A 57,671-nucleotide genomic window follows, 5' to 3' on the forward strand; every position below is an offset into this window, starting at 1 on the left:
CGACGTCAGCACAGGCGGCACGGGTGACACTGTCCATGCCTCGGTGAGCTACGCCCTGGGGGCTTCGGCCTATATCGAAATCTTCAACCTGACCGGCGCCGCCAATATCAATGCGACCGGTAACAATATTGCCAACTCAATTGCTGGCAACAGCGGTAATAACCGACTGGATGGCGGCAACGGCGCGGATATACTGACCGGTGGCGCGGGCAAGGATACACTGATCGGCGGTTCCGGCGCCGACACGTTCTTTTTCGGCTTAGGCAGCGCGCAAGACGTTATCAACGACTTCAAATCCAGCCAGAACGACCTCGTCAACATCCACGCCTATAGCAACGGCGTGGTCAATGGCGGCGGCGTCACATTGACGGCTCAGGGCAGCAATACACTGATCAATCTCGGCGGCGGCAATACCATATTGGTGCTCAATATCATCCCCACCGACAACAACTTTCTCAGCCATATCCTCTGGTAGACGCACTAGCGCCGGATTGGTCTTGAATCGTGCCCACATCACAATTCCGCCAGACGCAGGCCTGAGGGTTGAAAATACCGTCAGCTATGCCAGACTGACGGACGGGGCATGTCATCATGAATATCGATCGACCGCCGGTCGGCGATGAAAACCGGGGGAAACCTATGCTGAAATCTGCACTTCGTGACACGCCGCATGCGCCCGATATATTGGCAGCGACCGGTCCGGGGACTGCAAATGTCAACGGCACCTCGGGCAATGACAGCCTGACCGGTACCGGCAGCAATGATGTGCTCAATGGCCTCGCCGGGGACGACACCATGGCGGCCGGCCTTGGCGGCGACCAGTATTTTGTCGACAGTTCCGGTGATGTGGTAATCGAGAACGCCGCGGAAGGCTATGATACGGTCACCACGACGATCAGTTACGTTCTGGGCGCCAATCTCGAATATCTCGATCTCATTGGCTCGTCGAATCTCAATGGCACGGGCAATGCCGCCAACAACGTCGTCGACGGTAATAATGGCAACAATGTTCTCGACGGTGCTGCAGGCGCCGACGGTATGTACGGCCAGTACGGCGACGACACCTTTATGGTCGATAATGTCCAGGACCAAACGCAGGAAGGTGAAGGCCAGGGCAATGACACGGTGATCGCGTCGGTCAGTTACACACTTTTCGTCGGTTCCTTCGTAGAAAATCTTATCTTGTCGGGTAGCGCCAACCTGAACGGCACCGGCAATACGCTGGACAATGTCATCACCGGCAATGACGGTGACAACAAGCTTAACGGCCTGGACGGCAACGACAACATGGATGGCGGGTTGGGCAAGGATACCCTGGCCGGCGGGGTCGGCAACGATACCTATGTCACCGATAATGCCAGCGACGTTGTAACCGAAAGCGCGGATTCGGGCATTGACACAGTATCGGCCTCAGTCAGCTATAGCCTGGCGCAAAATGTGGAAAATTTAACCCTGACCGGCGGCGCAAACATCAACGGTACCGGTAACACGCTGAGCAATCTAATCGCCGGCAACAGTGGTAACAACGCGCTAAATGGCGGTGATGGCAACGACACTCTGGATGGAGGGCCGGGTGGTGACACCCTGGATGGTGGCCTGGGTGATGACAGTCTCTTCGGAGGGGCGGGCGACGACAGCCTAGCCGGTGGTGTCGGCAATGATGTCCTTTCGGGCGGTGACGGCGACGACACTCTCGACATAGGGCCTGACGTCGACACGATCGATGGCGGTGACGGGACGGACCGGCTGATGGCCGATTTGAGCGCGCTTGCAACCGGTCTGACCGCCACGCTCGATGAATTCGGGCAATATGTCCTGACGGCCTCCGGACAGCTGACGCGCCTGGCGACCAGCATCGAGGCCGTGACCCTGACCGGCGGCAATGGCAATGATGTGCTCAACGGGTTGATCGGAGACGACCTCATTCGTGGCGGCAATGGTTTCGATACCGTTTATGGCGGTCTCGGCGCCGACCGTCTGGAAGCCGGCGGCGGCGGGGGCAGTCTGTGGAATGGCGCCAACCAGTTGGTGGGACTGGCGGCGGAGGACTTCGCCGTCGACACCTTGATCGGGGGCACAGGCGGTGACGTTCTCTATGTCGGCCTGGGCGACATCGCCGATGGCGGTAGCCAGCCGAATGGTCAGGTCGATCGCGTGTTCATGTCCTTCTTCGGCCTGGGCTCGGCGCTTAATCTCGACCTGTCGACCGGTGATGCTTACGCGACACTGGCCGCTGCTTCGGGTGGAACCTATTCCAATTTCGAGGAAATCGGCATCTTCGGTACAGTCTTTTCCGATCAGATTTCGGGAACCCAAGGCAATGATCGGCTGTTCGACCTGGCACCGGCTGACGGCGTCGGTGGCGACGACACCTATTACGGCCTGGGCGGTGATGACCGCATTTCGGGCGGCAGCGGCGCCAACTATATCGATGGCGGAGACGGCAACGACATTCTCTATAATACGAGCTTCGAAGCAGAGACCTTTGTCGGCGGGACGGGCGACGACATGTTGGTTTATGGTTCGACGGCGCCGGTGGACATCATCGGCGACGGGGACGATGTGTTTGATGGCGGCAGCGGCTCGGACTGGCTGCTCTATACCAAGCTAAGCGTCAATCTGACGGTCGACCTGAGGCTGATGGAACAGCAAGAGACCGGCTTCAACCTGCTGACCATATCCGGCGTGGAAAATATTCACGGCGGCACAGGCAATGACAGTTTCGCAGGCGATGGTGCGTCGAACAGGCTGGAAGGTGACAGCGGCAATGACGCGCTTGATGGTGGCGTTGGCAACGATACCCTGACCGGTGGCGATGGCGATGACAGCTACTATGTCGATTCCACCGGCGATGTGGTGGTCGAGTCCGTCGGCGCGGGCACCGACACGGTCTACGCGTCGGTAAACTATACGCTGGGCGCGAATGTCGAAAACCTGGTGCTGACCGGCAGCGACACCGTGACGGGTTCGGGTAACGACCTGAACAACGCGATCACCGGTAACGATGGTCCCAATTCCCTCTATGGGTCCAACAGCCTGTACGGCTTTGGCGGAGACGATCGGCTGGATGGCGGGGGGAGCGACGATACCCTGTATGGCGGCTTGGGCAACGATACCTTTGTTGTCGACAGCGTTAGTGACCAGGCAATCGAAGCCGCCAATGAAGGCGTCGACACGGTCCTGAGCAGCGCCAACTGGACCTTGGGGGGCAATCTCGAAAACCTGACCCTGACCGGTACGGCGACCAACGGATACGGCAACGAACTTGCCAATGTGATCGCCGGCAATGGCGCCGCCAATATCCTGAATGGCTGGGGTGGCAACGACTATATTGATGGTGGAACGGGCGCCGACACCATGGCCGGCGACATCGGCGACGACACCTTCGTGGTCGACAATGCCGCGGACGTGGTCAATGAATCGAACGGCCGGGGCTATGATACCATCCTGTCGAGTGTGACCTATGCTTTGGGCGGGACCTATATCGAGGTGCTGACCCTGACGGGTTCGGCCAATATCGACGCCAAGGGCAATACGGTCAACAATGCGCTGAACGGCAATACCGGCAACAACCGGCTGGATGGCGGCGTCGGCGCGGACACCCTGACGGGCGGGCTGGGCGACGATAGCTACGTCATTGACAATGCCAGTGACTTGATCGTGGAAACTGCCGCACAGGGGATCGACACGGTCCAGGCCGTAATTACCACCACCTTGACGGCCGAGTTGGAAAATCTGATCCTGACGGGAACGGCGGCTTTGAACGGCACCGGCAATGCGTCCGACAACAGCCTGACCGGCAATTTCGGCAATAACAGCCTGACCGGACTGGGCGGCAATGACCGGCTCGACGGCGGCGGCGGCGCGGACACGCTGATCGGGGGTATGGGTAACGACACCTATGTCATCGACAATGCCGGCGATATCTTCACCGAACTGAACAATCAGGGCGCGGATAGCCTGCTGTCGTCGGTGACGATTGCCCTGACCAACGCCCAGTCGATCGAGACCCTGACACTGACTGGAGCGCAGCATATCAATGCGGCGGGTAATGCCTCGGCCAATGTGCTCAACGGCAATAGCGGCAACAACACGCTAAACGGCGGATCGGGCGCCGACTCCCTGGCAGGTGGCGCTGGCCACGACATTTATGTCGTGGACAATCTCGGCGATATCGTCGTCGAAGGCCTCAATGCCGGCACCGACACGGTCCAGTCGGCGGTGTCGTTCGTTTTGGGCGACAATGTCGAAAACCTGACCCTGGCCGGCTCGGGCGCCATCAACGGCACCGGCAACGCCCTGGCCAACACCATCTACGGCAATGCAGGGGCCAATGTGCTCGACGGCATTGGCGGCATCGACAAACTATATGGCCGTGGTGGTGACGATACCTATGTTATCGACACCGCCGGGACAGGCGCCTCCGAAGTGCTGGGTGGCACCGACGCCGGCGGCAACGACCTTGTACAGGCTTCGATCAGCTTTAACCTCGGCTTCTATATCGAAAGCCTGATCCTGACGGGGACAGCCAATCTCGTCGGTGGCGGCAACGACCTGGCCAACACAATTGTCGGTAATGACGGCGCCAATATCCTGAAAGGCCGGCTGGGTAATGACAGCCTGACCGGTGGGCTGGGCGCGGATCAGTTTGTCTTCGAAGCCGATGCCGGCCAGGATTCGGTGACCGATTTCTCAGCCGCGCAGAACGACAAGATCAATGTCCACGCCCTGGCCCACGGCGTCGTCAATGGCGCCGGTATTACCGTCAGTCAGGTCGGCGGCGATACGGTTGTCGACCTGGGTGGGGGGAACATGGTGACGATCATGGGCGCATTGCTGGCCGATGTGCAAAGCCACATGGTCTGGTAGCTGGCGAAAGTGCCGTCCTTCGCCTTGACTCCACCACGTGGGATACGGTTGACTGGCCTCTGTGGGGGAATAAGGTGCCGGACAACAAAGCCTCAGCTGTAATCGCGCGCATCGGTGATGCCGGCTTCGACGACGAAGCCCTGGGCAGCCTGCCCGACATACTGTCCGGATTGATCGACAGCCGGTCGTGCACCATCCAATTCATGTCGCGTGATTGGATGCATTTCGATTTCGTGTGGAACCATTTCACCGCCGACATGCATGTCGATTATGTGCGCGAATTCATGGCCGACGACCTGTGGCTGCGAGCCGGCCAAACCCTGAGCCTGAACCGCGTGCAGAATATGGACGCCTTCGTGCCTTACGAGCAGCACGCCCGTTCGCGCATCTATAACGAATTTTATCGCGCGCACGGCGACGATACCGCCCACTGCCTGGGCACGGTCATATCGACGCCCGAAGGCTATGTCACCTTTGGAATCCACCGGGCACACAGTCAGGGTGTGTTCGGTGATCCCGAAACCGAACTGATTCAGAGCCTGCTTCCGGACATCGCTCGATTGCACAGGCTGCGGGCACGGCTGCGCTCGGCTGAAATGCGCGCCGACATGGCCAAGGGCGCGCTGGACCGGTTCGACTTCGCTGCTGTGATCGTCCGTGCCGATCGCCGTATCACCCTGAGCAATATCGCCGCCGAGGTGCTGTTTCGTGCCCGTGACGGGTTATGTGCCCCGTTTGGTCGGTTGAGCGCTGTCCTGCCCGGCGACGACAAGAACCTGGCCCAGTTGATCTGCCAGGCGACGGTCGATAGACCGGCGCGGGCGGGCGGCATGCGGGTTGAGCGCGCGCCGGGCATGGCTGCGTTACGCATCGTGGTGACGCCCATGCCGCAGCCCGGTCTGGCCCTGGTGATCATCGAAACTTCGGACCGGCGGGCATCCCTCGGTGAACTCGCCGCCCGGATCTACGGTCTGTCCGGCGCTGAAACGGCGCTGGCCGAAGCCATGGCACGCGGCGATCGACCCGAAGATTTTGCGGCCAATCGCGGCGTGCGGATGAGCACGGTACGCAGCCAGCTGTCGTCGCTGCTGCACAAGACCGGTACGGCGCGGCAGTCGCAACTGGCGGCTTTGCTGGCTAGTCTGCCCAGACTCCTGTAAAGGTTTGGGCGCAGCAAAGTTTCGGTCATCCTTCAAATGACGGATGCGCTCCGGACGGGGGCTGCGTACGCCTGCATACGACAGATTTCGCAGGATGACGATCGATGCCCCATGACCGTATTTTCGATCCGCTTCACAAGAGCAATGCGCATTTCGCGGTGCCCAAGGGACCATCCCTGACTGAACGGCTGGCGCCTTATGCCGACTGGATTACGGCGCGTATCGATCAGGGCTACTGGCCCTACGCGCGAACCTTGCAAACCGGCGCTGACCCGGTGGCCGGTATCGCCTATACGGGAATGGCGGCGGTCAACGGCATCAATCTGGCGGTGCAGGACTATTTGGCGTTGTCGACCCATCCCCATATCAAGGAAGCGGCGCGGGCGGCCGTCTTCGAATTCGGCGTCCATAGTGCCGGGTCAGCCATGCTGCTGGGCAACAATCCGCTCTCGTTACGACTGGAGGCTGCCGTGGGCCGGCTGACCGACATGCGGCATGTACTGTTGTTTCCCACGGGCTGGGGCGCGGGTTATGGCGTTGTACGTGGTCTGGTGCGCGAGGACGACCATATCGTCATGGATCAATTGTCGCACGCCTGCCTGCAGGAGGGGGCTGCGGCCGCGACGCGCAAGATCCATCGCTTCCGCCATCTCGATGGGGAACATGCACGCCAGATTCTGGCTGAAATTCGGATGCATGACCGCGACAACGCCATACTGGTGGTGACGGAGGGCCTGTTTTCGATGGATTCGGATTCGCCGGATCTGGTGGAATTGCAGGCGGCCTGTCGTGACCATGGCGCGACCTTGCTGGTCGACGTAGCGCACGATCTCGGCTGCATAGGCCCCGGCGGCACGGGGCAGATTGGTATACAGGGGTTGCAGGGCAAGGTCGATATTGTCATCGGCGCGTTTTCGAAGACATTTGCTTCAAACGGTGGCTTCATTGCCACCAATGACCGGCGTGTGAAGCAATATCTGCAGTGGTTCGCCGGTCCGCACACATTCTCCAATGCCTTGTCACCCATCCAGTGCGCGGTGGTGGCAAAAGCGATTGAGATCGTGGCTTCACCGGCCGGAGAGACGCGCCGTCAGACGCTGATGAACCGCTCGGTCTATTTCCGCGAGCGCCTGACGGAGCACGGTTTGACCGTGCTGGGTGGACCGTCAGCCATCGTGCCGGTCATGCTGGGACGTGAATCTCTGGCGCGGCGGGCCAGCAAGGCACTGGCCGAAAGTGGAACCTTCGCCAATCTGGTGGAGTTTCCGGCGGTCGGGCTCGGTGCTGCACGGTTCCGCTGCCAACTGATGTCACGGCATACGGAGGCGCATCTCGACCGGGCGGCAGCAGATATCTCCGCCGCGATCTCTCAGGCCGGTCAGCCGGCGACGGAGTTGCAAGACGCGTCGCAGTGAAAGCGGCCCCGCGGGTACTATCACAGCTTCACTGGGAGATTTAATCCGCCAGGGATTTGGCCATTTCGGATGAGGCGGCCCAGCCGCTGGCTTCGTAAACCGGGCGGCCGGCATCGGTGGCGTGCAGGACGACATAGGCGATACCACGACGGGCGAATTCGGCATCAGCCTCCGCCATGAGACGGCGGGCGACGCCGCGGCCACGGTGGCCCGGTTCGACATAGACGTTCAGGACGTAACCACGCCGGTCGTCCAGCGGATGCGAAGGATGTGGTGGCCAGTCGATCTCCATCAGGCCGATTCCGCCAATGGCCGCGCCGTCCCGTTCGGCGATAAAGCCGAAATAACGGCCATCGTGCAGGCGCGGTTCGAGCCAGGCGCGGAAAGGCTCAGCCATGGCTGTCAAGGCTGTGTCCGAACGTCCCGCTTCGCGGAACATCTCGTGGCGGTGGCGGCAGATCAGGTCGAGGTCGGAAGACTGTAACGGGCGGATTGACATATTACTGCGTGACCAGGGAGAAGGGGGCCCAGATGGCCGGGTTGGAGGCGCCCGGGACGTGCGGGTCGTAGAGCAATTTGAGCGTCGCCTTTTGCAGCGCCACGGCTTCGGACTGACCATGGGCATAGCCGCGCACCGTCGCTACGCCGAGCAGGGCCGCCACGTCGTCGCGGACCGGCCACAACGAGACCAGCACATTACGTGCGCCCGCCTGCAGGAAGGCGCGCGCCAGGCCGGAATAGCCGGCGCCGCCGATCTCGCGACCCGAGCCCGTATTGCAGGCCGACAGTATGACCCAGTCGGCGTCGAGATGAAGACCGGCAATCTCGCTGGCGGTCAGAAGCCCATCGTCCTCGCCCATGATCTTTGCCGGTGCGGTCATGACCAGGGCCGGTTCGCGCAGGGCCTGGAGGTCGCCGCTGACAAGGCCATGGGTGGCAAAGGCAATCACCGAATACGGTTCCAGGGACGCCGCCTTGACCTGAGCTTCGGTCGCCATTGAGCCGGTCATTAGCAGGCTTTTGGGCAGGCTCAACGCCTTGTCCATCGCCTTCAGCTCAGTCTCGGCCTGGGGCAGGGCGGGCAGGGGCATGACCGCACCGCGTGTCATGTCGCCTGCAGCCAAATCTCCGGAAGAGGCCGCCCCGACGGTCTGGGCGTCAAGAAGCGGGGCGCCTATGCCGGCAAAGCCACCAGCGTTGTGCCGCGGTGAACGGGCGGCGGCGGGGACGAGGCCGGGCCTGACCGATACGGCGTAGGATTTGATCAGCCAGGCCGTGTCACGCTGTACCTTTGGATCTTTGTCGGCGCCCTGCGGCGGGGCCAGGATCAGAAGACCAAACGGCAAGGTCATGATTGGCCCGGCGCCCAAGACCTGGAGATCTTTGCGTCCTTTCAGCGCCGCCTGGATGGCCGGCGAAAAGAAGGCATGGCCCAGTTCCCACGCTGGGGCGCGGTCGAAGGCGGGTGTCGCGCCAGGGTTGGCGGTGTCGATGCCGGCGCGTATCCGCCGAACGTCGTGGCTGACGGCGACGCGGATCAGCGGGCTGCGGTCCGTCGTCAGGCCGTCGCGCGTCACAACCATGGTGAGGGTGCCGTCGTCGCCGGCCAGCGGAATGACCAGCGCCTGATCGGGCCTCAGGCTGCCTTGTACGGCTGCCAGGGTCTGGGTGCGCGGCGCGCGCAGGTCACCGTATCTTGGAAAGACGGTGGCCAGGTCCGCGGCGACCTTGTCGAGTGTGATGTCGGCCGTGGCGATTTCGGCGTCGAGGCGCTTGACCTCATCGGCCGATTTGCCGAGCGCAAACGATCGCGCGCGGTCGAGGGTCTCGCGCTTTTCGCGCAGGAGATCGAGTTGCTGGAGCAGGCCGGCGGCCTCGGGGTCGGCGATGGCAGCGCGTCCGGCCAGGGCCTGGGAGGTGGCGGCGACCTCCGTAAAGGCCGCCAGCTGGGCGGCTTCGAAGGCGGCTTCCGGCTGGTTGGCGGCCAGGGCGATATCGGCAAGGCGGGTGAAGCTAAGGTCGTAATTGAGCGCGATATCGGCCTGTTCGGCGCGCGTCACCGCCGGGCTGAGGAAGTGGGCGTGCATGGCGTCGCGCGTACGCGTGGCCTCAAGGAAGGCCTGGGCGGTCTGGCCCTGGCGCGCCAGGATCAGGGCGCGCAGCATCTCGGCGCTGACCCGGCTTTTTTCGTAAGGCGGCTTTTCACGCTGGTAGAAGACCAGGGCGGCATCGACATGGATGAGGGCCTCGGCCAAGGCCCCGCGAGCCAGCAAGGCGGTGGCGAGGTCGGTCTCGGCATTGGCCTTCTGTCCTTCGGCGCGCGTACCCAACTTGCCAAGGATCGCCAGGCTCTGGGTCTCGCGGCTTTCGGCCAGCGCGATGTCGCCCTGTTCGTAGGCGACCTGGCCCAGCACGTTCCACACCACACCCAGCAGGTAGGGGCTGGACTTGGTCTGGACCTGGTTGAGGATATCGACGGCGTTGAGCAGCAGGGCCTCGCCTTCTTCGTACTTGCCCTGGCGGATCAGGGCGCGGGCCAGGTTGTAGCTGTAGCTGCCGGTCTCATAGGTCACCTTGCCGCCGTATCTGACGGTGTAGTCGAGCGCCTGGCGGTACAGGGCTTCGGCCTCGGCATTACGGCCCATGTCGAGCAGGCTGGATGCGATATTGAACATGCCCCAACTGACGGCGCGGTCGCCTTCCGGCATCTGGTAGGCGACTTCCAGGGCCTGGCGGCTGTAGACCAGGGATTTTTGCGGATCGCCCGCCAGGCGCAGCTGGCCGGCATAGTTGCCGAGATAGGCCGAATAGCCGCCCGGATCGGCGTATTTGCCGCCGGCGTCGTGGTCGGCGCTCATCAGGGCAAGGCCGGCCTCGTAGGCGGTCAAGGCGTCGCCGAGACGGCCGAGCAGGCCGTAGGCATGGGCCATCGAACAGAGGATGGTGCCGGCTTCCGGGCTGTTGTCGCCCTTGTATTTCTTGACCAGGGCCAGGGCGCGCTGCTTGACGACCAGGGCAGCCTCGATATCGCCTTCGGCCACCATATAGATGCTCTGGTCGCGCAGCATTTCGCCCATGCGCGCACTGTCGTCGCCCTGGACGGCGGTGAGTTGATCGATGGCCGCCGTGACGACGGCGAGCGCGGTCTTGGAGTCGTTCTTCTCATACAAGGCCTGGGCGTAGAGCAGGGCGGCCGTGGCGCGATCGTCGGGCGTGGCGTCCTTGGCGGCCTTGACCTCATCATTGAGCTGTTTCAAGCGGTCGAGGCCATCGGGCAGATAGATGATCGAGGGATCGGCATTATAGGCGGCGGTGACGCGGTCGTGCGTGGTGGTTTGCGCCAGCACCGGAGAGGTGAGGGCCAAACAGGCTGCCAGAACCAGCCACGAACATTTTTCGCTGAAGCGCATGCAATGCTTCCCTGAACCATCCCCAATGCCGCCCCGAATACTTCGTAACCCTTCAACGGGTGCAAGGGAAGAGGCGGATTGAAGCCGTGCGCAGCGTCGTATAGGTTCGGCACATGACTCCCTTATCCCATACGATCCTGAGACCTTCCGGGTCCGCCATTCCGCCCGTAGCGATTGCCGACTTACGGGCCCTGCTGGGCGAGCGGTTGTCGGTCGCCGAGGCGGTGCGGGCGCAATATGCCTCGGGCGAGGCCTTTCCGGAGGCCTATCCGCCCGATGCCGTCGCCTTTCCACTGACCACGGAGGAGGTGGCGGCCGTGGTGGCGATCTGTGCGCGCCACAATGTACCGATGATCACCAGCGGAGCTGGGACATCGTTGGAAGGCCATATCACGGCGCCGTCGGGCGGACTGGCGATCAATCTGGCGCGGATGGACCGGATTGTCGATGTCAGCGCTGAAAACATGGACTGCCTGGTCGAAGCCGGCGTGACGCGTGAGGCGCTCAATCACGACCTGCGCCACCAAGGCCTGTTCTTCCCGATCGATCCGGGCGCCAATGCCAGCCTGGGCGGGATGGCGGCGACGCGGGCTTCCGGCACCAACGCCGTGCGTTACGGCACCATGGCGCACAATGTCCTGGGCCTGACCGTGGTGCGGCCCGACGGTGTCGTCATCCGCACGGGAGGCCGCGCCCGCAAGTCGTCGGCGGGCTACGACCTGACGCATCTCTATGTTGGCTCGGAGGGCACGCTGGGCATCATCACCGAGGTACGCCTGAAACTGTATGGCCTGCCCGAAGCTGTGGGGGCTGCAACCTGCGCCGTCGAGTCGGTCGGCGGAGCGATTGAGACCGTTCAGGACATCATGTTGTGTGGCATACCGGTGGCGCGGATGGAGTTTCTCGACGCCATGCAGGTCAGGGCGTGCAATGCTTTTTCGCAGTTGGGCCTGCCCGAGATGCCGCACCTGTTTCTCGAGTTCCACGGTTCGGACGCCGGTGTCGCCGAGCAGGCAGCGCGGGCGGCGGAGATCGCTGCGGAGCATGGCGGCCGGGGCTTTGCCTGGGCGTCGGCCCCGGAGGATCGCAGCCGGTTGTGGAAGGCGCGCCATCAGGCCTATTTCGCGTCGAAAGCCTTGAAACCGGGCGCCGTGGTGTGGTCGTCCGACGTCTGCGTGCCCTTGTCGGAACTGCATGAAGCCGTGCTGGCGGTCCATGCCGATATCGCCGAGGCAGGTTTGCTGGCGCCGATCGTCGGCCATGTCGGCGACGGCAATTTCCACGTCCTGTTCTGCCTCGATCCGGACGACGCCGGCGAACGCGAACGCGCCGAAGCCGTTTACCAGCGGATGATCGACCGTGCCCTGGCCTGCGGTGGCACCTGTACTGGAGAGCATGGAATCGGGCTCAACAAGCGCGACTATCTCGTCCAGGAACACGGCGCCGACGCCGTGGCGTCCATGCGCGCCCTGAAACAGGCGCTGGATCCGCAGGGGCTGATGAACCCGCAGAAGATATTTCTGCCGTAAGGAGTAGACGTAAACGTCTTGCCAGCCTTGGCGCGAAGCAATAGGCTTTTCAGGCAAGTTTACGTCCTGAGGGGGCTATGGAATTTACGGTGGTGAACGTTTTCCGCCGCTGCCTGTCGGACATGCGGAAGGGCTTTATACCGCTTTTGGCCGTAACGGTTCTGAGTCAGGGCGGCAAAGAGCTTGTGTCTTTCGGCCTGTCCCGGATACCATCGCCTGTCTTGGGGAGTAATATTGGCCTGTTCGACGTGGTGGCGTTTCTGATCGCGTGCGGATGCATGTCGCTGCATTGGTGTGCGGTTACGCAGATCGTGCTGTTGACTGCGGCCGACGAGCCGGTTCGTATCGACATTGTCCTGCGCCACAGCGCGCGCCTGGCGGTACCCGTGCTGATCCTGGGAATTCTGGTCCAGCTTGCGACGATGGCCGGTATAGCGGTGATGATTGTCCCAGGATTTGTGTTCATGGCGATGTCCGCAGTCGCCGTGCCGGCGTTTATCAACGACGCGCCTGGGATGATCGGCGCGTTTGTACGTTCGCAGGCTTTGACGAAGGGCAACCGCTGGCGCGTTTTTTGGGTGTGCTTGCTTGTCGACGCGGCGGTATATGGAGCCTTCTTCCAGGGGGGAGCCGTGCTGGAATATACCAGTTTCCAACTCGCCGGGGCCTGGGCCGTCCCCGTGTCGATGGCGATAGACGCTATGACTGCCCCATATGTCCTTTGCATGTGGGCGGTGATGGCCGTTCTGCCGGCGCTTAACACGTCCATCTATGTGATGTTACGGCTCGATAAGGGCGAGATGATCGATGGCGCGGTCGAAAAGGTCTTCGAATAGGCGCGCGGGGCATCGCCTATATAGGCAATTGATACAGTGCCGCCTTACCTCATATGTTCCGGCCCAAACCGCGAATGAGCGCGGGTGGAGGTCGCCATGAATCGTATCCGTTCCGCTATCAGTCTTGCCGTTTCCGTTCTCGCCCTGGCCGCTTGCTCGAAAGCGCCACCGGCCGCCCAGGACAACGCCTCGGCTGGTGTTGCCCCGGCCGCGGCACCCGCTGCCGATGTGACGGCAGCTCTGGATAACGGCCCGGGATTGAAGGCCGGACTGTGGCAGACGACTGTCACGGTCAAGGGCATGACATCGGGCATGGTCACTAAGATGTGCCTGGACGAAGGTCTGTCGAAGAAATTCGGCGAGATGGGAACCAGCAATCCGGGCAAGATGGACTGCGCACCGGTCAGTGCGTCGCGCAATGGCGGCGTGATCGATGTCACGACCAGGTGCACGTCCGAAGGCCTGACCGTTAACAACCAGATGCATATGGAAATGACCGGTGACGATAGCTATCATCAGACCGTCACCCAGACCTACGAACCGGCCATGGCCGAGCCGACCGTTTCGACAATGGATGGCAAGTATCTCGGCGCCTGCACCGCCGACATGAAGCCCGGCGACCTGATCATGGGCAGCGGCGTCAAGATCAACATGTACGACCACAAAGCCAAATCCTGACCTAAGCTAAACAGCCCTAGGCGGAACCAAAAAAGAGGGCTGCCCTTGCGAAGAGGCAGCCCCCAGGGGAGGTTCGAACGTCAGAGGGGTACAGTCGGGCGAGAAACCTTCTGCACCCGTGACGCATCAATGAGAAGCACAGCGCGTAACAAGGAACGCGGGAGTGCCATGACGCTGAAACTAGGTCATGGCTTGGGGTGCAGATTGTAAATATTTAACCTTTTCAGCAATTTTCGCGACGTCACATTTTAAATACTGACTTTCGCAATCGATTAACATGTGCTCTTCTCTGGTGGTAGCGCGCGCAGTATGGCATAATAGGGGCCTGGGCGGCCCCCGGAGGTGTCATGACGTTCGAAGTCCATAAACCGAGTTTTCCACTTAATAGATTTGTCAAATATTTCTATTGTCCGCGTGGCCCGCGGCCCTATCCGGACGAAAAGGTTTTGCCGGGGCCGGTGGCCGATCTGAAAATCAATTTCGGCGGCGCGGTACGCGCGATGCGGGGCGTGGACGCACGGCCGGTGGAGAACTATGCCGAAGGCTGGTGCATGGGACTGTGGGACGAATACCATACCGTCACCTGGCCCGATCATACCGATTTTATCGGCGTCAGTTTCTTGCCCGGCGGTGCCTATGCGGTGCTGGGCGTCGATCTCGGTGAACTGACGAACCAGTTGGTGCCGCTTGACGCCATCTGGGGCAGCTTTGCTGCCGAACTGCGCGACCGGCTCTACGACGCTGGCGGAACGGTTGAGCGCTTTGCCCTGTTGGAGCGCGTATTGACCGCCCGTATCAGTCGTGTTGCGGAGATAGATCGCATACGGCCGGCCTTGAATGCCCTGAGCACAAGCCGGGGCCTGATCCCGGTCGGCAAGTTGAGTGAAGCGACCGATGTCAGCCAGAAGCATCTGATTACCCTGTTCAACCGTGTCGTCGGAACAACGCCCAAGAAGCTGGCGCGACTGTACCGGCTGCAGTCCCTGCTGGAGACGATCGACCTGACGCGGCATTTGTCATGGACCTCCGTGGCCCAGGATTTCCTGTATTTCGACCAGGCACATTTCAACAAAGAATTCAAACAGCTGACGGGTCTAACGCCCACGGACTACGTGACACGGCGCAAACGCCTGGCTGCCACCTCGCCACAGCACGCGGTTTATTCGCGCCTGCTGCCCGCGGGTTAAATTATTACAAGTCTCATTTTTTGATCTGCACTAGGTCTTGAACGTCGCGTGCCCGCCGTCACAGGGGGTTGCGATGTCCGGCAAGGCATAGTTGCGCCCTGCGGGAGGAGATAACCACCATAAAAACACGTTGGGAAAACAAAGATGAAACGCACAACTACACGTAAAACCGGGAGTCCTCTGCGCTCAGCGATTCTGTCCGGCGCCTCCACGCTGGCGCTGAGTGCCCTGGCCGGTTTGGCCCTGAATCTTACAATGAGTCAGTCGGCCCTGGCGCAAGACGCCGCTCCAGCCGCCGCCACGGGCGATGAAACCGTTGTCGTCGTCACCGGCATCCGCGGTTCGCTGCAGCGTTCAATGAATATCAAAAGAAACGCGACCGGTGTCGTCGACGCCATCACGGCTGAGGACATCGGCAAGTATCCGGACACCAACCTGGCCGAATCCGTCCAACGCATTCCTGGCGTCTCGATCGATCGCGTCAACGGTGCAGGCTCCAAGGTCACGGTCCGCGGTTTTGGCCCGGGCTTCAACCTGGTAACCCTGAATGGCCGCGTGATGCCGACAGCCAGCATTGACCTGATTGGGGGCGGCAACACCTTCGCCATGGGCGGTTCGCGTAGCTTCGACTTCTCGAATATCGCGTCGGACAGCATCAGCGGATTCGAAGTCTACAAGACCGGCAAGGCCAATGTCGCCTCCGGCGGCATCGGTGCGACGCTGAATATCAAGACCCTGCGCCCGATCAACAAGGCCGGTTCGACTGGCTCCGTTAGTATCAAGGGCCTGCACGGCGACAATATGGTCGACGGCAAGGACTGGACTCCGGAAGTCACCGGCGCCTACAGCTGGACCAACGATTCGAAGACCTTCGGCGTTGCCGTGTTCGGCCAGTATTCCGAAAGGGACGTGGCGACCCGCCAGGCGACCCAGAACAACTGGAACCTGGACACGCGCGCGCAATTCTATGACCCGAACAGCGGCCGTCTGCGCTATGCAGCCGATAAGACGACCCTGCTGACCCAGATCACCAATGCACCGCCGGCCGGGTCGCTTGTCGCCTATCCGAACGACAGCCGCTATGCCCTGTCACAGACCCACAACCAGCGCACCAATATCGGCGGAACCGTTCAGTTCCGTCCTACGGAAAACCTGCTGTTGACGCTGGACGCCGTGTATGTCGAGAACAAGGGCTCGGAACAACGCGCGGAACAAACCAACTGGTTCAACCGTCCGTTCGACAAGATCACGTTCGTCAAAGGCGAGTCCGGGATCTATAACGCCCTTTATCTCCAGGAAAACGAAAACGGCGTGAAGGACATCGGCTTCGAGCAGCAGCTCCTCGGCCAGAAAAACACGCTGAAGTCGGTCGGCTTCAACGCGAAGTACGATCTGAACGAACGTGCAAGCCTGACCTTCGACGTCCACAGCTCGGAAGGCAAGGCCACGCCGGACAACCCGAATGGCACCAGTTCGGTGATGATGTCGATCGGCGCCCCGGTCGTTTCCGCGCACTCCGTCGACTTTACCGGCGATATCCCCGTGCAGGCCTATACCGTCAACGACGCGCTGCGCGGCAATAACAACGGCAAGCTGGACGCTGGCGACCTCGGTTCGCAGGTGGCGCGCATGGCGACCAACAGCCAGACGCACAAGGTCGACGAAGCCAAGATCGATTTCAGCTACGACTTCGACGGCGAGAGCCGCTTCGACGCCGGCATCGACCTGATCAAGTCGCGTATGGAAACCACCACGGGCCAAACCTATCAGGCGCTGGGCGACTGGGGTATCGGCAATCCGGGCGATGTCGCGCAGTATGCACCGGGCCTGATCACCACCTTCGACCTGGGCAGCCTGTTCGAGGACTTCGAGCCGGGCCAGTCGAACATCGCCTTCCGCGGCAACGCGCTGGACATCTACCAGGCCCTGGCCAAGTCGACGCTGTACCACACCACCCTGCCGACCGCGGCGATGACGTCCAACGCCGTCGAAGAGCAAATCGCGGCGGCGTACGGCCAACTCACCATGAAGGGCGATTTCCTCGGCCGCCCGGCAACCGTCGTCGCCGGTTTGCGATACGAGAAGACCGATGTCACGGCTTCGGCCAAGCAAAGTACGCCTGTGGCCATTCGCTGGACCGCTGACAACGACTTCACGGTCGACAGCAGTTCGACCCTGGCCATCCAGGAATACCAGGCGGACTACGATCACTGGCTACCGAACCTGGATGTCTCGTGGAGCGCCACGGACGACGTGATCGTCCGGGCTTCGTTCTCGAAGACCATAGCACGCGCCGCCTACAGCAACCTGTTTGCGACGACGGCGCCGGGCACGCCGCCGCGTCCGACCGCCAACGGCACCAATCCGACGGCGACCAGTGGCAACCCTGGCCTGCTGCCGCTGGAATCAAGCAATGTCGACCTCTCGGTCGAATGGTACTACGGCAAGGACAGCTATATGTCCCTGGGCTTCTATAACAAGGACGTCGCAAACTTCGTCGGTACCGGCCGCATCCAGGCCAACCCGTTCGGCCTGCGTGACCCGTCGTCGGGCGCCGCCGGTTCTCGTTCGGGTATCGCCAAGGACCTGCTGGGCTCGATCAGCCAGTCGACGACCGACGTCAATCTGTTCACCATGACGGCGCTGTACGACCACTACCTGAAGACCGGCAGCACGCCGGCCACCGCCCAGAACCAGGCCAAGTCGGACTATCAGGCTCACCTGGACGGCAGCGGCAATCTGAGCCAGACCTATGTCGACCAGGTGCTGCAGGCCTATGACCTGGTGGCTGACGCCAACGACCCGCTGTTCGCGTTCGAGACCAACATCCCGGTCAACAACAAGACGGCAAACCTGCACGGCTTCGAATTCGCCTTCCAGCACTTCTTTGCCGATACAGGCTTCGGCGTGTCGGGCAGCCTGACGACGGTCAATGGCGATATCGCCTTCGACAACTCGGCGCCTCCGGGCACCCAGCAGTTCCCGCTGCTCGGTCTGTCGAACACCTATAACCTGACGGCCATTTACGATAAGGGTGCCTGGTCCGGCCGTGTTTCGTACAACTGGCGTGACGAATTCATCAACGCCACCAACATCGGTGCCCAGACCGATCCGGGTTACACCGAAGCGTTCGGTACGATTGATGCCTCGATCAACTATCAGATCTCCGCCAACCTCCAGGCAACCTTCGAAGGCCTGAACCTCAACAAAGCACACCTTCGTCAGCATGGTCGTGACACGACGAACCTGTATTTTGCCCAGGAACTTGACTCGCGCTACCAGCTTGGCCTGCGCTACAAGTTCTAATTAGAGTTGAATGTGAGTAACGGGAAAGGCTGCGGTTCGCCGCGGCCTTTTCTGTTTTGGCATTGCACCTTCCTGCACCGCAGGCCCTGTTCCTGCTGGCTAAAAACTGTGATCACATTCGTGTCGCCGGCTTTTCAAGTCGGGCAAGCGTGGATAGGGTGCGGCCAACCATAAAAACAGGGGAGCGGCCACCTCCATGCGAGATCCCAGATACGATATTTTGTTCGAGCCGGTGAAGATCGGCCCCGTCACCGCGCCCAACCGGTTCTACCAGGTGCCGCATTGCAACGGCATGGGCTACCGCCATCCGCTGGCCCTGGCGAAGATGCGCGAAACCAAGGCCGAGGGCGGCTGGGGCGTGGTGTGCACCGAAGAGGTCGAGATCCATCCGACTTCGGAATTCGCCCCTTATATCGAAGGCCGGCTATGGGACGACAGCGATATTCCGGCCATGGCCCTGATGGTCGAGGGTGTGCATCGCCATGGTGCCCTGGCCGGAATCGAACTGGCCTATAACGGTTTCGCCAATCCAAATCTCTACAGTCGCGAACCGCCGTTTTCGCCGAGCGGCGGGCCCGTCAAGTGCCAGAGCCCGATCCATACCCGCGCCATGGACCTTGGCGATATCCGCAATCTGCGCCACTGGCACAAGGCAGCGGTGCGGCGCGCCAAGGCGGCCGGCTTCGACATCATCTACTGTTATGCCGGGCACAATCTGTCGATCGCCATGCATTTCCTGTCGCGCGAGATGAACACGCGCAGCGATGAGTATGGCGGCAGTCTCGAAAACCGCGCGCGGCTGCTGCGCGAACTGATCGAGGACGCCAAGGACGCGGCGGGGGATACCTGCGCCATCGCCGTACGGCTGGCCGTAGACCAACTGCTGGGCGCGCGCGGCCTGACCTCAACCGGCGAGGGGCGCGAGGTGGTCGAGCTCTTGGCCGAACTGCCCGACCTGTGGGACGTCAACCTGGCCGACTGGTCCAATGACAGCGTGACGGCGCGCTTTTCCGAAGAGGGCGCGCAGGAGGCCTATACGGCATTCGTCAAGACGGTGACGACCAAGCCGGTGGTGGGTGTCGGCCGCTTTACCTCGCCTGATGCCATGGTCAGCCAGATCCGCCGTGGCGTGCTGGACCTGATCGGTGCGGCGCGCCCGTCGATCGCCGATCCGTTTTTGCCGGCCAAGGTGCGCGACGGTCAGGTCGACGATATCCGCGAATGTATCGGCTGCAATATCTGCGTCAGCGGCGATATGACCATCACACCCATCCGCTGCACCCAGAACCCAACCATGGGGGAGGAATGGCGGCGCGGCTGGCATCCCGAGCGGATTGCGCCGGCCGAGACGCCGGACCGCGTGCTGGTCGTGGGATCGGGACCGGCTGGACTGGAAGCCGCGCGGGCCCTGGCCAAACGCGGCATGACGGTCGTAATCGCCGAATCCGAGCGCGAACCGGGTGGACGGGTCCGGCTGGAGTCGCGGTTGCCGGGGTTGGCGACCTATAAACGCGTGGCCGATTACCGCCTGCAGCAACTACGCCAGATGCCGAATGTCGACTTCTATTTCGACAGCGCCATGACGGCGGACACGGTGCGGGAGTTGGGGATACCCAATGTCGTGCTGGCCACCGGATCGCGATGGCGGACCGACGGCATGGGGCGCAAGTCGCGTGTGCCGGTGCCGGGTGTGGCGGATAGTCGGGTATTGTCGCCGGACGCCGTCCTGCGTGGTGAAAGGCCAGACGGGCCCGTCCTGATCTATGACGACGACCACTACTATATGGCGGGCGTATTGGCCGAGCTTCTGGTGCGCGAAGGGTTCGATGTCGTATTGGCGACGCCGGCCCCTGTGGTGTCGCAATGGACGGAAAATACGCTCGAGCAGGGACGGATTCAGTCGCGTCTGGTTGAACTGGGCGTCGGGCTGATGTGCAATATGGCTTTGGTAAAAGGCGAGGGGGATCGGTTCGATCTGAAACCGATCTATGGCGGGCCGATCGTCGGCATTGAGGGGCGAACCCTGGTGCCGGTGACGTCGCGCGTGCCGGACGACGCCCTGTATCATGACCTGATGGCGGATCCGGAGGCCCTGGCGGCAGCCGGGATTGTCTCGACGTTGCGGATCGGCGATTGTCTGGCGCCTGGGACAGTGGCGGCCGCCGTGTATAGCGGGCATAAATGCGCGCAGACCTGGGGCCAACCGGTAGAAGCGGGATATGACTTCAAGCGGGAATTGGTCAGATTAGATTGAGAGGGCGGACGTCAATGCGACGGGTTATTGCGGCGGGGGTGATTGTGACCGCTATTGCCGGGTTCACCGCCTTGGGTGTGTGGCAGGTGCAGCGGCTGGTGTGGAAAAACGACCTGATCACCCGGGTCAATGCTCGGGTACATGCTCCTGCCGGGGAAGCGCCTGGGCGGACGTCGTGGGCCGGTATCACCGCGAAGAACGACGAATACCGCCATGTGACGGTGCACGGGCGGTTTTTGAATGACCGGGAGTCGCAAGTCTATACCCTGACCGATTACGGAGCCGGCTATTGGGTGATGACCCCGCTCGCTGTCGAAGACGGCACCATCGTCTACATCAATCGCGGCTATGTGCCGATGGAACAGCGCGATCCGGCGGTGCGGGCGGCGGGACAGGCGGCGGGGGAGGTGACGGTAACCGGGTTGCTGCGCATGCCGGAGGTCAAGGGTTGGCTGTTTTCCCAGGCCAACGATCCGACGCACGACGCCTGGTATCGACGGGACTTCGGCGCCATGGCGGCAAAGCATGGTTTAACAGACGTCGCACCCTATTTTATCGATGCCGATGCGACGGAAAACCCCGGCGGCTGGCCGAAGGGCGGGCTGACCAAGGTCGCCTTCCCGAACTCGCACCTGATGTATGCGCTGACCTGGTTTGCGCTGGCGGGGATGCTGGCCGGGGTGTCGGTGTGGCTGACGTGGTTTCGCAAGGAAGTGGAGGTTGCCCCCTCCGGCGAGACAAGCTCGCCACCTCCCCCGTGACGCCCTCCGGGCTACGGTGGAGGACTGACGAAAAAAGAAAATCACTGCTAGCTGCGTATCCGATTTCAACGGTACATGCCGATTTTTTACAGATCTCTTTTCTACACTGGGGGAAACGCTAATCAACCAGTCCTCCACCGTAGCGAAGTGTAACGAAACGTACGGGGGAGCGGGACGCCCCGTGGCGTGGCGAGCTTGTCGAGCCGGCCCGCGACCCGAAGCATTAGCGAAGGGTTGAGGGGGCATTTCTCAACACCAAAGCCGCCGGGACACCGGCGGCTTTGCCAAAAGACAATGAGGTAGCCCGATCAGACCTTTGAGGGTTCCGCGTGAGGCAGAGTGTTGACCCAGCTGCGCAGGGCGTCGTCCATATGACCCAGGACTGCGATGTGCAGGCGCTTGAACGGTTGGCCGGCCAGGGTCAGGAAGATCGAGAACATGCCGTATTGCGGCGCCGGCGAAAGGGCGGCGATCACGTCGGCCTTGCGAATGGTCGCGTCCAGCATCAGGCCGTTATATTCCAGGCGGTCTTCAAACAGGGTCAGCTTGCAGCGCCAGACCATAGGCGCGCCAAACAGGGCCGCCGCGATTGGAATCAGGCTGAGCAGGACGCCGCCGAATTGCGCCAGGACACCGTGGCCATGCGTATAGGATTGCATGACGCCCCAGACACCCATTGCGACCAGCGCCAAAGCGCCCACGATCAGGAGGGTTTTGAAGATCGGTCCGAACTGATAAACGCGTGGCGACATGGGTGGCTTCCTCGAACTTTCTTACAGCAGGTCAATTTATTTTAGCGCCTGCGTCAATTTGGCCCATGCTATCGGCAAATTCAGATTTTACAACGGTTTCTTTTGCAAATTCTGCTGTCGTTGGCGTCAAAAAACACCGGTATCTGCGGGTGACAGGACACCTTTCACGGCCGCGGACGGACGATTTGCCGGAATTTTTTACGCAGTTGCGAAAAAATTATTTGCCGCACTGCGACAAACTGCCTCTTGCGAGGGCGCAAAAAATGCTGTTTACGGCATTTCATAGCCCATAAAAAAAGTGCCGCCTGCGTCTCAACTCGTTTGTGTGATATAGGTTTTTTGTTGTGAAGCCACTGGAACGTCATCCGGCGCATCTGCGCCAGGCCGCGCCCGCAATACGCGTCTCAAGTTTTTCATTTATGTTGCGATGCAACATAAATCGCGCTCTGACATCGGCCAGCCTGGTTTTGGGCGCCGTGGTGCTAAGCGGTTGTCAAATGGCTGTGATGGACCCCAAGGGGCCCGTCGGCATGCAGGAAAAAGACCTGATCATCCTGGCCATGCTGCTGATGCTGATCCCGGTGGTGCCGGTGATCTTCATGACCCTGTGGTTCGCCTGGCGGTACCGGGCGTCGAACACCAAGGCCACCTATGCGCCGGATTTCGAACATTCCAACCGCATCGAGGCCGTGGTCTGGGCCATTCCGACCCTGATCATTCTGGCCCTGGGCGCCGTGACCTGGGTGTCGACCCACGCCCTCGACCCACACAAACCGGTCGCGCCCCACGCCAGCAAGCCCGATGCCCGGCCGATCGAGGTCGAGGTGGTGTCGCTGGACTGGAAATGGCTGTTCATCTACCCGCAGTACAATATCGCCTCGGTCAACGAACTGGCCTTGCCGGTCGGCACGCCGGTTCATTTCAAGCTGACCTCGGCCACCGTGATGAATTCGTTCTTCATCCCGCAACTGGGGTCGCAGATCTACACCATGACCGGCATGCAGACCCAGTTGTCGCTGCGCGCCGATGAAGTCGGGACCTATGACGGCATTTCGGCCAATTACAGCGGCGAGGGCTTTGCCGGAATGAAGTTCCAGGCGAGGGCGATGAGCGACGCCGATTTTGCTGCCTGGGTCGCCACGGCCAGGTCGGCGCCGGCAACGCTGGACGGTGCGGCCTATGCCAGCCTGGCCCAGCCCGGCCTGAGCGGCAAGCCGGTCTTCTACACCGCGCCCGATCCCACGCTGTTCCACAATATTCTCAACAACTGCACCGATGGCAAGCTGTGTACGGACCAGTCCGTCAACATGGCCGCGATGAAGGACATCGCGCCCGGCACCAGGATGTGCAAGAAGCCCGACGAGGCGAAAAGCTGATGCTCGTTCCGCACGCTGCCATTCACGACAGTCTTATCTTCGGGCGCCTGACCCTCGACTCCGTGCCGTGGCACGAACCGATCATCATGGTCGCCGGGGCCGGTATGGTCGGCGGCGCCATCCTGGTGCTGGGCCTGATCACCTACTTCAAGAAATGGACCTATCTGTGGGCCGAGTGGCTGACCTCGGTCGACCACAAGAAGATCGGCGCCATGTATATCATCCTGGCCCTGATCATGCTGTTGCGCGGTTTTGCCGACGCTCTGATGATGCGCACCCAGCAGGCCCTTGCGTCGAACGGTGGCCACGGCTATCTGCCGCCCGATCACTTCGACCAGATATTCACGGCGCACGGCGTCATCATGATCTTCTTCATGGCCATGCCCTTCGTTATCGGCCTGATGAACGTTGTCATGCCGTTGCAGATCGGGGCGCGCGACGTTGCCTTCCCCTATTTGAACAGCATGAGTTTCTGGCTGACGGCTGCCGGCGCCATCCTGGTCAATATATCGCTGGTCGTCGGTGAATTCGCCCATACCGGCTGGCTGGCCTATCCGCCGCTGTCGGAGGTGGCCTTCTCACCCGGCGTGGGGGTCGACTACTATATCTGGGCCCTGCAGATATCGGGGCTTGGGACCCTGCTGTCCGGCGTCAACCTGATCACCACCATTTTCAAGATGCGGGCGCCGGGCATGACCCTGATGCGCATGCCGGTTTTCACCTGGACGACCCTGTGCGCCAACATGCTTATCGTCGCCGCCTTTCCGATCCTGACCGTAACTCTCGCCATGCTGGGCCTGGATCGTTATCTGGGCATGCACTTCTTTACCAATGACGCGGGCGGCAACCCGATGATGTATGTCAACCTGATTTGGGCCTGGGGACACCCCGAGGTCTATATCCTGGTCCTGCCAGTTTTCGGCATCTTTTCCGAGGTCGTCGCCACCTTCTCGCGCAAGCGCCTGTTCGGTTATGACGCCATGGTCTACGCTACCATGGCCATCGGCGTGCTGTCGTTTATCGTCTGGCTGCACCACTTCTTCACCATGGGGGCAGGGGCCAATGTCAATGCCTTCTTCGGCATTACGACCATGATCATCTCGATCCCGACGGGGGTGAAGATCTTCAACTGGCTCTTCACCATGTACCGCGGGCGGGTGCGCCTGCAGGTCGCCATGCTGTGGACCCTGGGCTTTATCATCACCTTTGTCATCGGCGGGATGACCGGCGTGCTGATGGCCGTGCCGGGCGCCGATTACGTCCTGCACAACTCGGTCTTCCTGATCGCGCACTTCCACAATGTCATAATCGGCGGCGTTGTGTTCGGCTGTATCGCCGGGCTGAACTACTGGTTCCCCAAGGCCTTCGGCTTCCGCCTTCACGAAGGCCTGGGCAAGGTGTCGTTCTGGTTCTGGCTGGTCGGTTTCTATATCGCCTTTATGCCGCTGTACGCCCTGGGCCTGATGGGCATGACGCGGCGTCTCGACTATATGAACAATCCAGTGTGGCACGTCTATCTGATCGTCGCCGCCTGCGGGGCCCTGCTGATCTTCTTCGGCATCCTGGCCCAGATTGCCCAGATCATCTACAGCATCTGGAAGCGCGACGACCTGCGCGACCTGACCGGCGACCCGTGGGATGCCCGCACGCTGGAATGGGCGACCTCGTCGCCGCCGCCCTTCTATAACTTCGCCGTCGTGCCGAAGATCGGCAATCACGACGCCTTCTGGGACGCCAAGCAGACGGGCACGGCCTATGTCCAGCCTGCCAGCTATGCGCCGATCCATATGCCACACAACACCTATACCGGCTTCCTGATCGGCATCGTCAGTGTCGGCCTGGGCTTCGGGCTGGTGTGGCACATCTGGTGGATGGCGGCGGGTGCGCTGCTGGTCATGATCGGGCTGGGCATTGCCCATACCTTCAATGCGAACCGCGACTATTACGTCCCGGCGGAAGAGGTCGCAGCGATCGAAGCCGCCCGGTTTGCCGATCTGGCGCGTGCGGAGGTGAAGGCATGAGCAATCCCGTCAAAGCCGTGAAGGCCGAACTCGACTCTGCCTACGATCATAATCCGAACGATACACACCACGCCGATCATCACGATGAGGCTCCCAAGGTGACGCTGGGCTTCTGGATCTACCTGATGAGCGACTGCATCCTGTTCGCCTCGGTGTTTGCCGGCTACGCCGTGCTGAAAGACAATATCGCTGACGGTCCCAACGGCCGCGACCTGTTTGACCTGCCCTATGTAGCGATAGAAACGGCGCTTTTGCTGATCTCGTCCCTGACCTATGGCCTGGCCATGATCAGCATGGAGGCAAAGAAGCTGAAGGGCGTGATCACCTGGCTGGGCCTGACCGCCCTGTGCGGGCTGGGTTTCATGGCCATGGAAATCCACGAATTCGCTAAGCTGATCGGCGAGGGCAACGGCCCCGATCGTTCGGCCTTCCTGTCGGCCTTTTTCACCTTGGTCGGAACACACGGCCTGCACGTCACCTCGGGCCTGATCTGGATGGGCGCCATGTTCGTCCACCTGTTTCGCCGCGGCCTGACACCGGCCAACCGTATCCGCCTGATGACGCTGAGCCTGTTTTGGCATTTTCTCGACATTATCTGGATCGGCGTCTTCACGATCGTCTATCTGATGGGAGCCGCGTGATGAGCACACCCAATACGGCCAAGCCCAAAAAGGCGAAGACGGCGCATGTCCAGCCGGTCGATGTCGACCAGACAAAGACCGAGGCCCATCATCACGAAGATCATGGCCATGGCGGGGCCGGCCACGGGACGGTCAAATCCTATCTGATCGGTTTTGTGCTGTCGGTTGTGCTTACCGCCCTTCCGTTCGGCCTGACCATGGCGCATGTGCTACCGGTCTCGAGCCTGGTGCCGGTGCTGATTCTGGCCGCCGTGGTGCAGATTGTGGTGCATCTCTATTTTTTCCTGCACATGAACACGTCGTCCGGTCAGGTATGGAACAACGCCGCCTTCGTCTTTACCGTACTCATCGTCGGCATACTGATCGTCGGCTCGCTGTGGGTAATGTACCACCTGAATGCCAATATGATGCCCGGGATGATGCCAGAAAACGGATAAGTCGACTGATCATATGATGATCCGTGCCCGGCGACTGCGTCAAAAATCTCTCGCCAGGTCAACATAGCCGCACAGCGGCAAGTTGGATAATGACAATCTTAAGGCTAAAGGTTAGTCTGAACGTTCATCAGACGGCGGATGGTGAACAGTCAGAAACTCTGGGGCAGGTAGGGTAGTGTTAGACGACGGACTGGACGTTTGCGAACAACTGACGGAGCGGCAAAAGCAGGTTCTGCGCCTGGTCGCGCAGCACTGGCAGGAAAAGGAAATCGCGCGCGCCCTGGCTATTAGTGTGGCGACGGTCAAGGATCATGCCGGCATGGCGCGCCGGCGGCTGCGGGTCGACACGACGAAGAAGGCAGCGATGATGCTGCTGAGGTATGAGGCCCAAAAGCCGACTATACCCGCCGTAGGGTATACGCCGGACATAGTCGCCAAACCGCAGGAAGGCGTGTCAGGGTCAGGGCATGAACAAGCCCCTGAACCCGAACGACTACTATTTCCAACTGAGCTGGAACGACCTGGAGAACGCCTGGAGGATGCTGGCGTCTCCGGAGAAATTCATGGAAATAGATCCACTCATCCAGTCTCTGAAGACGCTGAACCGCGAGTGCGGCCCCGAGAAGGCAGCCTTTCACATGGTAGCGGCGACGGCCTGGCTGACGGACGACGGGGCTGGTTCGCAGGACGGCTGAAGAAACTGTCGGCTCTGGAATGCACCGGACTTTTTGTGCTGATTGCGATCGCCATGGCGCTCGGTTTCGCGGCACTCCTGTCCTCTACGGCCGGAGCCATACAGCTGATTCAAACCCTGTTAGGCTAATTCCGGTCACCGTCCCCGGATTGGCGCGTAAGCGGGCCCGTGGGGGCCAGGATAGGATTGAAACATGCAAAGATCTGAGATGGTGCGCCAAGGCGCACAGCAACTGTTTGCGACCGAAAGAGCCTTTGACACCGCGCTTATCGAACTGGCCACCCTGTCGAGCAGCCTGGTGCGCATGCGTATGGACGGAAACCTGTCGGCGGTCGTCGGGCAGAATGTGATTGACGGCATCGCTAAATCGTATGCTTCTCTGTCGGAGGCGAGGAGCGCGATTGTGACGGTTCACAAGGACCTGGACGCGGTGAAAACCCAAATGGGCTGCCGGACGGTGGCTTTTGGCACCGAAGACGACAAGCTGGTAACACCGCCATCGGGTCGTCATGTTCATGTTGTCGTGGCCTCGGAGAATGCGGCATAGGCATTTATGGATAAAGAACTGATAGCGTTAGTGTGGGCGAAGGGCGGAGACATTGCCGCCGTCATTGTTTGCATGTGGGCTTTTCTGCGTGGCGGTCCCGTCGAGAGATACGGGGCCGCCATTATTTCTGTTGCCTGGACACTGAGCTTTTTTCTGACTTCACACGCCGGCAATGGGCCCGGAGTCGCCGTTATCACGATCGACATCGTGGCGCTGTTTCTGTTTGCCGTTTTGGCCATCTGGTCGCGGCGCATGTGGACTTTTTTTGCGACGGGCGCCATTTTGAACGCCGTGGTCGCGCACCTAGTCCGCGCGCTGACGAAATTTGCCGTCTTTGGCTATGTGACGACCACAGGATTCTGGACCGGCTGGATCGTGCTCATCTGCCTCGCCTTCGGTATACTCGGTTATCGCCGCAGTCTCGGGCCCAAATAGAGATGCGTTCCCCCTACCGGCTGGTCATTTTCGATTTCGACGGCACGCTCGCTGACAGCGGCGATTGGATGGTTGGCGTGCTCAATGAGATCGCGGCCAAGCATCGCTTCCGCCGGGTGAACGACGACGATATCGACCATCTGCGTGGGCTGGATACGCGTGGCGTTATGAAAAGCCTCGGGGTCCAGCACTGGCGTCTGCCGTTCATCGCCGCGGATATGCGACGACGCAGCGTCAGCGTGGCGGAAAAGATTTTACTGTTCGACGGGATCGAGCCGCTGCTTGGGCGGCTGCATGGCGCAGGCGTGCGGATTGCTGTCGTCAGCTCGAACAGCGAGGCGACGATACGAACGGTGCTGGGGACATCGGCCAGCCTGGTTTCCGACTATGCCTGCGGTGTGTCGCTGTTCGGCAAGGCCGGCAGGTTCAAGGCGATGCTGAAGCGCGCCGGCGTGTCGCCCGCGGACGCGCTCTGTGTCGGCGACGAGGAACGCGACATTCACGCGGCGCAGAAAGCCGGCGTAACAGCGGCGGCCGTGGGCTGGGGCTATGCCAAGACATCTGTCCTGAAGGCCGCCGGTCCGACCCATTTGTTCGACACGGTGGCAGCCCTTGAGGCGGAGTTGCTACGTGGGGCATGACCAGCCGCGCGCACAGCGCCCAGGGCGGGAACGGCTCGTTCTTGACCCATTGAATCCTGTCGCGAGATAAGCTAATACGCGCCTGCATCCAGAGTTGGGCCCGACCCGACGCCAACCTGCCTTCCCAGGCAAGGTGGCATCCTTGCAAAAGGTGATGCGGCCGATTGTCGGCAACGAAGTGGGACGACGGATTTCCCTTTTCGCGACCTCTGAGCCCTGGGCTTGAGCTATGAACGCGTTTGTACGGCACGTGCCGGCCGAAGATGATTTTGTCCGCGACCTGTCGGGCGAATTGATCCACATTTTACATGTCTCTGCGATGGCGGGAAGCGATACCGCAATGGTCATGTCGTGCCTGAGTGCGTCCGGTGCAGGGCTGGGCCAGGTACGGACGTCGCGCTGCGGCGAGCGCATGACTCACCGGCTGCGTGTCACGCATCTCGATCCGTCAGCGGCACGCCATCTCGCCGGTCGGTTGGCTGCGCTGCCGGGCGTCTGTGAGGCCAGGGTCGAGCACCTGATCGCGCGTCACGGTTTTCATTAAGCGGGTAGTCGTGCTATCCCAGCGGTATGAGCTATTTCGTCTCGCATATGGCATCGGTCCAGCGCGCCCGCGTGCACAAAGGCACCTGCAAGCTGTGCCGCGAAGGGCAGGGGGAACTCAAGCCGACCGGACCCGCGGGCGATGTCGGTTGGTCGCGTGCCTTCCCCAACCTGCTCGAAGCGCGGGCCTATATGATGAAGACCTTCGCCAAATACAAAAGCCTGGGCCTGTGCCCGACCTGCAAGCCGTGATCAGGCGGGCCCGGGGGCATTGTTGCTGAGATCGGGGCGCTTTTCGTCGCCAAGGATGTCTTTGCCGCGTTTTTGTTGTGCGACATCGGCCAGGATAGCTTCCAGTTTGGCCGGATCGAACGGTTTCAACAGAAAATAGGAACAGCCGACCTCCAGCGCCCTGTCCCTGTGCTGCTGCTGGCCATAGCCCGTATGGGCAATAAACACCGTGCCGCGCAGGGCCGGTATCGCCTTCATCTCGGTGCAAAGCTCGAACCCGTCCAGCCCCGGCAATCCGATATCGAGCAGTACGACATCGGGTACCCTTAGCTTGGCGGCGGCGATGGCGACGTCAGCGCGCCCGGCCAGGTCATAGGTGTTGCCGGAGGTTTCGACGACCCAACCCGTCGTCTGGGCGGCGGCAAAATTGTCGTCGACAATCAGTATATGCAGGCCATCGGATCGACTCTTCCCGTCGGCCATGCCGCATCCTTTTCATTCAAATTGCGCGTTGTTATCGCGTATCTGTGCCCATGCACATTGAGGCTTTACATGGATTTCAGCACATAAGTCGGATGCCTGGTGCCACGCGGGGAACTGCCTTGTGTATCCGGGTAACATTCATTGCGATCAGCGTCTGTGCACTTGTGCACACTTGCCATTGTCTTGGCCACCTTATTGGGAACGCGTGATGACCTCTCCGACGAAAGAGCAGATGCTGAGCAATGGGCTTCTGTCGGTTCTGGCGGAAGAGGATCGCCAGCGGCTGCAACCGCATATGATGGCGCTTGAGATGAGAGCGCATACGACTCTCATCCACGCCGGTGACGACGTGGTCGAAACATGGTTTCCCTGCGGAGGCGCCCTGGCGGCCTTCTGTATCGAAGGTACCCAGGGAACGGCCGTCGACGTCGGTTTCGTCGGACGCGAGGGCGCCATCGGCGGCGTTGTTTCAAACGGACATGTGCCGTCCTACAGCACATCACTGGTCCGGGTCGAAGGTCTGTTCCTGCGTTTGAAAACCTCCGCGCTTGAGCAGGCGAAGCTTGATTCACCGTCGCTGCACCACTGGTTGGCACGCTATTCGGATTGCCTGGTGGCCCAGCTTTTCCAGACCTCCGCCTGCAATGCGATTCATACCATACAGCAACGTACCGCCAAGCTGATCCTGGCCGGCCTGGCCAGGACGGGCGAGACGGAGTTCCGTATGACCCAGGAACAGCTGGCGGATATGCTGGGTGTCGGCCGGTCGTTCGTCAGCCGTGTCCTGGGCGGATTGCGCGACAGGGGCATTATCGACATCAAGCGAGGCTATTTGATCATCAAGGACTTGCGCGCTCTCAAAGGCCTGTCGTGCAACTGTACGCGCCATATCGAAGATCATTTCAACAAGGTTCTGCACGGTATTTACCCACTTCCGGCTTAGCCATGGATCCGGCTAGGCCGTTACGGACTGCACCACGGCCGCCGGTTCAGCCAGCCTTGCGACGTGGTGTTTTGGCCTTATCGATCTTTGGCTTGTCCTCCTTGGCTTCCGTGTCGTTGGCGGCGGCCGGTTCCCTGAGACTGGCCCGAAGCGCGTCCATCAGGTTGACGACCTTGGCCATGGGTCTTTCCTGCGGCACGACGGGCTCGCGATTTTCGATGCGCGAGTCGACCAGTTCTTTCAGCGCATCGGTATAACGGTCGTGGAAGTCTTCCGGCACAAAAGCGCCAATCTTGCGTTTGATCAACTGGGTGGCCAGGTCCTTCTCGTCGGCATCGACTGTGGTCTCCTTGATATCGCCGAAGACATAGCCGCTTTTCTTGATCTCATCGGAATAGTGCAGTGTTTCCAGCAATAGACCGGGCCCGCATGGCTTGACGGCGCATAGACGCTCGCTGCCCGAAATGACGATCTGGCCCAGGCCCATGACCCGGGCGTCGCGCATGGCATCGCGGATGACGCTGAAGGTGGCGAGGTCGCCCTTGCCGGACGGCGCCAGGTAATAGGGCGTGTCGAAATAGACGGCGTCGACGGCATCGTAGGGAACAAAACGGACCAGCTCCATCGCCTTGCTGGAGGGGATTTTCAGGTCCTTGATCTCATCCGGATCGAACAGGACATATTCCCCCTTGGCGACTTCGTAGCCCTTGACGATCTCGTCGCGTTCGACTTCCACGTCGCCGGCGACCAGCTTTTGCCGGACTCTTTCGCCGGTCGGTTTGTAGATCTGGTGGAAGGCGATCTTGCCTTTCGAGTCGATCGCCGTGAACATGTCGACCGAAAGCGAGACGAGCGACACGCGTATGGTGCCGCTCCAATAGGGACGTACTGCCATGACAAGCCTCGTATTTTGCGAGGTGAAAACCAGTCTCAGGGCTAATACAGGCGACGTAAGTTTTCAGTTCGATTCAAATTACACCGAAACGCCAAGCCGCCGCGTTGGTTCTGTCAGACAGCACGGTGATATGCTAATCTGGCCAGCGAGCAAACTTAAGGCGGATAGTAGCCATGTTGGAAACGGACAAGGTATTTGCCGGCTCGATTCCGGAAAACTACGACCAATATATGGTGCCGTTGATTTTCCAGCCGTTCGCCGCGGACCTTGCGCAACGCGCGGCGCAACTGTCGCCGCGCGCCGTCCTGGAAACCGCTGCGGGCACCGGCGTTGTCACCCGGGCACTGGCGCCGAAGCTCCCTCATGGCACCATCTATATCGTCACCGATCTTAACCAGCCGATGCTCGATCATGCGGCGTCGCGGCAAGCACCTGGCAATGGCATCACGTGGCGCCAGGCGGATGCCCTGGCGCTACCGTTTGAAAATGCCGCCTTCGATCTCGTCTGTTGTCAATTTGGCGCGATGTTCTTTCCGGATCGCCCGGCGGCCTACCGTGAAGCGCGACGCGTGCTCAAGCCCGGGGGGCATTTTTTGTTCAGCGTATGGGATCGGATCGAGGACAACGTCTTTGCCAATGACGTGACCCAGGCCCTGGCAAAGAGATTTCCCGTCGATCCGCCGCGCTTTCTCGCCCGCACGCCGCACGGCTACCACGATACGGCATTGATCCGCCGCGAGCTCGAAAGCGCGGGCTTTTCACAGGTGGTGATCGAGACGGTCGCCAAGGAAAGCCGCGCATCGTCGCCACACATCCCGGCCGCCGCCTATTGTCAGGGAACGGTGCTTCGCAACGAAATCGAGGCCCTGGACTCATGCGCGTTGGCGGCTGCAACGGACTATGTCGCATCAGTAATTGCCGACAGGCATGGCGACGGCGAGATTGCCGCCAGGATCCAGGCTCATGTCATTATGGCGGTGGCCTAAACGCGTTCCATCGGCGGATAAGCCACCTTCGCACTGAAAACTTACGTCGCTTTCGTTAGGCCTGTTCCTCAATTTTCACCTCGCAAAATCGAGGCAATAGAGCATGGACGACCGCAGCGACAGCCTTAGTCGATACCGCGAAAAGCGCGATTTCACCAAGACCCAGGAGCCGGGCGGCACTCTGGCCCCGACTGGCGGCAACCGCTTTCTGATTCAAAAACATGCGGCCACACGACTGCATTATGATTTCCGTCTCGAGCTCGACGGGGTGCTGAAATCATGGGCGGTCACGCGCGGCCCCAGCCTCAATCCCGCCGACAAACGCCTGGCGGTCGAGGTCGAAGACCACCCCGTCGCCTACGGCAATTTTGAAGGCACGATCCCCAGGGGCGAATACGGCGGCGGCACCGTCATGCTGTGGGACGAAGGCACGTGGGAACCGATCGGCGATCCGCATGAAGGCCTCGAAAAAGGCGACCTGAAATTCATTCTGCACGGTGAACGCCTGACAGGGTCGTGGGTGCTGGCGCGGATGAAGCCGCGTCCCCAGGACCACGGCCGCAACAACTGGCTATTGATCAAGCACCGCGAAGGCGACGACTTTGACGGCGACGGCGAAGCCTGGCTGAACGACAACGCCACCAGCATTGTCAGCGGCCGGACCATGGAGCAAATCGCCGGCGATCCCGACAAGGTCTGGAAATCGGGCAGGGCGCGAAAAGCCGGCTCGGCCGACGTCGATACCAAACATTCGGGCGAGGCGAAAACGGCCGACCCAGTTGCCGACAAGCTGAAACGTGCAAGCAAGAAATATCCGCCACTGAAGTTCCGCACGCCGGAACTGGCGACGTTGGCCGACTCTGTTCCCGAAGGCGACGAATGGGTGCATGAGGTCAAGTTCGACGGCTATCGCACCCTGGCCCTGATTGAAAACGGCAATGTCAAACTGCTGACGCGCTCTGGTCTGGACTGGACGCCCAAATACCAGGCCATCGCAGATCGTCTCAAAAAACTAGATGTCGACCAGGCGATGCTCGACGGTGAGATTGTCGCGCTCAATGAGGCCGGTGCATCCAATTTTTCGCGGCTGAAAGACGAACTCGGCGCCGAGCGCAGCGACAACCTGCAATACTATGTATTCGACCTGCTGCACCTCAATGGCAAGGACCTGACCAAACTGCCCCTGCTGGACCGCAAAGCCCAGTTGAAAGCCTTGCTGGACGGGCAGGACTTTGAAAATTTTGTCAATTTCAGCGAGCACTTTGCCGGCGATGCCGAGTTCCTGCCGCGCGTATGCAGCCTGGACATGGAAGGCATCATCTCGAAGCGCGTCGATTCCGTTTACAGCGGTAAACGCAGCAAGACCTGGCTGAAGGTCAAGTGCCATAAGCGCCAGGAATTCGTCATTGTCGGCTTCACAGAGTCCGATCATGCGGGCAGGGGGTTTCGCTCGCTGCTGCTGGGCTACTACGAAGACGGGGCCCTGCAATATGCCGGCAAGGTCGGCACCGGATTTAACGGCGACACGCTCTTTTACATTCGCAAAAAGCTCGACGGCTTGAAGGTCGTGCCAAAGCCTTTCAAGAATCTGCCGCCCGATGTCGGTCCGGGCATCTGGGTCGAACCCAAGCTGGTTTGCGAAGTCGAGTTCACCGAATGGACGCCCGAAAATCGCCTGCGCCACCCGGCATTCCAGGGACTGCGCGACGACAAAAAGGCCAAGGAGATAATGCGCGACCGCGAAATGCCGACAGAAAAGGCGGTCGATGAAGCTGAGGCCGAAGTCGCCAAGACTCCCGCGGTCACTCGGCCCACAACCGCAACCACTGCCAAAGCCAAGACGGACGGCAGGATCGATGTCGGCGGTATATCCATATCGCACCCGGACCGCGTCGTGTATCCGGCGACCGGTGAAACCAAGATCGACCTCGTCGACTATTATCACGGCGTCGCCGAGCGCATTCTGCCCCATATCGTCGAGCGCCCGCTATCGGTTCTGCGCGTACCCGACAACATCGATGGCCATCAGTTCTTCCAGCGTCATAAGCCTGAACAGGGGCAGATGGACGACGTCTACACGCTTGATGTTCCCGTCAAGGATCGCACCGAAGATTATCTGATGATCAAGGACGAACGCGGGCTTCTGTCCCTGGTGCAGTGGGGCGGTATTGAACTGCATCCCTGGGGATGCCGCGCCGACGATCCGCGCCTGCCCGACCGGATGATCTTCGATCTTGACCCCGATCCGCAAGCGCCGTGGGAGAATGTCATCGAGGGCGCGTCGGAAATCCGCGAGCGCCTGCGCGAACTGGGGCTGGAAAGCTTCCTGAAAACGACCGGCGGCAAGGGCCTGCACGTGGTCGTGCCGATCAAGCGCCAGTTCGGCTGGCCGGCCATCAAGGGCTTCACCAAGGCCATCGCTGAATCCATGGCGCATGACGACCCGTCGCGCTTTATCGCCACCATGAGCAAGGCGGCGCGCAAGGGACGAATCTTTGTCGATTATCTGCGCAACGACCTGACTTCGACCGCCGTATCGGCCTTTGTCGTGCGCGCCCGTCCCGGAGCAGGGGTGTCGACACCGCTGTCGTGGAGCGAGTTGAAGCCGAACCTCAAGCCCGGCGACTATAATATTCACACCGTGCCGGATCGTTTGAAACGCCAAAAGACAGACCCATGGGCCGACTACTTTAAGGTCGACCAGGGCATCCGGTCGGAATTTTTGAAAGCCCTGAAGATCGAAGCCCGATAGCGGTCACTGAAATCTAAAAGCGCCACCAGGTCAGGGTCGCATGCGCCACAAAGCCTTCCTGGTCGATGTCCGACAACCGTGTCAGGTACCAGATCCCGGCTTCGGAGGTGACGCAGGCATAGAATACCGATTGGGTGACGTTTTCCGTGCCGGGGTCGAAGATCGCGAAATAGATGCCGGAACTGGTCGTGCCTTCGCGCGGACATTCATTGGGCAGCGGAAAGCGTTTGGCAAAAGGCGAGGCACGGACATTGTTCTCCAGGTCGAAACCGGGCTGGTTGCGATTGTGGAACAGTTCGGCGAAGATGATGTCGATCTTGCCGCTCTTGCTAACGATCGGCGTGAACCCGACCTTCGATCGCGGAAAGGGCAGGTCCAGGTCGACCGTATCGCCGATGGTCAGCCGCCGTGTCCCGACGGGCTCACCCAGTTCCGAGGTACCGTTCGGCCGCCGGCAGGTGAAACCCGCACCCTGGACCGTGCAAACCCGCTCCCCCGGCGGCGGATCGCTTTCCAGCCGTCCGGCCTCGCCGTAGGTGCAGACAAGGCTCAGATTGGCGCCCGATCCTGTGACGGCGGCGCTCGTAAAGCCCGACGTATCGGGCACCGCGGTCCAGCCGGCGGGCGGTTCGACAATCTTGCCCGTCCGGTTGCCGGTTGGACAACTGACGGTGCCGGCACGGGCAGTGCCGCCATTCAGGTAGGTCGTACCGATCAGAACAACCAGAACCAGGGCCAGTAACGATTTCATGACAGGGCTCCCTCGCGAATGCGATGAACCTAGCGCCGACGGGCGCGCCGACATATCCCGCAAATGCGGGAAGCGGGGAGCAAGGCTTAGCATCTTGCCGACCGCATCCGTAGGCGTACATTCTGACGCTTATTCTGCGAGCGTGCGGGCGAAATATAACGTGCGCGCATGAAATTGTAATGGATATCCTGTATCCGTCATCGGTACATGAGTACTGTCATCACTCCCACCCCAGAAGTGTACCCTTGCGCCTGAGACCCTCCCTTTTCCCTTCGTTACATGTCTGTCTGGCTTTCGCCGCGTCGACTGCCGTCCTTCTGGGAACGGCCGGTGGAACGCGGGCGCAAGACGCGCCGGTGGCGAATGCCGCTTCGTCGAACAAGGTTACGGTCTATAAGCCCGACTATTTCGCGCAGTTCCAGGTTTCGACGGCCATGGACATGGTGTCTCATGTACCGGGCTTCGGGTTTAACAGTGGCGACAACCTGCGCGGTTTCGCCGGAACCGCGGGCAATGTGCTGATCGACGGCCAGCGTCCCGCCACCAAGGGAGACCTGGGCGAGATACTCGGTGCTATTCCCGCATCACAGGTCGATCATATCGAACTGATCATTGGTGGCGCGCCGGGTATCGACATGCAGGGCTACAGCCAGATCGTCAATGTGGTGCGTAAGGCCGGCGGCAAGCCCAGCCTGACCCTCGAGTCCAGCCTGAAGATGTTCAACCGCAGGGGCCAAAAGCCGGACCTGTCATTGTCCTTCAGCTCGAACGGGAAGGGCCGTCAGACCGATCTCTCTTACAGCATCAATGAATTCAACGATAATGAGGTGAATGACGAGCACAGACTGACCTGGACGCCGGACGCGGCCCACGACGCGGCGCCGCGGTCGATGAATATTTTCCAGGTCGGCGGCGGCATCACCAGCAATTTCAAGGCAAGCCATTCGCGACCCTTATGGGCTGGCAAGCTGTCGCTCAGCGGCGCCTATAATCCGACCGATTATGACTATGACGCCAGCTTTGTCGCGGACACGACGGCGACCGAGCGATCGACGTCGCGCGAAATTGCCAGCGAACTCGGGCTGCAATACGAAAGGCCGCTCAAACCCGGCCTGTCGCTGGATTTCAACGGTCTGAGGCGCCACGACCGCGTGCGCCAGGACGACAGATATTACGATGGCGGCGTGTCGCATTTTCAGTCCCTGGCCTTGTCCGATGAGCATATTTTGAGCGGCAAGCTGACCTGGCAGAAGAGCGACAAGCTGACCTTCAAACTGGGTGGCGAACATGCTCTCAACAGTCTGGAAAACCAGTCGAGCTATACGCAGAACGATACCAGCCAGCAGGTGCCGTTCGACAAGGTGCGCGTCGAGGAAGACCGGACGGAGTATTTTACCTCGGCAAACTGGCAGGTCAGGCCAAGGCTCGATATCGATGCGAGCCTGAAGGTCGAGTCATCGACCATTTCGGTCAAGCAGGCCCATCGCTCGCAATCCTTCGTCTTTACCAAGCCCAAAATCCAGGTGGTTTGGACGCCGACGGAAGCGATCAAGATAAGCTGGCGTACGGAATTCTTTGTCGCGCAGTTGGATTTCAACGACTTTGCCTCGGCCGTGTCCTTGCAAACCGCGGTCGTAAAGGCCGGCAATCCCGGCATTGTGCCGATGACGGCCTGGCAAAACCAGATTACCTTCGATTACACATTCTGGGAAAAGGGCGCCTTGCAGCTGTCATACGAACACGCGGATATTCAGAATGTGCTCGACTATGCCCCGATATCGACCTCAGACGGCATTTTCGATGCGCGCGGCAATATCGGCGATGGCACGCGCGACAGCCTCTATACCAGCCTGACCTTGCCGCTGGACCGTCTTCATATTCCGGGCGGCGAGTTCAGGTTCAATACTGCGCGCAACCTGACGCGTGCGATCGATCCGGTCACCCTGGCAGGCCGGACCATAAGCGGGCGCCAGCCCTATCTCTACGATTTCGGCTTCAACCAGACCCTTGCCAAACGGCATTTGAGTTGGGGGGTATCGCTTTCCAGCGTCAATGACAGCTGGCAGTATCACGCAACAGAGCTGTATCACCGTCATTCGGCGCCTGCGGTCACCGTATTTGCCGACTACAAGGCGCCCCACAAGGTGACTTACAGCGTCATCCTGCAAAATCCGCAAAAGCGCCACGAGGAATATGATCGCTATAGCTGGACCGGTTTGCGCGGTGTGAGTCCCCTGGCGCTGCAACAACATACCGAGGGCGACAGCCCGGCCTGGTTCATTCTGCGCGTCCGCAAGGAGATGTAGGCGACGTCTCGCCGGGTCAGGCGCCGCGCCACGCACCTTCATATTTCTTGCGGTATTTGGCATCCGCCTCGATCGCGATGAGATCGGTCGCTTCGGCCTTTACCCTCTCGTCGCCCGTCGCATCAAAAAGGCATCGCAGGGCGCAGAGTATGTCGTAACGTATCAAGGTCGAATTCTTCTCGTCCGTGGTCGCTTCAAAACGTTTGGCCAGCCGGTCTACCACGGCATCTCTGACCTGCTGTTCTCCTAACCCAACCTTCCACAATGACTTCAACACATGGCGGGCCGTCACGAAGCGCTTGTCGTGGGTGACCGCCACCAGCCTGTCCATATCGGCCATAACGACGTCGGGCGCGACGCTTTTTGCCAGGTTGCACAGGGTTTGCCCGGCGATCGAGCGAACGTGGTTGTCGTCGTGTTCGAGCAGTGGGAGAAGATCGTTCCAGACAAGGCTCGCCCACCCGACCTTTGGCTCCGTCGCTTGCAGCAATTGCGCATAGGCGGCCTCTCGGCGCGTGGGGTCGCCGCTCGCCAAGGCGTCTATCGCCTGCACGACCGCCTGGGGAAGCGCGTCCCCGTTCATGTCGTGCCATTCAATTGCGCGATCTGGATCAGGTTGCCGCAGGTGTCGTCGAACACGGCCGTTGTTGTCGGTCCCATCGCGACGGGGGGCTGTGTAAACCTGACCCCGAGGTTGGTCAGACGCTCATATTCCTGATGCACATCGTCAACGGCAAAGGATGTGCAGGGTATCCCGTCCGCAACGAGTGCCGCTTTGAAAGGCTTTGCCGCCGGATGTTCATCGGGCTCCAACAACAGCTGGACTCCGTCGGGATCGCCTGGCGAAACCAGCGTCAACCAGCGATGTGCGCCCATCGGCACGTCCATTTTCGGTTCGAAGCCGAGTGTCTCGCTATAGAATTTGAGCGCCTTGTACTGATTATCGACCAACACGCTCGTCAACACTATTTTCATCTGCGTTTTCTCCGTCCTTGTTTTGTCGCTCGGCATATCCGCTCAACCATAGCTTCCACGCGGACCGGATCGGATCGGTCTCCAGGAAATGATGTTTGCTCCGCCACTTCCAATCGACGCGCACCAACCCTGCCTCCTCCAGCATTGACAAATGCTTGGATAGCGCCTGCCGCGACAGGCTGGCGCCATGCCATGTCGTCATGCGCACATGCAATTCGAAGAGCGTTTGTCCGTCGCGCTCCATCAACTCATCGAGAAGGTGTCGGCGCGTTGAATCTGAAAGCGCTTTGAACAGCATGTCGAGGTCCATGGAGACCCTATACCCAATATCAGTGCGTCATGCAATGAAAAGGTTACATGATGAATGGTGGCGCTTCTGGCAGACCGAGGTTGTCAGTCGGCGTCGAAAAGGACGTCCGAGACTTGCGGCGCTGTGGCGTAAATATTCGTAACTCCCAAGCTGGGTGGCGCGCAGAATATCGGTAGATAGCTTATTTCCCCCTCTACCCACTTGAGGGGAGAGGGAGGCGCAAAGCGCGGGGTGAGGGGTCAATTCTACCATCAGAGGATGCGATAGCCTCGGCACATTGGGAATTCGATGCTGATATTTCAGGAGGCGTCATGACCTATCAAGCCATCAAGTCGCGTGAAGAACCGCGGCGTTCCACCGGACGCCTTTCTGGGCGAACTGATCGCCCTGGGGTAAGGCAGCGCGGGACATAATCTTCGCACAAAATTCCAGTTACGATATGGAATAAGAGGCCGGCGGATAAGCGTCAGGGGGCAACCGTATCCACTTTGAGATAGGGACGCAGCCGGTCGAGCACGCGGCTATATTTCTCTTCGAACCACGCTTTTTGCTCCGGATCGCGCAGGCCTGCCGCCTTCGACAGGTTGTCGGAGGAATCGGCGTATTTTACATGGCGCGCGATCGGATTGGCCGCGATAGAATCGAGATAGATGCCAAAATAGTCCTGCCCGTCCACCCGCGTCATGCAAGCGACTGCTGTCGCGACCTCGTCGCCGAACCGGCTGTGCACCTCATCCAGCGTCACGTCAGTGTCTTCGACGATATCATGCAGCAGCGCTGTAATCTCAAACTGCGGCCCCAGATGGCGGACCCGCGCCGCGACCGTCAGGACGTGGTGTATATAGGGCGCCCCTTGCTTGTCGGTTTGCGACCGGTGCTTTTGCGCCGCCAGCGCCACCGCGTCCGCTATGTCTTCGCCGTTCAATTCACGCATCGTATCTCCTTATGCCGTCAGCCTACGCTCGCTGCAACAAAGCACAAGCGCCTGCCGTCTGCATCATTGAGAACGTCCCCAACTGAACCGAAACAGCGTCAAACCGACAGCGGTGCATCCCCTTCGAGCATACGCTGCTCCAGTTTCGGCGGCGTGCCGGGCCTCCACAGGTCGGCGCGGTGCGACACCCGGTAACGCAGCGGGCCGCCGTCGGGCGTGGTTGCGCGGGTGATCGGACGGACGATGCAGACGAATTCGGTTTCGATCGCCTCGGGGCTGGCGCTGACAACCGTATAGCCGTGCCCGGCCATGTCGACAAATGCCACGTGAGGTGCGACGTCGGGATTGGTCAACGCCCGCGCCTTGGCGATGTCGCCGCTCGCCGCATATTCGAGCGCCGCGCGCACCCCGCGCTTGAGCGTCAGGTTGATCGTCGCTTCCGGCGCCATACCCTCGGCCTTGCGCACGAAGAGCGGGAGCAGGGGGAATTCTTTGTAATATTCGGCGGATTCGGCCATGCCCGGCGCGGAAACTGAACCGGTGATGAAACTGAGCCCCACGGGATCGAAGCCGGCGGGCGGCAGTTTTGGCGCGGCATAACCCGCCCAGAAGCTGTGGCGGTCGCCCGATACGGTGACGAAGCCCGACACCTTGTTGTCGCGAACCAGGTCGTAGATCTCGGCGCGCTCGGTGAAGGCGAAGCTGAAATCGACGCCAGGAAAGGTGCCGAAATCCTTGCCGGGCCATTTGGCTTCGATCAACGCTTCGGGCAGGTTCTGCGGGTCGGTGCGCACCTCGAGCGGACCATTGGTCGCGCCCCAGATCTTCCAGGTGGCGGTCGACTGGGTAAGGCGCTCTTTCAGCCACGCTTTCTGCTCGCGACCGAGCATGGTGTAGGCCGGCTCGTCCTTGCGGAAGTTCGGCGCCGACTTGTCGCCGATGGTGATGGTTTCGGGCGGGTGGCCATCGGCATAGTCGCGGCCTGCGTCTATGATCTCGAAGAGTTCCTGCGGTATGACGGGGAAGGGCCAGTCGAACACGTCCGTCTCGGGGCGCGCACCGGGATTTTCCATGGTGTAGCTGTGGAAGTCGGTGACCATCAGTTCGACATTCTTGCCGTAGCGCAGGGCACGATAGGTGGTCATGCTGTCGATCGCGATGCGATTATTGGGCTCGGTACCGAAACCATGGTCGTCGAAAGTCTCGATCGGCGCCGCGACAACGGCGGGCGGGTCGAACTGATCGAGCGACGTGCCCGAGGCCTTGCGGGCGCGCGAGGGGACATATTCCCACCATGCCTGGTTGGCGGCGACCCGCAGGGGCTGGGCGGGTTCGGCCTTGCCGCCGTATTTGATGAAGCTCTGCCAGCCCTGCCAGGAGAATTCGTGATTGTCGCCGATGCAGACGAACGGAAAGTGCGCACGCGCGTCCTGGATGTCGGGGTCGTTGATATGCGCCTGATAGACGTGGCGGTAGCCGGCGAGCGTGGTTGGCACGTAGAAATTGCCGACCTTGCGCGCATCGGGAATATGGCCGAGATCGTAGACAGTGCGAGAATAGCGGTGCGACACTTCCTCGGGATATTCGACGACTTCGTAGATAAAATCGCCGAGGTGGAGCACAAAGCCGAGCTTGCGGTCGGCCGGCGCGCGCTCGTCCTCCCAGATCATCCGGCGATAGGCGTTCTGCGCCCCTTCGTTGACGCTGTTGCACGAAACGAAAGCGAAGCGGACCGGAGTCGGGTCGGATGTGCGAGGGGCGGTGAGGGTGCGGCCGATGCGGCTGCCGGCGCCGCTGTCGTCAGTGAAGCGGTACCAGTGCACGGTTGCCGGCTTGAGGCCGCCGACGAGGGCGCGGCACGTCCAGTCGGCCGCCGCGAGCACGGGAACACGGGCGGTCGCGACGACGTGGCGGAAATCGGGATCAAGCGCCACTTCGACGGTCAGTTCGTGACGATCAGCCTGGTCGAACGGCCGCCGGGTCCACAGGATGATGCTATGATCGTCGGGATCGCCCGAAGCGACGCCTTGCGGATAGAGCGCGCGATCCTCGCGCCACGCGACGCGCGACGCTGCGGCCGCAGTACGCCCCGCCCAGATACCGCTGACGCCGAGCACAGCCGCGCTCGCCAGGAATTTCCGTCGATCCATCTCACGTCTCCGCATGTCCGCGACGGCCTTTTATCGACGCGGATTTCAAATCAAATTGGGTCGAGTGTGAGGCTCTGGGAAACTATAATCACATGACATCAATTGCCAAATTAACTTATGTACAGGTTGGCGCCTCGCGCGCGTGTTAGCCCGTCGCTAAAAATCCGTCGGCTGAATTTGACTGTGGAACGGCCTAGCCCATGCCCTTCCTAGCTGCCCGAGCCTGAAACCAGTGCGCCAACCATCGCCCCAGGCCGGGGGCTACATTGACCACGACATGTGTCACCCGGCTGCCATCGCCATCTGCCTCCACGGCCGTGACGCCGCGATACCACCATCCGCCCTGAATGGCGACGACGCGCAAGCCGCCGGCGATATGAAAGCCGTTGCGGTTCGGTCCCGGCGCCATGATCCAATGCGCCATCTCGACCGCCTTCGCCTTTTCGTCGGGTGTCAGATACCCCATCGCGGCGATCACCTCAGCCCATACAGCCTCTGGTGGTGCAGCCTGCGTCCGGACAGTGACCGCCTCGACCCATCCATCGGCCGTAAACGGCAAATCGCTTTTCATTCTGGTCATTTCTGGATATGCTTTGATAAGAAAATAATCTTGATACATCAAAATATATGACTGATCAAACTAACTTGTCAAGCCGCGCCGACCTTCTTGACGCGGTCGCAGCGGCCGGCCGCGTCAGCAGCACGGCGGCGGTCCTGTTCCATGCAGCCTTGTCGGAGCGTCTTGGCCTGGGGCCGGCGGACAGCAAGGCCTACGACCTGCTGCTGCGCAACGGCGCCATGACCGCCGGCCAGATTGCCGAACACGTCGGCCTGACCAGCGGTTCGGTCACCAGCCTGATCGACCGCCTGGAAAAGCGCGGCTTCGTCCGCCGCGAACACGACACGGCCGACCGCCGAAGGGTAATTATCCACGCCGACCCGGCCCGCATGGCCGAGGCAGCGCCGCTGATGGCCGGTTTTCTGGACGATATGAATGCCCTGATGGCCGCCTATAGCGACGACGAGTTGCGGCTGCTGCTCGACTTCATGAGGCGCGCCGCAGCGCTGTCGCAGAATGCCCTGGCGGGTTTGAAGGCGTAGAAGCGAATTAACTTCGCGGAAAGGATCCTGTCCTCGGAATCTCGCTGACTCCAGCTGACTCCAGCTGACGCCGAGCACGGCCGCGCCGGCCAGGAATTTCTGTCGATCCATCTGGAGGTTCCCCGCTTGTTTGCGCCGATCTTTATCGACGTCGATCTCAAGTCAGGTTATCCAGCCGGCGAGGAGAGCGTTTGTTATTTTCTCTTCTAATACGTGGAGCACTTTGCGACATATGTTTACGCGCTAGAAAGTACGTAGAACGGGGATGGAAATGACTTCAAATAATCCTGCGCGTCGCTCTTATAGCATAGACGAGCGCCGCGAACGCGCGTCAAGGCGAGTAGCGACGCATATACGCGAACTCTGGGAGGAAACGGGTGGTTCGGACACTAGACTTCTGGATGGCCTATTTTATCCCGATGCGATCGCGACGGTTGGACGCTCGGTCGCCTACCAAGGCAAAGGGCATCGCGAACACGTCATTCCACGACTTGTAATTATTAGAGCGTGTATCGCGATGTTGGAGCGAAACGAGCCAGATGAAATTATTGCCAAATTCATACGCGATCACACCAAGATCGTGCTCATCACCCAAGCGCAACAGCAGCATCTCGACGGGAGCAAATATGCCGACAGAGGATTAGGTCTTAGGCAAAGAATGCCGGAGGGCTGGAAGATTGGGGACGACATTTTTGCGCGCCTGTCAGCCGCCGGCGTAGAATGGATTCCTCATGCCGACGAAGGAGAATTGTCTATGCCTGATGTTGTCGTTTCTTCCGACGACTAAGAAAATTTGAGCTTGCTCTAAATCACCGCTACCCGATACGCGCATGAGCCTCGCTCAGGCCAGGCACCTACTCGGGCGCTCATCGTAGCGTCAGTCCGTTGACCGGACTTATGCTTCTGACCGGGTGAATTCAATAAGCGTCAAAATAGCTTCTATTAGCTCGAAGGTATAAATGACGACATTCCACTCCTGCTTTCCACGCCGACCGCGCAGTTCGATTGTGCTGTCCATGAACCAAGTCCGAGGTTCGTCGTCGTTGTCGTCGTAAACAGGTCGGAAGTCCGCTGCATGAATTATCTTGTTGCAAGATTCCCGCAGACTAAGGTCAATCTGCCCTCCGTCATGCACAGCTCCAAACGGTCCTTCCGCATCGATAGTATTTCGATGCGCGACGTATGCACCGTCATCGTCGCCGTCTTGCATCTGGTCGTCAAAGGTTCTTACCAAGACGGCAAGGCGCAATAACGCGCGAGAAAGCATCGGTTCCGCCCGCGCATGGTGAAGACGCGCCACGCGATCCAGAGCGGCCTCTTCGCCGTCGCCATCGGCTTGAAATTGGCTGGAGACCCCGTGACTGGCGTATATAATGTGAGCAAATTCCAGACATAGAGCCTCGATCTCGGATTTTTCGACTACATGCGGCTTGTCGTTTTTGTGCCAGTACGGATTGTCCATTGCAGCGATTTCCATTTGCTCCAAAGCCGCCTTGTCTCTCTTATCCACCTCGAGTCTCCGTAATGAAATCGTTCCGCAACCGTTCAAGCGTATCCCACAATCCCATTTGACCGACGCACCAGATGGCTAAGCCCTTTGGGCTGTGTATGACGTCCGTCTCGCATTTCTCGACTAGATCGAGCGCTTCCGCTGTGGAAAGTTTCCAGCCTTTGAAAAAATGTATGTAGAGGTAGGTCGCGGGAAATTTTTCTCTGATAATTGAGAGGGTGTTGCTCTCAATTTCATTTGATCGACACCCGGCCTGCTTGACGATCCAACCTTCGGAACATCCATTTACAAGTTCGGCGAAGACAGCCTCAACAAACTCCGGCGGCGCCTGATATGCGATGACCTTGGCGGCCTGTGCATCACCAGTTTCCCGCCAAACGTCCATTATCGCTTCAGGAGAGAATAGAAAATCGTCCTTAGCGATGGCTTTCAACCACCTTGCAAGTGCGCTTTTTGTCCCTCTTACGCGCCACATCGAAAGCACCTCATTTCGAGTCGGAGGCGAAAGCATGTGGTATATGTGGTTCAGCAAAGCGTCGGCGCGGACTCGATCAACAGTGTATTCAGTCCGAGCAATCAGTTGTTGCGCCAGGCCGTCAAGCGACAGGTAATTTTCACCGTCGCCGCCAATTCTGGCAAGGCGACGATTAATAGCGCGCCGAATCTCCAAGTCGCCATGAAGGTAGATAAGCGCCGCTTGGCAGGCTGCTCCAATTGTAAGGCAGCCGACGTAAGCGTGAAGCAGGCTACGTGGAACATCTTCGAAGAGAAAACCATAAGCTGCGCGGCACTGATTGATGCGATCAAGTTTATCACTCAATGTCGGCTTCATACCAGTCATTAATGGACATTATCACAACCGAAACATTTGAACATCGCCAAGAGGTAGGGGAGGCTCATGCGAGCCTCCCGGTTTCTTCGGTGTTGTCTTCTGGTATCTGGCGCATCACGACGCGGCAGATGAACGGGACCGGGATCGTGAAGCCCTTGCGGCCTTTATGCGGCTAGGCGGCAGCGATGGGCGTCCAGATGGCGTCGTCGCCTTCGCCGGTGACTTGATAGAGTCTGTGCGTGGGCTTGTTGGTTTTGGATAATTTTGCGGTCATGGTCTTTTCTCCTTTTCCGCCGCGAACCATTCGCGACTTGATGAAGGGCGTGACAGCAGTTTCGGTGACAGGATATCAATTGCAGAATAGGATGCGTAATTTTGGCCAAGCCATTCGGAATAATAGCGTAAATGACATCCTGTCCGCGAAATTACTGGAATTATTGAATACTTTCATGAATGAGGAAAGCTTTTAATCGATACCGAAATTGTTTACCGAAAGTATTTTTAAAGCCGCCTCAAGCTCTTGGCCTGAGCGCGGTTTGGCCAAAGCGTTACCAAGCCATTGCTTACGATCTTCCTGTTCTTCTGAAAGGTGTTTCAAATCAATATATACTGAATTAATTCCTTTGTTCTCTAATATTGTCGCAATGCGCTCTTCCATTGCGTTCATTAATCGCTCATGAAACGAATGAACTTCCTGCAAGAAGATAGCAGCAGGCATGCGACATATACCTTGTTGTGCGCTCCAAACCGGAATGCCTTCTACTACGCAAGCCTTGTTGTCCCACTTAATACATACTTCATCATTTGCCATCCACATCCTTATATATGCGCCATGGCTTAAGTACGCACTATCTAAATGTCTTTGGTCTATCCAAGCGGTAGCGTTCCAAAATGCATCTTCATTCTTAAGGCAAGAAGCAAGCTTATCTTTCCATTTTTCAGTATCGCTATCGTTTTTTTCTAAAATGGCGATTAATTCATTGGGGAGAGGTTCCAAAATATAAGGCAGCATATCTAGGATATCTTCCCAAAGGCGAACTACCTGATAATCGACCCATGTAGGTTTAGGTAAGAAGTTTAATTCGGGATATTGGTGTTTCCAATGCCCTATTATTTCATTTGTATAATTGAGCAGATATTGATCGCCCATCTTTAAGCGATAAAAACCATCGGTTAAGCCAAACCAACTAAGTGAAAGATTGGATGGTGTTCCCCAGGGGGGTATTGCTTCAATTGGACGTAACTCAAATTCAAATAACATAAAAATCCTTAGAACCGCTCATCCTATTGTGACGGGTCGGATTTGCATGGCGAGGCTCGAAATAGGTGCCGATCAACCAGCGAAATTTAGAACTAGCGCCCGTTCAGGCTCCCTACACGGAGTTGAACCATATCGGCTATAACCAATTCCGAAGTGGTGCCCCCACGCGGATAAACCTAGAACAAATATTCAACACACTCAAGGACTGGACGGAAATCCTAAAGGATACGTCCCTAGCGGAAAAGCCTGAAAGGTCAGCGTCACCACCGCTAGAGCCGCCAGAGCCTTAATCACCTAATCCCCCATATTATCGCCAATCGAGGCGCATTGTTCCTGCCAACCAGGCAAGGACAATGCGCCTTTTTTCATTTTTATGGAACCTCATGACCGAACAGAAACCAAAGCGCCCCGGCCCGTTAGGGTTTCGGCCAACGCGCAAGGTTTCCGCCCGGATCAAACGTGACGCAACCCGACTGAATATGTCAGTCGGTGCCTACATTAATTACCGCCTCAGCCAACCTGCCGCCCCGGCGAAGTCGGGCCAAACACAGGACGAGGTGCTTGTCCTGTTGGCTAAGGTGCTTGCCGCCATCGGCGCGTCTCGCCTGCCGCAGAATATCAACCAACTGGCAAAGGCAGCAAACCAAGGCTGCTTGCAATGCCTCCCTGAGACAGACGCATTCCTACAGGAGGCGTGCCGAGAAATTACCGACATCAGCAAAGCTATAAGGGCGATCATCGACCGCAAAGGCGGTGAAATTTGATCATCAAGGGGAAGGCCCGTGGCGATGCCGTTGCTCTTGGCCGGTATCTATTGACCTCAAGGAATGAGCATGTCGAGGTTTTATCGGTTGATGGCTTCCTAGCCAACGATGTCATGGGCGCGATGCGAGAAACCGAAGCCATCGCCAAGGCGGGCGTCAAATCCAAACAATATTTGTTCTCGCTGTCCCTCAGTCCCCCACCACATGAAACCGTCGGCGTCGAGGTATACGAAAATGCCATCACACGTATAAAAGATAGCGTAGGTCTCTCTGGTGCGCCACACGTTGCCCTGTTCCATGAGAACGGCGGCCGCAGGCACATGCACCTTGTGGTGTCGAGGATCGACCCCATGTCCCTTACCGTCAAGCCGCTCCCCCATTGGAAAAACAAACTCAACGCCGTTTCCAAAGAACTATTTTTAGAAAACGGTTTTGACCTTCCTGCTGGGTTTATCGACAAGCGCCAGCGCGATCCACGCAATTTCACCTTCGCTGAATTTAAACAGGCACAGCGCGAGGGTTTGGACCGTAGGTATATGAGCATGGCCGCTATGGAGTCATGGGCCATCTCCAAAGACAAAGACGATTTTATTTCCGCCATGGCGGCGCGGGGTTTGTTTGTCGCGAAGGGCGATAGACGCGACAACGTAGCCCTTTCCTATGGCGGCGAAGTCCATGCGCTGTCCCGCTTGCTCGGGCGCAAAGTCAAGGAAGTGCGTGACCGTCTGGGCGATGGTAGCGACCTGCGTAGCATCGAGGAAACCCGTACTCACATTCGCGATACCATAGCGCCCATGCTGCAAGGTCACCTGGACGCGGTGCGGCAGGAAAAAATGCGCGAGATGACGCCGCTTGATGAAAAGCGTCTTGCTATGACGACAGCCCATCGCCTTCAAAGGGACCGTCTTGAGACTGGATTGGCGGCCCGTGAGCGCCAAGAAAATCAGGATCGTGCCGACCGTCTGCAATCGGGCGTCTCCGGTTTGTGGCAAAAGCTCTCCGGCAAAGCGGCGAAGATCATCGAGCAGAACCAAGCCGAGGCATGGGAAGCCTTGAAACGCTCTCGCACCCAGCGTCAGGAACTGATCGAGGCGCAGCGCCAGGACCGCCGGGAACTGGAAAAAGAAATCGTTGCCTGCCGGGAGCGGCACTTCGCACGTCAGGCCGAAATCTTCCGCGAGCTTATGACCGTGCGCGGACAGGAAACGCCGCAGCAGGCTTTCAAGCGTATGGCGGAGCAATCGCGCCCGACCTCTACACCTCCGGCCCTACGGCCTGATAGCGGCGACCGGCAAGCGGCTTTCAAGCAGAAGACGCAAAGCCGCCCTGCACAGGATCGAGGCGGCATGCCGGATACTGGTCGCAGCCCCGGCCATGATCTGGAACGATAAAGGGCGGCCCTTTCGGACCGCCCTGCCTTTATCTTGGTAATGGTGGGTATCAGAAGCGCCGCATCTTCCACAGCATCGCGGCAAAAGCGACAACGCGAGGCGTCACCTTCACGATTGTGACTGTAGCGAAGAACAGCCCCGCGCCAACGACCAGAAACCACATCCATTGCGCCGGATATGCCAACCAATCCCAGTAGTGTTCTATCGTGTACCGTCTCACCCATGACGCACTGGATTCAAAGGCCAACGGTGTCAGGAGGAACGCGACGATCAGGCCGAGCACCGCGCCTAGCGCCGTCAGTGGATTGTCGTACCAATGCTTGTCATTTTCAGATTTTGAATTCGTGGTCATGGGAATTCCTCGGATCAGGTTGACGATATCGCTAGTCTATTCTCGCCCTTGCCATGATCCGGGGGATTCTCGCCGGTAAGCATTTGTTAACCAATAATTAGAGGTATTATTTTACACTGTTTATGGGCGAGAGAGTTTGACCCTCGCCCATGTGAGGGGACGTGCCATTTGACACCGACGGCAAGGATTTAAAGGCCATTATCGCGGCCCTGTATCCGCCGCCGCTAGAGGCGGGCGGCAAGCTTTCAGGTATCTTTTCAGTCGATTCACGTAGTGAATCGACTGCCCTGCAGGGCAGTCAAAAACTCGACATTCACAATCTAGGTATGGCTTTCGCCAGCAATGGCGACACATCCGGCCCCAGCTTCATCCTGACAGGTTCACAGGCCGCGCTTCGCAATGCGAGGTTTGCACAGCATGAACATCGGCAGCAGGAAGAACAGAGCGTAGACCTCGCGCTGTCTCAGGCGCGGGCCGACCTTGCGGCACGCCTTGCCGCACTGGACGCGGAACTTGCCGCCATCGATGCCCGCATGGCCGAGATCGTGGAGCGCTGCGCCGCCATTGGCGAGAGCATGGACGCGCTACAGGACATTGACGACCTGGTGGCGAGCGGCAAGCTCGATCCCAATAACCCTGCACATGCCGCTTTGCTGCGCAAAGCTGGAATCGATCCCGATAGCGCTCACGACAATGACGATTGGGCGGAAATCATTCGTCAGCGCCGGGAAGAATTGAGCCGCGAGGATGGCGGGCTGGATAGCGAGTGGAATGATTTGCTGGCGCGGAGAGGACGAGTTGCCAAACGGCGCGGTGATATAGCCGATGCTTTGGCTGATATCAGCCAAGCCGACACCGAGGAAGCCAAATACAGCGCCCTCCAACATGCTCAGACCGTTGCCGGAGTGCGAGCCTTGGGCGGCGCGGCATTTGAAACTGACGATGAAGGCAGGAAGCTAATCGCAGCAGATGCGGTCGGCGTCAGCGCCAAAAGCGAGGAATACAATCAGCAGGCAGCTACTGATAAGGAGAATTTTGTCTCGACCAATGACGAATTGGATTGGGAAGATACCAAGCTACCTGCACCTATTGGGATGAAGTCATAAGCACCTAACGATAATATTTCCGGTCGACATCGCAAATCAGGTTGGTGAGCGCAGCTTGGGTAATGGTGTAGGGATTTATGGGATTGGTGACGTAGACCCCTTTGGCATAGATTTCCAAGGCGGGACGTGCGTTGACGGGGCCAACCAGTATGGCGACCACGCGACACCCCTTAGCCTCGGCGTCTTCGACGCCGCCTTTGATCTTCGGCCAGACCGCCTTGTCCCCTCCAAGCAGGACCACGGCTTGATGATCGGCACCGATTTGCGCCGCCGCGAAGCGCACTGAATTTTCCTCGATGTCGCGTGAATCTTTCACCACGAAGTGACTTGTTGGTGGCGCCTTGGCGGCTACGCCGACCGATGATAGCGCGATTGATATCAGCGCAACGATGAGAGCACGACGAATGTTGCGAGAATTTGTCATGAACAATCTCCCTTTGAGGTGGGAGATTTTGACACTGTGAAACAGTACTAACAATTTTGATGCATTGAATGCTGGAACTACTATCCGATTCTATTTGTTCATATTTTGTCTGCGACTTGGTTGGCTTTGAAATTGTTGCAAATCAGCAAGTCGAGAAAAGAATTTCTGCAACCCTATTGTTAGAATTGTTCCAGCGTGAAGGAGCGCGTCCATGTCCTTTGCCAATGCCGCCTCGTGGCAGGTTTTCACGGGCGCGGGCCACCGCAAATACGTCACCACCAGCGAGCGCGACGGATTTCTCGCCAGCGCCGACCGTCTAGCGCCGGAGCGGAGGGCGTTCTGCTACCTCGTCGCCCACTCCGGTTGCCGGATCAGCGAGGCTCTGACGCTGACGCGGCCGCAGATCAACCTCGAAGCCTGTACTATCGTCGTCAGGACATTGAAGCGTCGCAGCGAAGTGTTCCGGATCATTCCGATTCCGCCTTTCGTGCGCGACATGTTGTTGGCTCTGCCGGCGCGTGATGATGGACGGCTTTGGACTTTCAGCCGCACCACCGCGTGGCGCATCATCAAAGCCGCTATGGACATGTCGGGCATCGATGGGCCGCAGGCTTGCCCGCGCGGCCTGCGTCATGGGTTTGGCATGCGAGCTGCCGGTGAAGCGATCCCGCCCGGTGTCATTCAGCGCTGGATGGGACATGCCAGCCTAGAGACCACGCAAATCTACCTCGACGCCCAGGGCGAGGAGGAACGCGGCTTTGCCGCTCGCATGTATTCCGGCGGTCAGCTTTCTCCGGGTGACCCGCGTCTTTATTCCACGGCAAGCATGAAGGGGATCGTGCGACGGCCCGACCGGCAATCAACCCGGCTCGCTTCCGCGCCCCGAAAACTCTGGGCTTGTGCAGCTCCGCCCCCGGCAAGCGGGCTGACGGGGTTTGATAGCCGGTCTGCTGGGCCGTCTCCGGTTTCTCCCCATCAAGCCGTGAAATGGTTCGCGGCTCCGAAAAGGAGAAAGACAATGACCAAAGAAAACACCAGCAAGGGCAACAAGCCAACCCACCGCATCTACATCGTCACGGGCGAAGGCGATAAAGCTATCTGGCGCGAACTCGGCGCAGCGTGGCCGAACAAGGACGGCAAGGGCTACAACATCGAATGCACCGCCATCCCGCTGCAAGGCCATCTGGTCATGCGCGAGATCAAGGCCAAGTCCGATGATAGACAAGGGGCGCTCGTTTGAGCGCCCCTCACTATATTTGCCGAATTGTTTTTAGGCGGCGTGGCGGCCCCACGACAGATCGTACTTATCGGCGATGTCCGGACGATCGATCAGCAGCGTCGTGCCGATCAGACGGGTCCGATAGAAGGTCACAAGGCGGCTGTGTTCTGGCAGGCGATGCGCATATTCAAGATAGTCGCGCACCCAGCTCGCATCTTCGTCATCGCCGAAGGCAATGTCGTAATCCGGCAGCCGCCCCAAGTCATATTCAGCGCCATTCCGGAAGACGAGTTTTCCGCCCCTTTTCTCGAAGGCACCGATGACATCCGCCACATAATTGTAGATGCGGCGGCGCGGGATATTACGCTCTTCTAAAGCCTGAGAGGTCGCCTGAACGAGTTCGGGCAGTGAAACCTCATGGCCATAGGGGACAACGACACGAGGACCGGGATAGTTGTCGTTCGCGGCATCGAAGCACTGGCAATATGCGTAGATGCAGGTTTGGCATTTCGTGGGTGACTGGATCATGCTCTTGGGCCTTTCAGCAAAACTCTATGGAGAGCGATATCGATGATTTCGGCGGAACGTGCGGCTGCAACCTGACCTGATGTACTTGGAGCAAATTTGCGCTGCGCCGGACGGAGCCGGGCGAGTACTGGGCATTGGACGTGGGAACACTGAAACGAACCCAACCCAATCGGTGCTTCATCCGAGGGCCTGCCCGGGCAGCCACCAAATACGGCGGCGGCCCCGGGTTCAGGGCAAGGGATAGCGCTTTCAGAATCGTGCATTTCGCACCTCCTGCTAATTTCGTTGAAGTTGGGAATGAGGCGTCCCAAGCCAAAATTAGACATTTTATCTAATTATAACAATAACATAAAGTATGTTGTTGCATGTGAAACTATGTAATGCCGCGCCCTTTTATTAGATGGCATCGGCCCGATTAGCCCCGTGACTGAGGCCGCAATGTTTGACAATCCATGCCACTTAAGTACAAATTAAGTAATGGAGTTACTTGAGACGTATACCGTAAAGATTTTTAGCAACGCAGCCGGTGTAGATCGCGAAGAATGGTCTGTATTTGATATGCTTCATAGACGTTACAAGCCGGCGGTTATAGAAATATTAGACGGCAACTCAATCCTTGAGGAGTGGTACACTCGTGGTCAGCTTAACAATAAACTTGGGCCAGCCCGTGTTGAAATAACACCAAGCCAAACAACAACAGAACATTATATAAATGGAAAGCTTTCAAACGTTTACGGACCCGCCGTTATAGTTACAGACAATAAAACTAAAGCGAACATTCTTGAGCATTGGATGGAAGGAGGCGTTGAGCACCGATTAGGTGGACCATCCTTCACTCAAAGGACAGAAAATGGAAAAATACTTCTAGAACAATATAAAGTAATGGGCAAATATCATCGGCTGGATGGCCCTGCTTACGTCGATTACGATCCCGATAGCGGCATTGCCGTACTTGAAGAATTTTTCTTGAATGGAGTTCGTCACCGCGGTGCAGACCAACCAGCCGTTATCGAGAGGGACGGGCAAAGCGGAGAAATTATCGGCGTCGAATATTTCTTGAACGGCCAACCCATCAGCCAGTCCAGCGCTCCGACGGCTCAACCAGAAGGTCCTACCTAATGAGCATGTGTTCGCGTTGAGAAGCCCACCTAAACTCAACTTCACATTCTCAAAGAGTATGGTAAACATCTCTCTGGTTGCAGGGAGGCGCTACAATGGACCTTTTGGATGTTCGCAATTTTTTGCGCAAATCGTCGGCTTCGTGGCCCAAAGAAAACGGGCTAAATCCGCTCCAAAAGTTTGGAGAAAAAATTAAAAAAATAGATGGGGGCTCCGGCCGCACGCTCTATCTAAATATACAAGCTAAGGTCATACCCATTTTCGTAGGGTATGGCCTTCACCCAAAAGTACCCGATGGAACAGAAAGGGAGAAGATTAAAGACACCCTAACACAAGTAATAGCAGGGCGGTACCCGGAGCACACGCTTGCATTTGTGGAGTTTCTGCACACACATTATCCGCAACATCTCAATGAGATACTTACTGAATATGGTTATGAAGAAGAACATTCGAGCGAATTTAAACCATTTAAGGGCTTCATCTGTTGGACGGGCGCATACGGACTTGCCGTTGCTGAAAAGATTAAAGACCACTTTGATAAATTGCCGAAGCCATTAAATATATTTCTATCTTCTCGAAACATCGCCAACAATCAAATTTGGCGCACGGCGCTAAAGGATGGGCTGGCCACATCGTCCAAAGGACTAGTTATTTTTACTCAGGATTTTCCTGACAGCCCTTACGCAACTTTTGAATATGCTACACTTGATGCGAAGGCCGATGATGTTACCGTACTATTACTCGATGCGCCTATGGCCGTCATCACCATGCCCCTTAAAGAGAGGCAGTTTGATGAATTTTCACCGGAGCTATTATCTGAATGGATTGGGACGTTTTTTCCCGCCTCCGACGCGGAAAAAGATAGGAAAATCGGGGCAGAAGACGATGAAAACCGGAAGGAAAGTGAAGCGCGACTCCCCGACTTGTTGAAAGCAATTGCAGAAGTACAAGATCATTTCCGTCAGCGTAGCGTGACGTCGGACAACGGTAAGTGGGGAAAATGCTACGGTCGGCCGCTTTTGATGTCCGATCAGAACTCCTCCCCCTTTGAACTAGCTGAACTGCTGCGCACAGCGCAAACTCGTCTGGTCTTGGTAGCGCAAAATCACTATTTCATGACAGTTGATCCCAGAGGCGGGCATGAAAAGTTTTGGCCCATGGTCAAGGCCGCCTTGATCAGGGGCGTAGACATCCAGATCGTTTGTATGAAGCAGCATGTCAAACCACCCAACAAAAAGGATATCACGGTCCCGGATACCTTTGAGGTCTGGGGAATTTATATGCGTGCTGAGGAACAATTTATTGAGCACGGAGAGAAATGCTGGAATGTTTTTGAATATTGGTCGGAATTGTATGCCGACCTAAAAAAGGCCCATGGAACGTCCCTGGGGAAGCTTGGCATTTACGGCGCATATTTTACGCCCGTAACGATCTCGTTGGTCGATCCCGACGATTTGGAAAGAGGCTATCTAGTCCTATCTCCCCGGATCAACAATGAGGCAGCCGGACCGCGACCGCAGTTTATAATTCGCAACAAGCATGAAGAGAAAGCCTATTACTATTACCGAGAATCCGTTGAAAATAATTTCGGCGTTGGCGGCTGGAAACTTCTGTACGGTGATGAGCGGTCAACTGTCAATCGGGAGCGTGTACCTTAACTAAATATGGAAGCTGGTGACTTTAATGGTGCTATTTGGGCAGTGCATTAAGGCGAGCTGGTTGCGTTGGTTCGATGTGTATTTTGAGAAGGTCTATACGGATGTTGAGCGGGATTAAGGGGTGCAGATGACACGGTTCATGATGGCCGGAATCTGTGGAAAAGCTGATAGATTTTAGGTCGCAAGATGTCTGGGCGGTATTACCGCACATCTTGTTCAAGGAACGCCGTGCCTCTGTTCCGTTGAAAATCCTTTTCCGCATCTGTCGCGCGCACCTTCCCCATTCCCTCCCGCAATGACAGCCGAACTCCCGTTCGCCGCCAAAGCTAGGATCAGGGTCGATGTTTGCGCCAGTTAGAACGGTTCTTGCCCGTTCAATCGCGCGTCAAGGGCGGTAGCCCCCGACACCTTCGGCATTCGTCCCTCGTCAGACGTTCTGTAAATTTGCCGACGCAAATTCACGCCCTATTCCGCAGCGACGAGCGCCGGCTCCTCACGCGACGTATCTACCTGGACCGCATCTAATTGTGCCGCCATGATATAACCGAGAACGGTTATGTCATCGGCCTCGAACGCCCGTTCGATCTGGTCAAGGCACAGTACGCCGCTGATCCGGCCTTCATGAGGTCGCCCGCGCTCGTGTGAATGATCACCCGCCCGCCGCGCAACAGGTTGATAATACGGAACCACCCACCAGCGGGCGTCGATGACTTCATATCCTCCGGCGGGATCAGCGCGAATGATGGGATACGCATCTGTTGGGCGCAGTTGACCATTGGGTTCGCGTTGCACGCTTATACCTTTCGGCATGTTGGTGAAGCCACCGCGGATTTCCCTCAGCGCTTCCCACGTTTTGTCACGGCCTGCAACCCACCACACACGTCAGCAGCCCTATAAATACAAAATCTTAACTTCGACAGCAGTCCGCAAAAGCGATCCTGCCGGGTACACCGAAAATTGACAAGTTAAAGTCAAAAACTGCTATGCTGCTGAAAAAATGCGCACGAATCAATGAACACAAAAAATGCAGCTTCGAAAAATAGGAAGTGGCCAACAGCCGTCGACCTCTTCAGTGGGTCGGGGGCGGTAACCGCTGCATTGAAACGTAGCCGCTTTAAAGTTGTCGCAGCCATCGATAGCGACAAAGTGGCCTGCGAAACATACCGGTTAAATCATCCTCGAACGAGGATGATAGAAA

Annotated in this window: 53 protein-coding genes, 1 pseudogene and 1 riboswitch (1 of these 55 running past the window's edge); of the genes and pseudogenes, 35 read left to right on the forward strand and 19 right to left on the reverse strand. The window is 58.9% G+C overall.

Going from position 1 to position 57,671, the window contains the following annotated elements; all coding sequences use genetic code 11:
• The 4 genes from AC1DXO_RS20565 to AC1DXO_RS20580 all read left to right on the forward strand — a co-directional run.
• A partial coding sequence (locus AC1DXO_RS20565; protein ID WP_476980062.1) for a calcium-binding protein occupies positions 1-475 on the forward strand: 475 nt, incomplete at its 5' end.
• 164 nt (positions 476-639) lie between these two features.
• The gene (locus tag AC1DXO_RS20570) at positions 640-4,869 is read left to right on the forward strand and encodes a beta strand repeat-containing protein (RefSeq protein WP_476980063.1); all 4,230 of its coding nucleotides are present in this window, start codon (positions 640-642) and stop codon (positions 4,867-4,869) included.
• Positions 4,870-4,943: 74 nt separating this feature from the next.
• Positions 4,944-6,029, forward strand: a complete 1,086-nt coding sequence (locus tag AC1DXO_RS20575) for a helix-turn-helix transcriptional regulator (protein ID WP_476980064.1) — start codon at positions 4,944-4,946, stop codon at positions 6,027-6,029.
• A gap of 104 nt (positions 6,030-6,133) precedes the next feature.
• A complete protein-coding gene (locus tag AC1DXO_RS20580; RefSeq protein ID WP_476980065.1) occupies positions 6,134-7,444 on the forward strand; it encodes an aminotransferase class I/II-fold pyridoxal phosphate-dependent enzyme in 1,311 nt (436 codons plus the stop codon).
• 40 nt (positions 7,445-7,484) lie between these two features.
• On the opposite strand, the gene AC1DXO_RS20585 is transcribed toward AC1DXO_RS20580, so the two are convergent.
• The gene (locus AC1DXO_RS20585; protein WP_476980066.1) at positions 7,485-7,943 is read right to left on the reverse strand and encodes a GNAT family N-acetyltransferase; all 459 of its coding nucleotides are present in this window, start codon (positions 7,941-7,943) and stop codon (positions 7,485-7,487) included.
• 1 nt (position 7,944) lies between these two features.
• The gene (locus AC1DXO_RS20590; RefSeq protein ID WP_476980067.1) at positions 7,945-10,854 is read right to left on the reverse strand and encodes a CHAT domain-containing tetratricopeptide repeat protein; all 2,910 of its coding nucleotides are present in this window, start codon (positions 10,852-10,854) and stop codon (positions 7,945-7,947) included.
• 113 nt (positions 10,855-10,967) lie between these two features.
• Between AC1DXO_RS20590 and AC1DXO_RS20595 the strand changes: the two genes are divergently transcribed.
• From AC1DXO_RS20595 to AC1DXO_RS20625, 7 genes are all read left to right on the forward strand, one after another.
• Positions 10,968-12,383 (forward strand): FAD-binding oxidoreductase, encoded by a 1,416-nt coding sequence (locus AC1DXO_RS20595; RefSeq protein WP_476980068.1) that lies wholly within the window; start codon positions 10,968-10,970, stop codon positions 12,381-12,383.
• Positions 12,384-12,460: 77 nt separating this feature from the next.
• The gene (locus AC1DXO_RS20600; protein WP_476980069.1) at positions 12,461-13,219 is read left to right on the forward strand and encodes a hypothetical protein; all 759 of its coding nucleotides are present in this window, start codon (positions 12,461-12,463) and stop codon (positions 13,217-13,219) included.
• A 96-nt stretch (positions 13,220-13,315) separates the two neighbouring features.
• Positions 13,316-13,897, forward strand: coding sequence for a DUF3617 domain-containing protein (locus AC1DXO_RS20605; protein ID WP_476980070.1), 582 nt, complete (start codon positions 13,316-13,318; stop codon positions 13,895-13,897).
• A gap of 347 nt (positions 13,898-14,244) precedes the next feature.
• Positions 14,245-15,084, forward strand: a complete 840-nt coding sequence (locus tag AC1DXO_RS20610; protein ID WP_476980071.1) for a helix-turn-helix domain-containing protein — start codon at positions 14,245-14,247, stop codon at positions 15,082-15,084.
• 144 nt (positions 15,085-15,228) lie between these two features.
• Positions 15,229-18,390, forward strand: coding sequence for a TonB-dependent receptor (locus AC1DXO_RS20615; RefSeq protein ID WP_476980072.1), 3,162 nt, complete (start codon positions 15,229-15,231; stop codon positions 18,388-18,390).
• A gap of 196 nt (positions 18,391-18,586) precedes the next feature.
• The gene (locus tag AC1DXO_RS20620; RefSeq protein ID WP_476980073.1) at positions 18,587-20,644 is read left to right on the forward strand and encodes an oxidoreductase; all 2,058 of its coding nucleotides are present in this window, start codon (positions 18,587-18,589) and stop codon (positions 20,642-20,644) included.
• Positions 20,645-20,658: 14 nt separating this feature from the next.
• Positions 20,659-21,405 (forward strand): SURF1 family protein, encoded by a 747-nt coding sequence (locus AC1DXO_RS20625; RefSeq protein WP_476980074.1) that lies wholly within the window; start codon positions 20,659-20,661, stop codon positions 21,403-21,405.
• A gap of 308 nt (positions 21,406-21,713) precedes the next feature.
• On the opposite strand, the gene AC1DXO_RS20630 is transcribed toward AC1DXO_RS20625, so the two are convergent.
• Positions 21,714-22,157 carry a hypothetical protein gene (locus AC1DXO_RS20630; RefSeq protein ID WP_476980075.1) on the reverse strand — a complete coding sequence of 148 codons (444 nt, stop codon included), beginning with the start codon at positions 22,155-22,157 and terminating at the stop codon, positions 21,714-21,716.
• A gap of 419 nt (positions 22,158-22,576) precedes the next feature.
• Between AC1DXO_RS20630 and cyoA the strand changes: the two genes are divergently transcribed.
• The 11 genes and pseudogenes from cyoA (at position 22,577) to AC1DXO_RS20685 (ending at position 29,744) form a co-directional block, all read left to right on the forward strand.
• On the forward strand, positions 22,577-23,533 hold the full coding sequence (gene cyoA / locus AC1DXO_RS20635; RefSeq protein ID WP_476980076.1) for a ubiquinol oxidase subunit II: 957 nt from the start codon (positions 22,577-22,579) through the stop codon (positions 23,531-23,533).
• Positions 23,533-25,554 carry a cytochrome o ubiquinol oxidase subunit I gene (gene cyoB / locus AC1DXO_RS20640; protein ID WP_476980077.1) on the forward strand — a complete coding sequence of 674 codons (2,022 nt, stop codon included), beginning with the start codon at positions 23,533-23,535 and terminating at the stop codon, positions 25,552-25,554. The genes cyoA and cyoB overlap by 1 nt, the downstream gene beginning before the upstream one ends.
• Positions 25,551-26,195: a cytochrome o ubiquinol oxidase subunit III gene (cyoC, locus tag AC1DXO_RS20645; protein WP_476980078.1), complete on the forward strand. Its 645-nt coding sequence runs from the start codon at positions 25,551-25,553 to the stop codon at positions 26,193-26,195. The genes cyoB and cyoC overlap by 4 nt, the downstream gene beginning before the upstream one ends.
• Positions 26,195-26,632, forward strand: coding sequence for a cytochrome o ubiquinol oxidase subunit IV (gene cyoD / locus AC1DXO_RS20650; protein WP_476980079.1), 438 nt, complete (start codon positions 26,195-26,197; stop codon positions 26,630-26,632). Before cyoC ends, cyoD begins: the two co-directional genes overlap by 1 nt.
• Positions 26,633-26,807: 175 nt before the next feature.
• A pseudogene (locus AC1DXO_RS20655) lies at positions 26,808-26,990 on the forward strand (response regulator transcription factor); the annotation flags it as partial.
• 109 nt (positions 26,991-27,099) lie between these two features.
• The gene (locus AC1DXO_RS20660) at positions 27,100-27,327 is read left to right on the forward strand and encodes a hypothetical protein (protein WP_476980227.1); all 228 of its coding nucleotides are present in this window, start codon (positions 27,100-27,102) and stop codon (positions 27,325-27,327) included.
• 192 nt (positions 27,328-27,519) lie between these two features.
• Positions 27,520-27,873: a hypothetical protein gene (locus AC1DXO_RS20665; protein ID WP_476980080.1), complete on the forward strand. Its 354-nt coding sequence runs from the start codon at positions 27,520-27,522 to the stop codon at positions 27,871-27,873.
• Between the two features lie 6 nt (positions 27,874-27,879).
• On the forward strand, positions 27,880-28,308 hold the full coding sequence (locus tag AC1DXO_RS20670) for a hypothetical protein (protein ID WP_476980081.1): 429 nt from the start codon (positions 27,880-27,882) through the stop codon (positions 28,306-28,308).
• A 2-nt stretch (positions 28,309-28,310) separates the two neighbouring features.
• The gene (locus AC1DXO_RS20675) at positions 28,311-28,949 is read left to right on the forward strand and encodes an HAD hydrolase-like protein (protein WP_476980082.1); all 639 of its coding nucleotides are present in this window, start codon (positions 28,311-28,313) and stop codon (positions 28,947-28,949) included.
• Between the two features lie 79 nt (positions 28,950-29,028).
• Positions 29,029-29,137: riboswitch (SAM-I-IV-variant riboswitch) on the forward strand.
• Positions 29,138-29,178: 41 nt separating this feature from the next.
• Positions 29,179-29,493 carry a hypothetical protein gene (locus AC1DXO_RS20680; protein WP_476980083.1) on the forward strand — a complete coding sequence of 105 codons (315 nt, stop codon included), beginning with the start codon at positions 29,179-29,181 and terminating at the stop codon, positions 29,491-29,493.
• 26 nt (positions 29,494-29,519) lie between these two features.
• On the forward strand, positions 29,520-29,744 hold the full coding sequence (locus tag AC1DXO_RS20685) for a hypothetical protein (RefSeq protein ID WP_476980084.1): 225 nt from the start codon (positions 29,520-29,522) through the stop codon (positions 29,742-29,744).
• Here the strand turns inward: AC1DXO_RS20685 and AC1DXO_RS20690 are convergent, their stop codons facing one another.
• On the reverse strand, positions 29,745-30,206 hold the full coding sequence (locus AC1DXO_RS20690) for a response regulator (protein WP_476980085.1): 462 nt from the start codon (positions 30,204-30,206) through the stop codon (positions 29,745-29,747).
• Between the two features lie 208 nt (positions 30,207-30,414).
• Here AC1DXO_RS20690 and AC1DXO_RS20695 point away from each other — a divergent pair, with 208 nt between their 5' ends.
• A complete protein-coding gene (locus AC1DXO_RS20695) occupies positions 30,415-31,149 on the forward strand; it encodes a Crp/Fnr family transcriptional regulator (RefSeq protein ID WP_476980086.1) in 735 nt (244 codons plus the stop codon).
• A gap of 46 nt (positions 31,150-31,195) precedes the next feature.
• Here AC1DXO_RS20695 and ku read toward each other — a convergent pair whose 3' ends face one another.
• Complete coding sequence (gene ku, locus AC1DXO_RS20700) at positions 31,196-32,044, reverse strand: non-homologous end joining protein Ku (protein ID WP_476980087.1); 849 nt, start codon at positions 32,042-32,044, stop codon at positions 31,196-31,198.
• 173 nt (positions 32,045-32,217) lie between these two features.
• Here ku and AC1DXO_RS20705 point away from each other — a divergent pair, with 173 nt between their 5' ends.
• Positions 32,218-33,030 carry a class I SAM-dependent methyltransferase gene (locus tag AC1DXO_RS20705; RefSeq protein ID WP_476980088.1) on the forward strand — a complete coding sequence of 271 codons (813 nt, stop codon included), beginning with the start codon at positions 32,218-32,220 and terminating at the stop codon, positions 33,028-33,030.
• Between the two features lie 103 nt (positions 33,031-33,133).
• The gene (gene ligD / locus AC1DXO_RS20710; RefSeq protein WP_476980089.1) at positions 33,134-35,782 is read left to right on the forward strand and encodes a DNA ligase D; all 2,649 of its coding nucleotides are present in this window, start codon (positions 33,134-33,136) and stop codon (positions 35,780-35,782) included.
• 13 nt (positions 35,783-35,795) lie between these two features.
• On the opposite strand, the gene AC1DXO_RS20715 is transcribed toward ligD, so the two are convergent.
• A complete protein-coding gene (locus tag AC1DXO_RS20715) occupies positions 35,796-36,533 on the reverse strand; it encodes a hypothetical protein (protein WP_476980090.1) in 738 nt (245 codons plus the stop codon).
• 245 nt (positions 36,534-36,778) lie between these two features.
• On the opposite strand from AC1DXO_RS20715, the gene AC1DXO_RS20720 reads away from it, so the two are divergent.
• Entirely contained in the window at positions 36,779-38,839 is a 2,061-nt protein-coding gene (locus tag AC1DXO_RS20720) for a TonB-dependent receptor plug domain-containing protein (protein WP_476980091.1), read from the forward strand.
• Positions 38,840-38,855: 16 nt separating this feature from the next.
• On the opposite strand, the gene AC1DXO_RS20725 is transcribed toward AC1DXO_RS20720, so the two are convergent.
• The 6 genes from AC1DXO_RS20725 to AC1DXO_RS20750 form a co-directional block, all read right to left on the reverse strand.
• A complete protein-coding gene (locus tag AC1DXO_RS20725) occupies positions 38,856-39,422 on the reverse strand; it encodes a hypothetical protein (protein ID WP_476980092.1) in 567 nt (188 codons plus the stop codon).
• Positions 39,419-39,814 carry a VOC family protein gene (locus AC1DXO_RS20730; protein ID WP_476980093.1) on the reverse strand — a complete coding sequence of 132 codons (396 nt, stop codon included), beginning with the start codon at positions 39,812-39,814 and terminating at the stop codon, positions 39,419-39,421. Before AC1DXO_RS20730 ends, AC1DXO_RS20725 begins: the two co-directional genes overlap by 4 nt.
• Positions 39,780-40,124, reverse strand: a complete 345-nt coding sequence (locus AC1DXO_RS20735; protein WP_476980094.1) for a winged helix-turn-helix domain-containing protein — start codon at positions 40,122-40,124, stop codon at positions 39,780-39,782. The genes AC1DXO_RS20730 and AC1DXO_RS20735 overlap by 35 nt, the downstream gene beginning before the upstream one ends.
• A 466-nt stretch (positions 40,125-40,590) precedes the next feature.
• On the reverse strand, positions 40,591-41,058 hold the full coding sequence (locus tag AC1DXO_RS20740) for an HD domain-containing protein (protein WP_476980095.1): 468 nt from the start codon (positions 41,056-41,058) through the stop codon (positions 40,591-40,593).
• A 98-nt stretch (positions 41,059-41,156) separates the two neighbouring features.
• Positions 41,157-43,208: an alkaline phosphatase D family protein gene (locus tag AC1DXO_RS20745; RefSeq protein ID WP_476980096.1), complete on the reverse strand. Its 2,052-nt coding sequence runs from the start codon at positions 43,206-43,208 to the stop codon at positions 41,157-41,159.
• A 193-nt stretch (positions 43,209-43,401) separates the two neighbouring features.
• Positions 43,402-43,779, reverse strand: a complete 378-nt coding sequence (locus AC1DXO_RS20750) for a hypothetical protein (RefSeq protein WP_476980097.1) — start codon at positions 43,777-43,779, stop codon at positions 43,402-43,404.
• Positions 43,780-43,835: 56 nt separating this feature from the next.
• On the opposite strand from AC1DXO_RS20750, the gene AC1DXO_RS20755 reads away from it, so the two are divergent.
• Both AC1DXO_RS20755 and AC1DXO_RS20760 read left to right on the forward strand, forming a co-directional pair.
• Positions 43,836-44,309, forward strand: a complete 474-nt coding sequence (locus AC1DXO_RS20755; protein WP_476980098.1) for a MarR family winged helix-turn-helix transcriptional regulator — start codon at positions 43,836-43,838, stop codon at positions 44,307-44,309.
• 271 nt (positions 44,310-44,580) lie between these two features.
• The gene (locus tag AC1DXO_RS20760; RefSeq protein ID WP_476980099.1) at positions 44,581-45,096 is read left to right on the forward strand and encodes a hypothetical protein; all 516 of its coding nucleotides are present in this window, start codon (positions 44,581-44,583) and stop codon (positions 45,094-45,096) included.
• A 108-nt stretch (positions 45,097-45,204) separates the two neighbouring features.
• On the opposite strand, the gene AC1DXO_RS20765 is transcribed toward AC1DXO_RS20760, so the two are convergent.
• The 3 genes from AC1DXO_RS20765 to AC1DXO_RS20775 all read right to left on the reverse strand — a co-directional run bounded on the left by AC1DXO_RS20765 (position 45,205) and on the right by AC1DXO_RS20775 (position 47,912).
• A complete protein-coding gene (locus AC1DXO_RS20765; RefSeq protein ID WP_476980100.1) occupies positions 45,205-45,819 on the reverse strand; it encodes a hypothetical protein in 615 nt (204 codons plus the stop codon).
• Positions 45,812-46,639, reverse strand: a complete 828-nt coding sequence (locus AC1DXO_RS20770; protein ID WP_476980101.1) for a hypothetical protein — start codon at positions 46,637-46,639, stop codon at positions 45,812-45,814. Before AC1DXO_RS20770 ends, AC1DXO_RS20765 begins: the two co-directional genes overlap by 8 nt.
• 478 nt (positions 46,640-47,117) lie before the next feature.
• Positions 47,118-47,912 carry a DUF5984 family protein gene (locus tag AC1DXO_RS20775; protein WP_476980102.1) on the reverse strand — a complete coding sequence of 265 codons (795 nt, stop codon included), beginning with the start codon at positions 47,910-47,912 and terminating at the stop codon, positions 47,118-47,120.
• Between the two features lie 353 nt (positions 47,913-48,265).
• On the opposite strand from AC1DXO_RS20775, the gene AC1DXO_RS20780 reads away from it, so the two are divergent.
• Complete coding sequence (locus AC1DXO_RS20780) at positions 48,266-48,676, forward strand: hypothetical protein (RefSeq protein ID WP_476980103.1); 411 nt, start codon at positions 48,266-48,268, stop codon at positions 48,674-48,676.
• On the forward strand, positions 48,673-50,067 hold the full coding sequence (locus AC1DXO_RS20785) for a relaxase/mobilization nuclease domain-containing protein (RefSeq protein WP_476980104.1): 1,395 nt from the start codon (positions 48,673-48,675) through the stop codon (positions 50,065-50,067). The genes AC1DXO_RS20780 and AC1DXO_RS20785 overlap by 4 nt, the downstream gene beginning before the upstream one ends.
• A gap of 49 nt (positions 50,068-50,116) precedes the next feature.
• Here the strand turns inward: AC1DXO_RS20785 and AC1DXO_RS20790 are convergent, their stop codons facing one another.
• On the reverse strand, positions 50,117-50,419 hold the full coding sequence (locus tag AC1DXO_RS20790; protein ID WP_476980105.1) for a hypothetical protein: 303 nt from the start codon (positions 50,417-50,419) through the stop codon (positions 50,117-50,119).
• Positions 50,420-50,580: 161 nt separating this feature from the next.
• Here AC1DXO_RS20790 and AC1DXO_RS20795 point away from each other — a divergent pair, with 161 nt between their 5' ends.
• Positions 50,581-51,525 (forward strand): hypothetical protein, encoded by a 945-nt coding sequence (locus AC1DXO_RS20795; protein WP_476980106.1) that lies wholly within the window; start codon positions 50,581-50,583, stop codon positions 51,523-51,525.
• 4 nt (positions 51,526-51,529) lie between these two features.
• On the opposite strand, the gene AC1DXO_RS20800 is transcribed toward AC1DXO_RS20795, so the two are convergent.
• Complete coding sequence (locus AC1DXO_RS20800) at positions 51,530-51,949, reverse strand: hypothetical protein (protein ID WP_476980107.1); 420 nt, start codon at positions 51,947-51,949, stop codon at positions 51,530-51,532.
• Positions 51,950-52,160: 211 nt separating this feature from the next.
• Here AC1DXO_RS20800 and AC1DXO_RS20805 point away from each other — a divergent pair, with 211 nt between their 5' ends.
• Complete coding sequence (locus AC1DXO_RS20805; protein ID WP_476980108.1) at positions 52,161-53,189, forward strand: tyrosine-type recombinase/integrase; 1,029 nt, start codon at positions 52,161-52,163, stop codon at positions 53,187-53,189.
• A gap of 30 nt (positions 53,190-53,219) precedes the next feature.
• On the opposite strand, the gene AC1DXO_RS20810 is transcribed toward AC1DXO_RS20805, so the two are convergent.
• On the reverse strand, positions 53,220-53,696 hold the full coding sequence (locus AC1DXO_RS20810) for a hypothetical protein (protein ID WP_476980109.1): 477 nt from the start codon (positions 53,694-53,696) through the stop codon (positions 53,220-53,222).
• Positions 53,697-54,173: 477 nt separating this feature from the next.
• Here AC1DXO_RS20810 and AC1DXO_RS20815 point away from each other — a divergent pair, with 477 nt between their 5' ends.
• Entirely contained in the window at positions 54,174-54,815 is a 642-nt protein-coding gene (locus AC1DXO_RS20815; RefSeq protein ID WP_476980110.1) for a hypothetical protein, read from the forward strand.
• 95 nt (positions 54,816-54,910) lie between these two features.
• A complete protein-coding gene (locus AC1DXO_RS20820) occupies positions 54,911-56,473 on the forward strand; it encodes a hypothetical protein (RefSeq protein WP_476980111.1) in 1,563 nt (520 codons plus the stop codon).
• Between the two features lie 465 nt (positions 56,474-56,938).
• On the opposite strand, the gene AC1DXO_RS20825 is transcribed toward AC1DXO_RS20820, so the two are convergent.
• Positions 56,939-57,265 carry a hypothetical protein gene (locus AC1DXO_RS20825; RefSeq protein WP_476980112.1) on the reverse strand — a complete coding sequence of 109 codons (327 nt, stop codon included), beginning with the start codon at positions 57,263-57,265 and terminating at the stop codon, positions 56,939-56,941.
• Positions 57,266-57,484: 219 nt separating this feature from the next.
• Between AC1DXO_RS20825 and AC1DXO_RS20830 the strand changes: the two genes are divergently transcribed.
• On the forward strand, positions 57,485-57,671 hold the 5' end (the start) of the coding sequence (locus AC1DXO_RS20830) for a DNA cytosine methyltransferase (protein WP_476980113.1). Its footprint extends 884 nt past the window's final position; 187 of the gene's 1,071 nt are visible here — the first part of the coding sequence; the start codon lies at positions 57,485-57,487; the stop codon falls past the right edge of the window.

The sequence above is a fragment of the Asticcacaulis sp. P2_C5 genome (assembly GCF_056404555.1).

Bases quoted from the DNA above. Each gene is read 5' to 3' on its own strand.
- AC1DXO_RS20570 (WP_476980063.1), top strand. From the start codon at position 640: ATGCTGAAATCTGCACTTCGTGACACGCCGCATGCGCCCGATATATTG.
- AC1DXO_RS20580 (WP_476980065.1), top strand. From the start codon at position 6,134: ATGCCCCATGACCGTATTTTCGATCCGCTTCACAAGAGCAATGCGCAT.
- AC1DXO_RS20585 (WP_476980066.1), bottom strand. From the start codon at position 7,943: ATGTCAATCCGCCCGTTACAGTCTTCCGACCTCGACCTGATCTGCCGC.
- AC1DXO_RS20590 (WP_476980067.1), bottom strand. From the start codon at position 10,854: ATGCGCTTCAGCGAAAAATGTTCGTGGCTGGTTCTGGCAGCCTGTTTG.
- AC1DXO_RS20595 (WP_476980068.1), top strand. From the start codon at position 10,968: ATGACTCCCTTATCCCATACGATCCTGAGACCTTCCGGGTCCGCCATT.
- AC1DXO_RS20600 (WP_476980069.1), top strand. From the start codon at position 12,461: ATGGAATTTACGGTGGTGAACGTTTTCCGCCGCTGCCTGTCGGACATG.
- AC1DXO_RS20605 (WP_476980070.1), top strand. From the start codon at position 13,316: ATGAATCGTATCCGTTCCGCTATCAGTCTTGCCGTTTCCGTTCTCGCC.
- AC1DXO_RS20610 (WP_476980071.1), top strand. From the start codon at position 14,245: ATGACGTTCGAAGTCCATAAACCGAGTTTTCCACTTAATAGATTTGTC.
- AC1DXO_RS20615 (WP_476980072.1), top strand. From the start codon at position 15,229: ATGAAACGCACAACTACACGTAAAACCGGGAGTCCTCTGCGCTCAGCG.
- AC1DXO_RS20620 (WP_476980073.1), top strand. From the start codon at position 18,587: ATGCGAGATCCCAGATACGATATTTTGTTCGAGCCGGTGAAGATCGGC.
- AC1DXO_RS20625 (WP_476980074.1), top strand. From the start codon at position 20,659: ATGCGACGGGTTATTGCGGCGGGGGTGATTGTGACCGCTATTGCCGGG.
- AC1DXO_RS20630 (WP_476980075.1), bottom strand. From the start codon at position 22,157: ATGTCGCCACGCGTTTATCAGTTCGGACCGATCTTCAAAACCCTCCTG.
- cyoA (WP_476980076.1), top strand. From the start codon at position 22,577: ATGTTGCGATGCAACATAAATCGCGCTCTGACATCGGCCAGCCTGGTT.
- cyoB (WP_476980077.1), top strand. From the start codon at position 23,533: ATGCTCGTTCCGCACGCTGCCATTCACGACAGTCTTATCTTCGGGCGC.
- cyoC (WP_476980078.1), top strand. From the start codon at position 25,551: ATGAGCAATCCCGTCAAAGCCGTGAAGGCCGAACTCGACTCTGCCTAC.
- cyoD (WP_476980079.1), top strand. From the start codon at position 26,195: ATGAGCACACCCAATACGGCCAAGCCCAAAAAGGCGAAGACGGCGCAT.
- AC1DXO_RS20660 (WP_476980227.1), top strand. From the start codon at position 27,100: ATGAACAAGCCCCTGAACCCGAACGACTACTATTTCCAACTGAGCTGG.
- AC1DXO_RS20665 (WP_476980080.1), top strand. From the start codon at position 27,520: ATGCAAAGATCTGAGATGGTGCGCCAAGGCGCACAGCAACTGTTTGCG.
- AC1DXO_RS20670 (WP_476980081.1), top strand. From the start codon at position 27,880: ATGGATAAAGAACTGATAGCGTTAGTGTGGGCGAAGGGCGGAGACATT.
- AC1DXO_RS20675 (WP_476980082.1), top strand. From the start codon at position 28,311: ATGCGTTCCCCCTACCGGCTGGTCATTTTCGATTTCGACGGCACGCTC.
- AC1DXO_RS20680 (WP_476980083.1), top strand. From the start codon at position 29,179: ATGAACGCGTTTGTACGGCACGTGCCGGCCGAAGATGATTTTGTCCGC.
- AC1DXO_RS20685 (WP_476980084.1), top strand. From the start codon at position 29,520: ATGAGCTATTTCGTCTCGCATATGGCATCGGTCCAGCGCGCCCGCGTG.
- AC1DXO_RS20690 (WP_476980085.1), bottom strand. From the start codon at position 30,206: ATGGCCGACGGGAAGAGTCGATCCGATGGCCTGCATATACTGATTGTC.
- AC1DXO_RS20695 (WP_476980086.1), top strand. From the start codon at position 30,415: ATGACCTCTCCGACGAAAGAGCAGATGCTGAGCAATGGGCTTCTGTCG.
- ku (WP_476980087.1), bottom strand. From the start codon at position 32,044: ATGGCAGTACGTCCCTATTGGAGCGGCACCATACGCGTGTCGCTCGTC.
- AC1DXO_RS20705 (WP_476980088.1), top strand. From the start codon at position 32,218: ATGTTGGAAACGGACAAGGTATTTGCCGGCTCGATTCCGGAAAACTAC.
- ligD (WP_476980089.1), top strand. From the start codon at position 33,134: ATGGACGACCGCAGCGACAGCCTTAGTCGATACCGCGAAAAGCGCGAT.
- AC1DXO_RS20715 (WP_476980090.1), bottom strand. From the start codon at position 36,533: ATGAAATCGTTACTGGCCCTGGTTCTGGTTGTTCTGATCGGTACGACC.
- AC1DXO_RS20725 (WP_476980092.1), bottom strand. From the start codon at position 39,422: ATGAACGGGGACGCGCTTCCCCAGGCGGTCGTGCAGGCGATAGACGCC.
- AC1DXO_RS20730 (WP_476980093.1), bottom strand. From the start codon at position 39,814: ATGAAAATAGTGTTGACGAGCGTGTTGGTCGATAATCAGTACAAGGCG.
- AC1DXO_RS20735 (WP_476980094.1), bottom strand. From the start codon at position 40,124: ATGGACCTCGACATGCTGTTCAAAGCGCTTTCAGATTCAACGCGCCGA.
- AC1DXO_RS20740 (WP_476980095.1), bottom strand. From the start codon at position 41,058: ATGCGTGAATTGAACGGCGAAGACATAGCGGACGCGGTGGCGCTGGCG.
- AC1DXO_RS20745 (WP_476980096.1), bottom strand. From the start codon at position 43,208: ATGGATCGACGGAAATTCCTGGCGAGCGCGGCTGTGCTCGGCGTCAGC.
- AC1DXO_RS20750 (WP_476980097.1), bottom strand. From the start codon at position 43,779: ATGAAAAGCGATTTGCCGTTTACGGCCGATGGATGGGTCGAGGCGGTC.
- AC1DXO_RS20755 (WP_476980098.1), top strand. From the start codon at position 43,836: ATGACTGATCAAACTAACTTGTCAAGCCGCGCCGACCTTCTTGACGCG.
- AC1DXO_RS20760 (WP_476980099.1), top strand. From the start codon at position 44,581: ATGACTTCAAATAATCCTGCGCGTCGCTCTTATAGCATAGACGAGCGC.
- AC1DXO_RS20775 (WP_476980102.1), bottom strand. From the start codon at position 47,912: ATGTTATTTGAATTTGAGTTACGTCCAATTGAAGCAATACCCCCCTGG.
- AC1DXO_RS20780 (WP_476980103.1), top strand. From the start codon at position 48,266: ATGCGCCTTTTTTCATTTTTATGGAACCTCATGACCGAACAGAAACCA.
- AC1DXO_RS20790 (WP_476980105.1), bottom strand. From the start codon at position 50,419: ATGACCACGAATTCAAAATCTGAAAATGACAAGCATTGGTACGACAAT.
- AC1DXO_RS20800 (WP_476980107.1), bottom strand. From the start codon at position 51,949: ATGACAAATTCTCGCAACATTCGTCGTGCTCTCATCGTTGCGCTGATA.
- AC1DXO_RS20805 (WP_476980108.1), top strand. From the start codon at position 52,161: ATGTCCTTTGCCAATGCCGCCTCGTGGCAGGTTTTCACGGGCGCGGGC.
- AC1DXO_RS20810 (WP_476980109.1), bottom strand. From the start codon at position 53,696: ATGATCCAGTCACCCACGAAATGCCAAACCTGCATCTACGCATATTGC.
- AC1DXO_RS20815 (WP_476980110.1), top strand. From the start codon at position 54,174: ATGGAGTTACTTGAGACGTATACCGTAAAGATTTTTAGCAACGCAGCC.
- AC1DXO_RS20820 (WP_476980111.1), top strand. From the start codon at position 54,911: ATGGACCTTTTGGATGTTCGCAATTTTTTGCGCAAATCGTCGGCTTCG.